This is a genomic window from Sulfitobacter sp. SK012, assembly GCF_003352085.1.
Taxonomy (GTDB): Bacteria; Pseudomonadota; Alphaproteobacteria; order Rhodobacterales; family Rhodobacteraceae; genus Sulfitobacter.
Genome location: NZ_CP025804.1, coordinates 3,145,820 through 3,203,490, shown reverse-complemented (window position 1 = coordinate 3,203,490; position 57,671 = coordinate 3,145,820). Strand labels below are relative to the sequence as shown.

49 protein-coding genes and 5 pseudogenes (2 of these 54 running past the window's edge) are annotated in these 57,671 nt (G+C 55.1%); 28 read left to right on the top strand and 26 right to left on the bottom strand.

Features of this window, described 5'->3' with window-relative positions; translation table 11 throughout:
• Window positions 1–828 carry the 5' portion of a sugar ABC transporter substrate-binding protein gene (locus tag C1J03_RS15665; protein ID WP_114887441.1) on the bottom strand. Its footprint begins 123 nt before the window's first position, so 828 of the gene's 951 nt are visible here — the first part of the coding sequence; it begins with the start codon at window positions 826–828; its stop codon lies beyond the left edge, outside the window.
• A gap of 158 nt (window positions 829–986) precedes the next feature.
• Here C1J03_RS15665 and C1J03_RS15660 point away from each other — a divergent pair, with 158 nt between their 5' ends.
• Entirely contained in the window at window positions 987–1,997 is a 1,011-nt protein-coding gene (locus C1J03_RS15660; protein ID WP_114887440.1) for a LacI family DNA-binding transcriptional regulator, read from the top strand.
• Between the two features lie 20 nt (window positions 1,998–2,017).
• On the opposite strand, the gene C1J03_RS15655 is transcribed toward C1J03_RS15660, so the two are convergent.
• The 3 genes from C1J03_RS15655 to C1J03_RS15645 are packed head-to-tail and all read right to left on the bottom strand — an operon-like array spanning window position 2,018 to window position 5,182.
• Window positions 2,018–3,148: a Gfo/Idh/MocA family protein gene (locus C1J03_RS15655; RefSeq protein ID WP_114887439.1), complete on the bottom strand. Its 1,131-nt coding sequence runs from the start codon at window positions 3,146–3,148 to the stop codon at window positions 2,018–2,020.
• Between the two features lie 12 nt (window positions 3,149–3,160).
• On the bottom strand, window positions 3,161–4,057 hold the full coding sequence (locus C1J03_RS15650) for a TIM barrel protein (protein WP_114887438.1): 897 nt from the start codon (window positions 4,055–4,057) through the stop codon (window positions 3,161–3,163).
• Window positions 4,058–4,078: 21 nt separating this feature from the next.
• Window positions 4,079–5,182: a Gfo/Idh/MocA family protein gene (locus tag C1J03_RS15645; RefSeq protein ID WP_114887437.1), complete on the bottom strand. Its 1,104-nt coding sequence runs from the start codon at window positions 5,180–5,182 to the stop codon at window positions 4,079–4,081.
• 122 nt (window positions 5,183–5,304) lie between these two features.
• Between C1J03_RS15645 and iolD the strand changes: the two genes are divergently transcribed.
• Genes iolD through iolG form a run of 5 tightly spaced genes read left to right on the top strand, consistent with a single transcriptional unit; the run spans window position 5,305 to window position 10,846 of the window.
• Window positions 5,305–7,170, top strand: a complete 1,866-nt coding sequence (gene iolD, locus C1J03_RS15640; protein WP_114887436.1) for a 3D-(3,5/4)-trihydroxycyclohexane-1,2-dione acylhydrolase (decyclizing) — start codon at window positions 5,305–5,307, stop codon at window positions 7,168–7,170.
• On the top strand, window positions 7,170–8,153 hold the full coding sequence (iolC, locus tag C1J03_RS15635) for a 5-dehydro-2-deoxygluconokinase (protein WP_114887435.1): 984 nt from the start codon (window positions 7,170–7,172) through the stop codon (window positions 8,151–8,153). Before iolD ends, iolC begins: the two co-directional genes overlap by 1 nt.
• A gap of 16 nt (window positions 8,154–8,169) precedes the next feature.
• Window positions 8,170–9,012 (top strand): 5-deoxy-glucuronate isomerase, encoded by an 843-nt coding sequence (locus C1J03_RS15630; protein WP_114887434.1) that lies wholly within the window; start codon window positions 8,170–8,172, stop codon window positions 9,010–9,012.
• A complete protein-coding gene (locus C1J03_RS15625; RefSeq protein ID WP_114887433.1) occupies window positions 9,009–9,845 on the top strand; it encodes a class II fructose-bisphosphate aldolase in 837 nt (278 codons plus the stop codon). Before C1J03_RS15630 ends, C1J03_RS15625 begins: the two co-directional genes overlap by 4 nt.
• 11 nt (window positions 9,846–9,856) lie before the next feature.
• A complete protein-coding gene (iolG, locus tag C1J03_RS15620; RefSeq protein WP_114887432.1) occupies window positions 9,857–10,846 on the top strand; it encodes an inositol 2-dehydrogenase in 990 nt (329 codons plus the stop codon).
• Between the two features lie 494 nt (window positions 10,847–11,340).
• Here iolG and C1J03_RS26105 read toward each other — a convergent pair whose 3' ends face one another.
• The 6 genes from C1J03_RS26105 to C1J03_RS25365 form a co-directional block, all read right to left on the bottom strand.
• Window positions 11,341–11,727 carry an RNA 2'-phosphotransferase gene (locus C1J03_RS26105; RefSeq protein WP_114887431.1) on the bottom strand — a complete coding sequence of 129 codons (387 nt, stop codon included), beginning with the start codon at window positions 11,725–11,727 and terminating at the stop codon, window positions 11,341–11,343.
• Window positions 11,728–11,922: 195 nt separating this feature from the next.
• Complete coding sequence (locus tag C1J03_RS15610) at window positions 11,923–12,420, bottom strand: lactoylglutathione lyase family protein (protein ID WP_114887430.1); 498 nt, start codon at window positions 12,418–12,420, stop codon at window positions 11,923–11,925.
• Between the two features lie 447 nt (window positions 12,421–12,867).
• A complete protein-coding gene (locus tag C1J03_RS25785) occupies window positions 12,868–13,311 on the bottom strand; it encodes a hypothetical protein (RefSeq protein ID WP_254694065.1) in 444 nt (147 codons plus the stop codon).
• A 171-nt stretch (window positions 13,312–13,482) separates the two neighbouring features.
• Window positions 13,483–15,393: a DUF3604 domain-containing protein gene (locus tag C1J03_RS15595; RefSeq protein ID WP_114887428.1), complete on the bottom strand. Its 1,911-nt coding sequence runs from the start codon at window positions 15,391–15,393 to the stop codon at window positions 13,483–13,485.
• A 476-nt stretch (window positions 15,394–15,869) separates the two neighbouring features.
• On the bottom strand, window positions 15,870–16,841 hold the full coding sequence (locus tag C1J03_RS15590) for a DMT family transporter (RefSeq protein ID WP_114887427.1): 972 nt from the start codon (window positions 16,839–16,841) through the stop codon (window positions 15,870–15,872).
• A gap of 392 nt (window positions 16,842–17,233) precedes the next feature.
• Window positions 17,234–17,383, bottom strand: a complete 150-nt coding sequence (locus C1J03_RS25365; RefSeq protein WP_162798562.1) for a hypothetical protein — start codon at window positions 17,381–17,383, stop codon at window positions 17,234–17,236.
• A gap of 153 nt (window positions 17,384–17,536) precedes the next feature.
• Between C1J03_RS25365 and dusA the strand changes: the two genes are divergently transcribed.
• The 4 genes from dusA to C1J03_RS15565 all read left to right on the top strand — a co-directional run bounded on the left by dusA (window position 17,537) and on the right by C1J03_RS15565 (window position 20,459).
• Window positions 17,537–18,499, top strand: a complete 963-nt coding sequence (gene dusA / locus C1J03_RS15580) for a tRNA dihydrouridine(20/20a) synthase DusA (protein ID WP_254694278.1) — start codon at window positions 17,537–17,539, stop codon at window positions 18,497–18,499.
• A 37-nt stretch (window positions 18,500–18,536) separates the two neighbouring features.
• Window positions 18,537–19,358 (top strand): sulfite exporter TauE/SafE family protein, encoded by an 822-nt coding sequence (locus C1J03_RS15575; RefSeq protein ID WP_114887425.1) that lies wholly within the window; start codon window positions 18,537–18,539, stop codon window positions 19,356–19,358.
• On the top strand, window positions 19,355–20,113 hold the full coding sequence (locus C1J03_RS15570) for a hypothetical protein (RefSeq protein WP_114887424.1): 759 nt from the start codon (window positions 19,355–19,357) through the stop codon (window positions 20,111–20,113). Before C1J03_RS15575 ends, C1J03_RS15570 begins: the two co-directional genes overlap by 4 nt.
• Before the next feature lie 118 nt (window positions 20,114–20,231).
• A complete protein-coding gene (locus C1J03_RS15565) occupies window positions 20,232–20,459 on the top strand; it encodes a hypothetical protein (protein ID WP_114887423.1) in 228 nt (75 codons plus the stop codon).
• On the opposite strand, the gene C1J03_RS15560 is transcribed toward C1J03_RS15565, so the two are convergent.
• Genes C1J03_RS15560 through ccmI form a run of 3 tightly spaced genes read right to left on the bottom strand, consistent with a single transcriptional unit; the run spans window position 20,456 to window position 22,390 of the window.
• Entirely contained in the window at window positions 20,456–20,692 is a 237-nt protein-coding gene (locus tag C1J03_RS15560; RefSeq protein WP_114887422.1) for a DUF1289 domain-containing protein, read from the bottom strand. The genes C1J03_RS15565 and C1J03_RS15560 overlap by 4 nt on opposite strands.
• Window positions 20,682–21,176, bottom strand: a complete 495-nt coding sequence (ruvX, locus tag C1J03_RS15555; protein ID WP_174234470.1) for a Holliday junction resolvase RuvX — start codon at window positions 21,174–21,176, stop codon at window positions 20,682–20,684. The genes C1J03_RS15560 and ruvX overlap by 11 nt, the downstream gene beginning before the upstream one ends.
• Complete coding sequence (ccmI, locus tag C1J03_RS15550; RefSeq protein WP_114889032.1) at window positions 21,173–22,390, bottom strand: c-type cytochrome biogenesis protein CcmI; 1,218 nt, start codon at window positions 22,388–22,390, stop codon at window positions 21,173–21,175. The genes ruvX and ccmI overlap by 4 nt, the downstream gene beginning before the upstream one ends.
• A gap of 216 nt (window positions 22,391–22,606) precedes the next feature.
• Here ccmI and C1J03_RS15540 point away from each other — a divergent pair, with 216 nt between their 5' ends.
• From C1J03_RS15540 to C1J03_RS15510, 7 genes are all read left to right on the top strand, one after another.
• Window positions 22,607–23,851 (top strand): sarcosine oxidase subunit beta family protein, encoded by a 1,245-nt coding sequence (locus C1J03_RS15540; RefSeq protein ID WP_114887420.1) that lies wholly within the window; start codon window positions 22,607–22,609, stop codon window positions 23,849–23,851.
• The gene (locus tag C1J03_RS15535; RefSeq protein ID WP_114887419.1) at window positions 23,851–24,240 is read left to right on the top strand and encodes a VOC family protein; all 390 of its coding nucleotides are present in this window, start codon (window positions 23,851–23,853) and stop codon (window positions 24,238–24,240) included. Before C1J03_RS15540 ends, C1J03_RS15535 begins: the two co-directional genes overlap by 1 nt.
• Window positions 24,234–24,566, top strand: coding sequence for a sarcosine oxidase subunit delta (locus C1J03_RS15530; protein ID WP_114887418.1), 333 nt, complete (start codon window positions 24,234–24,236; stop codon window positions 24,564–24,566). Before C1J03_RS15535 ends, C1J03_RS15530 begins: the two co-directional genes overlap by 7 nt.
• Entirely contained in the window at window positions 24,563–27,580 is a 3,018-nt protein-coding gene (locus tag C1J03_RS15525) for a sarcosine oxidase subunit alpha family protein (RefSeq protein WP_114887417.1), read from the top strand. Before C1J03_RS15530 ends, C1J03_RS15525 begins: the two co-directional genes overlap by 4 nt.
• The gene (locus C1J03_RS15520; protein WP_114887416.1) at window positions 27,573–28,148 is read left to right on the top strand and encodes a sarcosine oxidase subunit gamma; all 576 of its coding nucleotides are present in this window, start codon (window positions 27,573–27,575) and stop codon (window positions 28,146–28,148) included. The genes C1J03_RS15525 and C1J03_RS15520 overlap by 8 nt, the downstream gene beginning before the upstream one ends.
• Window positions 28,149–28,235: 87 nt before the next feature.
• Entirely contained in the window at window positions 28,236–28,673 is a 438-nt protein-coding gene (locus C1J03_RS15515; protein WP_162798561.1) for a hypothetical protein, read from the top strand.
• 98 nt (window positions 28,674–28,771) lie between these two features.
• Window positions 28,772–29,371, top strand: coding sequence for a superoxide dismutase (locus tag C1J03_RS15510; protein ID WP_114887414.1), 600 nt, complete (start codon window positions 28,772–28,774; stop codon window positions 29,369–29,371).
• 89 nt (window positions 29,372–29,460) lie between these two features.
• Here C1J03_RS15510 and C1J03_RS15505 read toward each other — a convergent pair whose 3' ends face one another.
• Window positions 29,461–30,006 (bottom strand): TIGR00730 family Rossman fold protein, encoded by a 546-nt coding sequence (locus tag C1J03_RS15505; protein ID WP_114887413.1) that lies wholly within the window; start codon window positions 30,004–30,006, stop codon window positions 29,461–29,463.
• A 121-nt stretch (window positions 30,007–30,127) separates the two neighbouring features.
• Here C1J03_RS15505 and C1J03_RS15500 point away from each other — a divergent pair, with 121 nt between their 5' ends.
• A complete protein-coding gene (locus tag C1J03_RS15500; protein ID WP_114887412.1) occupies window positions 30,128–31,444 on the top strand; it encodes a LysM peptidoglycan-binding domain-containing protein in 1,317 nt (438 codons plus the stop codon).
• A 92-nt stretch (window positions 31,445–31,536) separates the two neighbouring features.
• Window positions 31,537–33,387: an ABCB family ABC transporter ATP-binding protein/permease gene (locus C1J03_RS15495; protein ID WP_114887411.1), complete on the top strand. Its 1,851-nt coding sequence runs from the start codon at window positions 31,537–31,539 to the stop codon at window positions 33,385–33,387.
• 504 nt (window positions 33,388–33,891) lie between these two features.
• Here C1J03_RS15495 and C1J03_RS15490 read toward each other — a convergent pair.
• Window positions 33,892–35,850, bottom strand: coding sequence for a calcium-binding protein (locus tag C1J03_RS15490; RefSeq protein WP_162798560.1), 1,959 nt, complete (start codon window positions 35,848–35,850; stop codon window positions 33,892–33,894).
• A 556-nt stretch (window positions 35,851–36,406) separates the two neighbouring features.
• Here C1J03_RS15490 and C1J03_RS25780 point away from each other — a divergent pair.
• Window positions 36,407–36,710: pseudogene (locus C1J03_RS25780) on the top strand (transposase); the annotation flags it as partial.
• 469 nt (window positions 36,711–37,179) lie between these two features.
• Here the strand turns inward: C1J03_RS25780 and C1J03_RS15475 are convergent.
• The 5 genes from C1J03_RS15475 to C1J03_RS15455 all read right to left on the bottom strand — a co-directional run bounded on the left by C1J03_RS15475 (window position 37,180) and on the right by C1J03_RS15455 (window position 41,862).
• Window positions 37,180–38,229 (bottom strand): hypothetical protein, encoded by a 1,050-nt coding sequence (locus C1J03_RS15475; protein WP_162798558.1) that lies wholly within the window; start codon window positions 38,227–38,229, stop codon window positions 37,180–37,182.
• Window positions 38,230–38,379: 150 nt separating this feature from the next.
• A complete protein-coding gene (locus tag C1J03_RS15470) occupies window positions 38,380–38,562 on the bottom strand; it encodes a hypothetical protein (protein WP_114887406.1) in 183 nt (60 codons plus the stop codon).
• Between the two features lie 217 nt (window positions 38,563–38,779).
• Window positions 38,780–39,061 (bottom strand): oligosaccharide flippase family protein, encoded by a 282-nt coding sequence (locus tag C1J03_RS15465; RefSeq protein WP_162798557.1) that lies wholly within the window; start codon window positions 39,059–39,061, stop codon window positions 38,780–38,782.
• A 444-nt stretch (window positions 39,062–39,505) separates the two neighbouring features.
• Complete coding sequence (locus C1J03_RS15460) at window positions 39,506–40,705, bottom strand: glycosyltransferase family 4 protein (RefSeq protein ID WP_114887404.1); 1,200 nt, start codon at window positions 40,703–40,705, stop codon at window positions 39,506–39,508.
• Window positions 40,702–41,862 (bottom strand): glycosyltransferase, encoded by a 1,161-nt coding sequence (locus C1J03_RS15455; RefSeq protein ID WP_114887403.1) that lies wholly within the window; start codon window positions 41,860–41,862, stop codon window positions 40,702–40,704. The genes C1J03_RS15460 and C1J03_RS15455 overlap by 4 nt, the downstream gene beginning before the upstream one ends.
• 86 nt (window positions 41,863–41,948) lie before the next feature.
• Between C1J03_RS15455 and C1J03_RS15450 the strand changes: the two genes are divergently transcribed.
• A complete protein-coding gene (locus C1J03_RS15450; protein ID WP_114887402.1) occupies window positions 41,949–43,097 on the top strand; it encodes a glycosyltransferase family 4 protein in 1,149 nt (382 codons plus the stop codon).
• Window positions 43,098–43,136: 39 nt separating this feature from the next.
• Here the strand turns inward: C1J03_RS15450 and C1J03_RS15445 are convergent, their stop codons facing one another.
• Together C1J03_RS15445 and C1J03_RS15440 are read right to left on the bottom strand one after the other, a co-directional pair.
• Window positions 43,137–44,306, bottom strand: a complete 1,170-nt coding sequence (locus C1J03_RS15445) for a glycosyltransferase (RefSeq protein WP_114887401.1) — start codon at window positions 44,304–44,306, stop codon at window positions 43,137–43,139.
• 262 nt (window positions 44,307–44,568) lie between these two features.
• Window positions 44,569–45,540, bottom strand: coding sequence for an IS481 family transposase (locus tag C1J03_RS15440; protein WP_114887400.1), 972 nt, complete (start codon window positions 45,538–45,540; stop codon window positions 44,569–44,571).
• A 359-nt stretch (window positions 45,541–45,899) separates the two neighbouring features.
• Between C1J03_RS15440 and C1J03_RS15435 the strand changes: the two genes are divergently transcribed.
• The 6 genes and pseudogenes from C1J03_RS15435 (at window position 45,900) to C1J03_RS15410 (ending at window position 52,780) form a co-directional block, all read left to right on the top strand.
• The gene (locus C1J03_RS15435; protein ID WP_302661604.1) at window positions 45,900–46,559 is read left to right on the top strand and encodes a sugar transferase; all 660 of its coding nucleotides are present in this window, start codon (window positions 45,900–45,902) and stop codon (window positions 46,557–46,559) included.
• Window positions 46,549–48,027 carry an O-antigen ligase family protein gene (locus C1J03_RS15430; RefSeq protein ID WP_114887398.1) on the top strand — a complete coding sequence of 493 codons (1,479 nt, stop codon included), beginning with the start codon at window positions 46,549–46,551 and terminating at the stop codon, window positions 48,025–48,027. The genes C1J03_RS15435 and C1J03_RS15430 overlap by 11 nt, the downstream gene beginning before the upstream one ends.
• A 160-nt stretch (window positions 48,028–48,187) precedes the next feature.
• Entirely contained in the window at window positions 48,188–49,246 is a 1,059-nt protein-coding gene (locus tag C1J03_RS15425) for a hypothetical protein (protein WP_162798556.1), read from the top strand.
• Window positions 49,243–50,163, top strand: coding sequence for an NAD-dependent epimerase/dehydratase family protein (locus tag C1J03_RS15420; RefSeq protein ID WP_114887396.1), 921 nt, complete (start codon window positions 49,243–49,245; stop codon window positions 50,161–50,163). Before C1J03_RS15425 ends, C1J03_RS15420 begins: the two co-directional genes overlap by 4 nt.
• Before the next feature lie 531 nt (window positions 50,164–50,694).
• Window positions 50,695–51,748, top strand: a pseudogene (locus C1J03_RS15415) (integrase core domain-containing protein).
• Window positions 51,749–52,003: 255 nt separating this feature from the next.
• Window positions 52,004–52,780, top strand: coding sequence for a glycosyltransferase family 25 protein (locus C1J03_RS15410; RefSeq protein ID WP_114887395.1), 777 nt, complete (start codon window positions 52,004–52,006; stop codon window positions 52,778–52,780).
• A 221-nt stretch (window positions 52,781–53,001) separates the two neighbouring features.
• Here C1J03_RS15410 and C1J03_RS15405 read toward each other — a convergent pair.
• From C1J03_RS15405 to C1J03_RS15395, 3 genes and pseudogenes are all read right to left on the bottom strand, one after another.
• Window positions 53,002–53,520, bottom strand: a pseudogene (locus C1J03_RS15405) (transposase); the annotation flags it as partial.
• Between the two features lie 53 nt (window positions 53,521–53,573).
• Window positions 53,574–54,788, bottom strand: coding sequence for an IS256 family transposase (locus tag C1J03_RS15400; protein ID WP_114887394.1), 1,215 nt, complete (start codon window positions 54,786–54,788; stop codon window positions 53,574–53,576).
• Window positions 54,789–54,857: 69 nt separating this feature from the next.
• Window positions 54,858–55,592: pseudogene (locus C1J03_RS15395) on the bottom strand (IS256 family transposase); the annotation flags it as partial.
• A 1,494-nt stretch (window positions 55,593–57,086) separates the two neighbouring features.
• Here C1J03_RS15395 and C1J03_RS15390 point away from each other — a divergent pair.
• Window positions 57,087–57,654: pseudogene (locus C1J03_RS15390) on the top strand (IS5 family transposase).
• Here C1J03_RS15390 and C1J03_RS15385 read toward each other — a convergent pair.
• A protein-coding gene (locus tag C1J03_RS15385) for a polysaccharide deacetylase family protein (protein WP_302661626.1) crosses the window boundary here: on the bottom strand, window positions 57,632–57,671 show its 3' end. The gene runs 767 nt beyond the window's last position; only the last 40 of its 807 coding nucleotides appear in the window; its start codon lies off the right edge, out of view; it ends in the stop codon at window positions 57,632–57,634. The pseudogene C1J03_RS15390 and the gene C1J03_RS15385 sit on opposite strands and share 23 nt — an antisense overlap.

Here is a 57,671-nt window from a genome sequence, read left to right as displayed (position 1 = left end):
AACCGGCAGGTAGGCCTGCAGGAAGGGTTGTTGGTCGATACCCCAGTTGATCACGCCGGCTTTGATACCGTTCACGATTTCGGTGCCAAGGTCGAAGGTGCCAAAGTAGATATCACCGGCCATGCCATTTTCGTTCAACGCCAGCAGTGTAGGATCTGCCGAGGTTGGGCCGAGTGTCAGGATGGCGTCCGTTTCAGGATTGGCTGAAAGATAGGCAAGAACACGGTTTTTGATTTCCGCAGGGTCTTGACCAGAATCAATCATTTGGTTGCCCAGATCGACACCCAGACCGTCTGCAAAACCTTGGCAGCGCTCGGTTGAAGAAGGCGAAGAGATGTAGTGGTTTACGCACAAGAAGCTCGCAACGCCGTCGCCTTTGGCGCGCAGACCAGCTGCATAACCCGCGTCATACTCAGGCTGACCAACATACATCAAAGCGCCAACTTCGCGCGCCTGATCAGGGGAACCTGAGTTCATGATGATGACGTCGATGCCACTGGCAACCGCATCCATGATTGGTCCTTTGAGAACATCATAATCCGAAAGGGTTGTGATGATGCCATTGGGGCCTGATGCTGTGGCTTGCTCGATGATGCGTGCCATATCGGCCAAGTCGCCGGTTGGTGGGTTGCGGTATTCAACCTCAACATCCATTTGCTCACCCGCAAGGGCGATGCCGTTTTTGATCGTGTTCCACCAGCTGTCGCTATCAGGTGCGTGGCTTACCAAGACGTACTTCAGTTTCTCACTGTGACCGTCGGCAAAAGCCGTTAACGGTGCTGCAAGCAACGCTGCGCCAAGCGCGAGCGACTTGAATACTTTATTCATGAGGTCCTCCCAGACATATTTTTAAACGTGGTCGAACGGTGTCACCGCCTGACTTGGAAATCAAAGCATATGGGCATCCAAAATGCAACCGGTTGCAAAAATAGATTTTCCATTTTTGTCTGGTGGCGATATAGACCTATAAAAAGAGGGGTGTGCGAGTGGCGGTAACGTTGAAAGAGGTTGCAGAAATTGCGGGTGTATCGCGTTCTGCCGTCTCACGAACCTTCACCGAAGGCGCGTCGGTGTCGCCCAAGACTCGCAAAAAGGTTGAAAAGGCCGCGCGGGATTTGGGATATAGCCCCAATGCGCTGGCGTCTTCGCTGACAACGGGCCGGACCAAACTGATCGGTCTGATCTCCAATAACTTCCACAACCCTTTGTTCCTTGAGGTCTTTGATCTGTTTACGCGCCGTTTGCAGGAAAAGGGGCTGCGCCCGCTTTTGGTCAATCTCACCAATGAGACCGATCCGGCAAACTCGCTTCGTATGCTGCGGCAGTATTCTGTGGATGGGGTTATTGTGGCATCGTCCACCTTATCGCCCGAGTTTGCCAAAGCATTCCGAGACGCAAAAATTCCGGTTGTCCATTCCTTTGGGCGTTTCGCCAGTGCCCCGCATGTCCATGTCGTTGGCATCGATAACGTTGAATGTGGACGCATGGCAGCGCGGACATTGCTGGCTCGGGGATATCAGCGAATCGCTTTCCTAGGCGGGCCGGAAAGCGCCACATCGACGATCGACCGGCGCGCTGGCTTTATGGAGGTCGTAAGCGAGACCGAAGACGCAGAAATGAACGTAAGCTACGCGTCGGATTATACTTTTGCAGCCGGGCGCACGGCCATGCTTGAGTTGCTTAAGGGCTCCCATGCCGAGGCTTATTTTTGTGGGGATGATGTCTTGTCGATTGGGGCCCTCAGCGCGATTTCATCTGCAGGTTTATCGGTGCCAGACGACATCGGCATCATTGGCCTAAATGACATGGAAATGGCCAAGTGGGAGAACATTAATCTCACCACGATTAGGCAACCGGTTAAGCAGATCGTGGACAGCTCAATCGAGTTGGTGATGGCGGCCCTGGACGATCAAGATCGCCATCCCGAGGCCAGATTGTTTTCGTGTCAGGTGGTGGAGCGCGGCACACTTCGGCCCCTGTCAAAGGGCCGAAGCTAAGAAATTAAATTGTCTGAACGCTACTGAAACATCGGCGGACGCGCATCCACCCATGCTCCGTTTTGCTTGGCCGATTCGACCGACGCATACACCGCAGCCATCGATCGCAGACCGTCTTGTGCGGTTGGGTAGTTCGACGTACCGCCGCGCAAACGCGCCGCCAGATCGACATAGATATTGGCCACCGCCAAAGGGAAGCCTTCGGGATGGGCAATCGCCACCCGTGACATCCGCTTGGCATCATCAGACAGGCCATCTTCGCCCTTTTCGATGATCTCAACCCGGCCACCCAGCTTGTGGAAATAGACCTGGTTCGGCTGCTCAGAAGCCCACCGCACGCCGCCTTTTTCGCCAAAGATCTGGATGTCGAGGCCATGCTGGCGACCAAGTGCAATGGTCGAAGTCCAAAGCCGGCCCACAATGCCACCTTCGGTTCTGAAGTTTACCATCGCGTCATCTTCCAACACGCGCCCCGGAACGGTTGAGGCAAAATCAGCTGACAACGTGCGCACTTCATCACCCGTGATAAAGCTGGCCAAATGCAGCGCGTGAATGCCGCAATCCGCCATCTGACCGGATACGCCAGCTTGGGCAGGATCGTAGCGCCAGCGCACCCGTGGGTTTTCTGCGTCGTCGCCCGCCGCGTGGTGACCATGGCTAAAGTTGGTCACAACGGTGCGTATTGCGCCCAACTCACCGCTGGCGACCATGGCGCGCATTTGCCGGATCATCGGATAGGCGCTGTAGCAATAGTTTACGGCACAAACCTGTCCCGTGGCTTCGGCAATTTTGACGATCTCTTCGCCTTCTTCGACGGTCATGGTCATCGGCTTTTCGCACAGCACGTTGAACCCGGCCTCAAGAAAGGATTTTGTGATCTCAAAATGCGTATTGTTGGGCGTGGCAACGGTCACTAGATCCAGCTTGTCGGCGCGATTTTTTTCGCCAGCAAGCATCTCTGTCCAGTCGCCATAAGCGCGATCTTGGTCCACGCCGAGCGATTGCGCATAGGCGCGCCCTTTGGCGGCGTCGACGTCTAAAGCACCAGCAGTAAACAGGAAATTCCCATCAGCCTGAGCGCCAAGGCGGTGTGCTGGCCCGATTTGACTGCCTTCGCCGCCGCCAATCATGCCCCATTTCAGTTTTGCCATAACATTGGTTCCTTAGGTAAAGCCGATGGATTGCAGAAAGGCGCGGTTGATAGCGGCGTCCCCAACGGCATCGGTGTCTGGAAGGGTTGGATCGCAGTCTTGCTCAACGGTGCACCAGCCTTCAAAGCCGTTCTCGATCAGGATTTCGCGCACGCGCGCAAAGTCGACATCGCCGTCGCCAAGATTGCAGAAAATACCTTGTCCGCAGGCATCATAAAAGTCGGTGCCTTTGGCAATTACGTCTGCTTTGACCGCCGGATTGATGTCCTTGAAATGCATGTAACTGATGCGGTCGATGAAGCGTTCCATGAAGGCAACCGGATCAAAGCCTGCATAGGAATGGTGGCCTGTATCAAAGCAAATCTTCAGGTGTTTTTCGTCGACTTCATCGAGCAGACGAATCAATTCAGGTTCAAAATCGATGAATCCTGCTGCGTGGGCGTGCATGCCAACCGTCAGGCCATATTCTTCTGCGCCCATTTTGGCGACATGGGCGATGCGGTCGCGAAATGCGATCCATTCGGCCTTGCCCATCTGCTCGGCGGCATCTGCGCGACCGGCTGTTGGTGCACGGCGCGGCGAGATCGAATCGATCAACACAAGGTGCTGTGCGCCATGTGCGGCCAGCGCCCTGCAGGTGCGCACTGACGCATCGAGCACATCATCCCAAAGTGCCGGATCATGAAACGCGCGGAATACGACGCCGCCGATCAATTCCAGCTCATGTTCGGCAAGGGCATCAGCCAAAATAGCGGGGTCTTCGGGCATAAACCCAACGGGACCCAACTCGATGCCTTTATAGCCGGCTTGTGCGTTCTCGCGCAGGACATCGCGCCAACCTGGGTTGCGCGGATCATCCGCAAACTCGACGCCCCAAGAGCAGGGTGCATTGCCAATTCTTATGGTCACGGGGGCGGTCTCCTTTATACTTTAATGTGTCTCGACTGAGGTCCAAGACCCCGTTGTGTTGGATGTACGCGCGGCCGTTACAACGCGCGAAACAGCAAGTCCATCGGCAAACGTAGGCCAGCGCGGTGCGCCATCGGCAATTGCCTCCAGAAAATCACGGGCTTCTATGATGATCTGATCTTGGTATCCGGTGCCATGGCCGGGGCCTTGGCAAAATGGTTCGTAATTTGGATGCGCAGGCCCGGTCAGAATTTTGCGAAAACCACGCTCGGCCTCGGGGCCTTCGGCTTTGTACAGCCACAGCGCATTCTGGTCTTCTTGATCAAAACGAATTGCCGCTTTTGTGCCGGTGATCTCGTAGGCATAGCCCATCTTTCGGCCGGTCGCGATTCGGCTGAAATGCATGTGCCCCATGGCACCATTGGCAAAACGGCACATCATCTGCCCTTGATCATCATTTGAGACAACGGCATCGCCGCGCGTCGTGTGAACGGTTTCAATCTGCGCCATGACGCTGTCCACCGGACCCAACAAAGCCAGCGCAGCATTGATCATATGGGGTGCAAGATCGCCCATGGTGCCATTTGCTTCGCCGTCCGTGCGCCAGTTCGCGGGGATCGCGGGGTCTGCAAGGAAATCCTCAGTATGCTCGCCGCGAAACCACGTGATCTGCCCCAGCGCACCCTCAGCAATCAACTGACGCGCATATTGCGAGGCGGGTGTGCGGATGTAGTTGAACCCAATCATATTAACGAGTCCGCTGGCTGATGCGGCAGCTGTCATGGCCTGTGCATCCTCTTGGGACGCGCCCAGTGGTTTCTCACAAAAAACTGGTTTTCCAAGCGAAAAAGCGAGTTCCGCAGCAACGCGGTGGGTGGATTGCGGTGAGGCTATCACCACAGCCTCTACCTTTGGATCCCGGATCAGCGCTTCCCAATCGTCGGCCGCGCGGGCAAAGCCAAACGCGTCACGGTACCGCTCAGCTGACGCTTTGGAAGACGCAGCTACCATCTCAAGCCGAGGCCTAAGACGGGTGTTAAAGATGGCACCAACTGCGGCATAAGCAACAGCATGCGCTTTGCCCATATACCCGCCACCAATTATACCAATTCCGATCTCTTGCATCGTCCCCCCCTAAAAACCGATTGCAACCGGTTGCAATACCGCTATCTTTAAATCAACAAGACCGTCAAGCGCGATAGCGCAGCATCGGCAAAAAATTGAACCCTTGGGGGAGGACACATCTGATGGGTGAGAGCACCGTACGTCTAACGACGGCACAAGCCATAATTCGATATTTGAATGTGCAGTTCATTGAAACCGATGGGGTGCGTCAGCGCCTTTTCGGTGGGGGCTTTGGCATTTTTGGCCACGGGAACGTGACCTGCCTTGGTGAAGCGCTGTATGATCACAAAGATACGTTGCCGCTTTATCGGGGGCAGAATGAGCAGGGGATGGGCTTTGCCGCAGCGGCTTATGCCAAGTACCACAAGCGCCGCCGGTTTATGTTTTGCACTGCGTCTGCGGGGCCCGGTACGGCCAATCTGTTGACGGCGTCCGCGCTGGCTCATGCCAACCGTTTGCCGATGTTGATGTTGTGCGGGGATACCTTCCTGACCCGTTTGCCCGATCCGGTGCTGCAACAGCTTGAGCATTACAACAATCCAACTTTTGGCGTGAACGATGCCTTTCAGGCCGTCACCCGCTATTGGGACCGCATTACGCATCCTGCACAGGTCATCCAATCGCTGCCCGCTGCTCTGGCAACCATGCTTGACCCGGCTGATTGCGGGCCTGCGTTTTTGGCACTGCCACAGGATGTTCAGGGTTGGGATTATGATTTCCCACTTTCGTTCTTTGAAGAGAAAACTCACCGTATCCGTCGTATGACGCCTGATGCTGCTGAAGTGGCTGATGCCGTTGCTTTGCTGAAATCGGCCAAGCGCCCAGTGATCATCGCGGGCGGCGGCGTGCAATACTCCGGTGCGGTTGATGAAATAACCCGCTTTGCCGAAGCTCACCAAATTCCGGTGATCGAAACGATCGCGGGCCGCGCTAACATGCTGAACGACCATGCGCTCAACATCGGTCCAGTCGGCGTAACCGGTTCAGACAGCGCGAATGCCGTCGCCGAATCCGCCGACGTTATTTTCTCTGTGGGATCGCGGCTTCAAGATTTCACAACAGGGTCTTGGACAGCCTTCGCCAAGGACGCCAAGATTATATCGCTAAACGCAGCGCGTCATGATGCTGGCAAACACCAATCTTTGCCCGTGGTGGGGGATGCCAAGTGTGGTCTGGCGCAAATCGAAACGGCGATGACCGGCTATATGGCACCGGCAAGCTGGACGGGCTTTGCCCAAGCTGAGCGCAAAAAATGGGACGCTTACGTGGCGCAAAACGTGGCCACTGGGAATCGCCCCAATTCTTATGCGCAGGTCATCGGCGTGGTGAATGCACTGTGCGGCAAGCGTGATCGCGTGGTGGCTGCTGCAGGTGGATTGCCTGCGGAAGTGACCGCAAATTGGCGCACGCTCGATATCGGAACCGTCGATGTCGAATTCGGCTTTTCGTGCATGGGCTATGAGCTGGCTGGCGGTTGGGGCGCGCGGATCGCGCAATCCGAGGTCGAGCCAGAGGCCGATACCATCGTCTTTACCGGTGACGGCTCTTATATGCTGATGAACTCGGACATCTATTCCTCTGTTTTAACACAGAAAAAGATGATTGTTCTGGTGCTGGATAACGGTGGCTTTGCGGTCATCAACAAGCTGCAAAACAACACTGGTAACGAGAGTTTTAACAACTTGTTGGCAGATACGCCGACAATTCCGGATCCCTTCGCGGTGGATTTTGTGGCCCATGCGGCCGCAATGGGCGCGCATGCGGTGCGTGCCGATACACCCCAGCAATTGGAAGAAGCATTTAAGGCTGCAAAAGCTGCCGACAAGACCAGTGTGATTGTCATGAACGTTGACGCGTTTGAGGGCTGGACCACCGAAGGGCACACCTGGTGGGAGGTTGGCACGCCCCATGTGACGGATAACCCCAAGGTGCGCGAAAAGCACCTTGAGATCGAAGCTAGCCGCGCCAAACAGCGGAAGGGCGTCTGATGCAGGTTTTAGACGGGATCAAGAAAAAGAGCTTTCTAGTCATCGGACGCGTCGGCATGGATCTGTCACCAGAGCCTGCCGGAACGGGAATCGAAGACGCATCCAGCATGATGGTCGCGATGGGCGGCTCGTCAGCAAATATCGCAGCAGGCCTCGTGAAATTTGGAATGCAATCGGCGTTGGTTACGCGGGTGTCTGATGACGCGGTTGGGCGGTATTGCCTGAACCAGCTTGGCCGTTACGGGGTGGATACCGCCCATGTGAAACCCATCGCAGGCGAGTTCCGCAATTCTCTGGCGCTGTATGAAACGCGGGTGCAGGACCATAACTCGGTCATCTACCGCAACGGCGCTGCTGATTTTCAGATGAGTATCGAAGACGTTGAAGCGGTGGATTACAGCCAGTTTGGCGCGCTGATCACGGCGGGCACCGTCTTTGCTTCTGAACCATCGCGCAGTGCTGCCTTCCGCGGATTTGAGCTGGCCAAGGCTGCGGGCCTGCCGGTTATCTTTGACGTAGATTATCGCCCCTACAGTTGGCCTTCACCGCAGGTGGCCGAGGAAGTTCTGTCGCGGGCAGGGGCCATGTCCGACGTTATTATCGCCAATGACGAAGAGTTTGGCTTTATGGCCGGCGGCATCGACAAGGGGCTGGCCAAAGCGCGCGAATTGGCAGAAACCACGGCAAGCATTGTGGTCTATAAAATGGGCCATCTTGGTGCCATCACATTTGCGAATGGCACCGAAACCAAAAGCGGCATTTACCAAGTTGAAGCCGTCAAACCCACAGGTGCAGGCGACAGTTTCATGGCTGGATTCATCGCCAGCCTCGCTGAAGGGCGCGATTTACATGACGCGGTAATGCGCGGCTCTGCCTGCGCTGCCATTGTGGTGGCAAAACCGGGCTGTGCCCCAGCCATGCCTGATGCTGCTACCCTTGAGGCCTTTTTGGCCGCACATCCCGGGGCCACGAACCCCGTCTGATCTGGAGAGAATTTCCATGCATATCGCCCCGTTTGATAACAAGAATAACCCCATCGTCGATGCGGGGGATGCGCTTGTGCCCTTGAACTACTTTAATATCGTTAAGCTCAAGAAGGGCGAAAGCTATGCCTATGCTGTGCCGGGTTTTGAGACATGCATCGCACCAGCAACGGGCTTGATCGACGTAAGTGTTGGCGGCTTTGAGGCCAAGCAACTTGGCGGGCGTGGCGTCGATGTTTGGGATGGGGATCCCGAAGGTGTGTATGTGCCCACAGGCATGGAAGCGTGCTTCACTTGCCTGTCAGACAGTGCCGAAGTGTTTGTCGCCGGGGCCAAATTTGACGAGGTTCTGGAACCGTTTGCCGTACGCGCCGATGAGATCGATATGGTGCAATACGGCTCTGACGACACCAAGACCCACCGCAAAATCAAACATATCCTAGGTCAGAAACAGCATGGCCGCGTCGGCCGCTTATTGGTGTCGGAATTGTTCACTGTGGGGGCAGGGGGGTGGTCCGGATTTCCCAGCCACAAGCATGACACGAACCAGTTGCCGCTGGAGACGCGCCACGACGAGACGTACAACTTCCGTTTCAAGCCAAACTACGGCTCCGGGCTGCAAATGCTTCAGCGCGAAGACAATGAACCGGGCGATGCATATCATATCGTCGATGGCTCCACGATTTGCATCGATAAGGGCTATCATCCGTGCTGCGTTTTACCGGGCTATGAGATGTATTATTTCACGATCCTTGGCGGTCTAACCCAGCGATCATTGGTGCAGAACTTCCAAGAAACGCACAAAGATCAATTGCATACGATCCCGGGTATCCTTGACATGGTGGCAAAGTTCAAATGACCCTAGCGACTCTAAAAGATGTTGTGCAACCAGCCCTTACCGGTGGGTATGCCGTCGGCGGCTTGGTTACTTTGGGCTGGGAAGACATGCGTGCTTATGTTGCTGCAGCCGAGGCCGAAGGCTTGCCCGTGATCTTGCAAGCGGGCCCTTCGTGCCGCGCTCATACACCGCTGCCAATCCTTGGTAAGATGTTCCGAACCCTAGCTGAATCGGTTTCTGTGCCCGTCGTGGCGCATCTTGATCACGGCTATACCTTTGAGGACTGCCAAGAGGCGCTGGATAGCGGATTTACCTCTTTGATGTATGACGGGTCGCGCAAATCACTGGCTCAAAACATCGACGAGACCGCCCGCATCGCCGAGATGGCCCATGCTGCTGGTATTTCCTGCGAAGGTGAGATCGGTTTCGTCGGGTATAGCGATGGTGAAAACTCACTGGGCACTGATCCGCAAGAAGCCGCGACATTTGCCCGTGAAAGTGGCGTCGATGCGATGGCAATTTCGGTGGGCAACGTGCATTTGCAACAAAACCACGAAGGCGGCCTTGATGAGGCCCGCATCCGGGCGATCGAAGCATTAACGGAGGTGCCGTTGGTGATCCACGGCGGGTCAGGCGTTCCCGTCGCGCAGCGCCAAATGCTCGCTCAGACCTCCAAAATCTGTAAATTCAACATTGGTACGGAACTGCGTTTGGGCTTCGGCCGCGCATTGCGGCACGTACTGGCCGCGGATGCTGAGGTCTTTGACCGTGTGCAGATCCTCAAACAAATTGAACCCGATCTCCAATCAGCCGCACAGACGGCACTGCGCGGCTTGGCCGCTGCACGAACATAGAGGAAGCCCACATGATCTCCATCGGTCTTTTGGGATGTGGCCGCATCGGTCAGGTCCACGCGCGCAGCTTATCGCGGATCTCCTCTGCCAAGCTTGTCGCAGTCGCAGATTTTGTGCCAGCCGCGGCACAGGAACTTGCCACCACCAGCGGTGCCGAAGTGCGCAGTGCCGAGGCGATCATTGCAGCTTCTGACATTGATGCGGTCATTGTCGCCACGCCGACCACGCTGCATTATGATCAGATCCATGCTTTGGCCGCCGCCGGAAAAGCGATTTTCTGCGAAAAGCCGATTGATCTATCGTCAGAGCGGGCACAGGAGTGCAAAGCGGCCGTTGAAGCCGCTGGTGTTGGTTTTTTCACTGCGTTCAACCGCCGCTTCGATCCGAATTTCGCGCATCTAAAGGCGCAACTTGATGCAGGGGCCATCGGGGCCACCGAGATGATCGTGATCACGTCGCGCGATCCATCCCCGCCGCCCGTTAGCTATATCAAGCAGTCGGGGGGCTTGTTCCGCGATATGATGATCCATGATCTGGATATGGCCCGCTTTCTTCTGAACGAAGAACCGGTGGAACTCTTTGCGACGGGCTCATGCCTAGTGGACCCCGCGATCGGGGAGGCTGGAGACATAGATACGGCTGCCGTCACGCTGAAGACTGCGAGCGGCAAGATCGCACTGATCAACAACTCACGTCGTGCCACTTATGGCTATGACCAGCGGGTCGAAGTGCATGGGTCAAAGGGGATGTTGCGCGCCGCAAACAAGCTTGAAAATCTTGTCGAGCAGGCAGGCGAACAGGGCTTTACCACCGCCCCAAACAAGCATTTCTTCCTTGAGCGCTACGAGGCTGCGTATATCGCGGAAATGGAAGCATTCATCGCGGCCATTGTGGAAGGCAGAGCACTTATTCCAAGCATTTCAGACGGTGTAGCCGCGCAACGCCTTGCGGATGCCGCCGCGCAATCGCTCAGCACGCAAAGCCCCGTTAAGCTGGTTTAAGGACCTGAGCAGGCCCGCCATTGGGTGCCAATGGAATGTGATATGGACGGGAAGGATGGCTGCCCTTGCTGTCCATCTGAATAAACATTAGTCGGGTAATCTGAATTTCGAATGGCTTGAAAAGATCTAAGTCACTGAAAGTAATGGGGGAAAATTACATCAAAGCGCCCGCTTAAGCGTCGTTCCCTTGACGGGCTGGACGGTTGGCGGACAAAGATTTTGTATTTAATGTATTGGTAAATCCAAAGCGGATTTAGGCATACAATTATAAGTTCCGTGGCATCTGGCAAACGCGGAACCGGAATGTCCGATGCAAATGAGTTTAGACCCAGATGTATCTTAGCCCGCGCTGCTCATCTTGAGCCTTGTGAATGCTGACTGCTTTAAACTCTGGAATAGCTGGACAATCCAAAGAGGTGTTTGGAAATTTGATCTCAGTGAAACCATCGTCGGCCTGTTCACAAATGTTAGCGGCCTCTAGCCTTACTGTCTGTTTAGACTCTAGAGCTGGATGCTGAGCGCACAGAGGGAAATTGGGCACCGGAGAATGAGGAAACCGACACCCAAAACAGGGGGCTTGGAAATTGGTTGCCAAACCCAAGAAATTGTTTTGTTTTGGATAGAGTAAACGTGGTAGCCCCTGAGTCTTGGGTTTCGACTGGCGTCAGTGCGAAGCCCAAATATCTGACCGGAACTCTTTCAGTGAACCACACACAATTGTCCGCACAATAGAGCTTGTGGTCGTCATCATACATTCGCTGTGTGGCAATTATCAGAACTACAGGTTTCCCGTGCCGCGGTCCAACGTCCTCCGCAGTTTCTGTATTGCGCGAAAGATGGGCTTGATGCCGGCCAATTGCCTGAAGCCCCTCTGCAGAAATGGTTTCTTGGTCTTGCCGTGGCGGTTTTGCGCGCTGCTTTCATTCCGCTTTCTAAAATTCCACGCCATGTTCAATCGGCCGAAATGCGGAAGCCACATTGCGGTGTGAATTGAACCCGTAAATGCTTCTTATGAGCCGGAAACAGCGAATGGCTGTTTTGAGCCCCAAGATGGACACTCATCTGTGCTCAATTTATCAGGTGTATGCTCCTGACGAGTAGGTCAATTCATAAGAGTGGCTGTATATCTCGAACACAATCCCAAAGGGGTCTTCCACATAGACCATTCGATAAGGTTTTTCGTCGGGATAATAATATCGGATCGGCATTCTCTGCTTCCCGCCAGCACTCACAATCTTTTCAACGAGGCCCTCGACATCGGGATCTTGTATGCAGAAATGGAATGTGCCGTTGCGCCTGAAATCGATGTTGTTCTCAGGCGCATAATTGCCATCGAATTCAAAGATTTCGAAACCTATCCGATCTGCCGTAGAAAGGTGTGCAATGCGAAGCTTTTTCCACTCGGGGCCAAAAACATCCGTGCACATTACGCCGATGTCACTTTCGTCTTCTGTGACGTCGGTGGGTGGCATAATGACGTAAAATCCAAGCACTTCGGAATAAAACTTCACGGCCGCATCGACATCAGGCACTGATAGGCCAATGTGAGAAAACGTTCTTGGGTGTTGTGGCATTGATGCTCCATTCGATTTTCGATTCAATCAACCTAACGGCGTTCGGTGCGGTATTCAAGGAACGGCTCTTTTGCCCTGCAACTGAGACGTCAGCACTGACGCAGCGAACGACCGGTTTGGATTTCAGCAAATTTGCCCGTGGTGAACGGCCGCTTCGGGGAATTTGTGCTGCACTGCCGCGACACGATCGCTGTTTCGACCGGTCTACCGTAGCAATGTTTGCTGCATTTGCATCAGGCGGCTTTGCCCCGCAACTCGGTCATTCACGCAACCCGCAGCGAACGACTGCAATCCGCCCTTTTGGTCGAAATGTGCATGGCGCAGCAATTGGACCATTTCACTCGCCCATCGCGGTCGGCTTCCGGCCCATAGCGGACCTTGATGGCCTTTGCCGCGAACGACAGGAATGAGCCCAAAGCAGTCATGCGGTGATGCAAAAACATAAGGTTAATCGAGGTGCAATTCAGAAGCTTGAATATTGTGTTCAAACTGTTGGCGACCGACCGCATCATAGCACCTTAGGGTCACGATAGGTCCCGCTGGATCGTTCCAAGAAATCGACACTTCGCCGAAGTTGAAACCTGTAAATGGTCCTTTGATTCGCTTAGCGTTGTTGAGTTCAGCATACGCTGGCTCCGAGTGCGTCATTCCGCTCGATGTGAAATCCGTCAACACATAGGGACCTTCATCTGTCCCCGAGATTTCCGAGTAGCTCATGGTGCCCGCTTCAAAGCCGACCCGTTCAATCGGATTTGGAAACGCGCCAAGGCATGCAGCGATTTCGCTCACCTCACACGGCAACTCGCGCTCAAGTAGAACGGTTCCATTGCCATCAACAATGCAAAGCGCGCACGACCGCAGCGATATGTCTAATCCAGCATAGTAATCCATTTTCTGTCTCCCTTGTTCACAGCTATCCTGTGATCCTATGGAAGCTCGACCTCAAAACAGAGGGCTGCCCAATTACGCATACTTTGGGCCCAACGGCGCCTTAATCGGCTAAGCAGCACTGGTCGCAATAGGCGGTTTTCGGGCCTTTGCTGCGGGATTTTTCCACGATTTCTATGGCGTATACCAAATCGGTGATGTGTATGCCCGATCCTGCTGCGACGGTGGCACGCCCTCGGGCAAACCAACACCGTAGAAAGCAGCGTCGTACGTTGTCCAGCGTGGTATGGGTATCTCAAGAACCCGAACATAGTAGAAGGCACGCTGTGAGGGATCGAAATCGGGGTCTTCCCAGAAGGCCATCAGAAGTGAATCGCCAATATCGTTGGTGTATGTGGCAGCCTCGATGTTGACGGTATTGCCCACGGCACTTTCACAACGGGTTTCAATGATTTTTCGGTCGTCAGAGCAAACGACATCATAGACAAGCTCTTGTGCTTGGCCGTCTGAATCGAGCCAACCCTTTACAACTTGAACACGGTCTAAGTTCGCTCCGTCCGGGTCACGCAATGTGCGGATCATCAATCTAGGGGCCATGCCGTTTGGTGCATTTTGCAAATCACCGCCCATGGGCACACCGCCCAGATAACCTGTCTTGGCAAAATCTGGCCTCAGCACATCGTCGGCGTTATACTTCCAACCGCCGAACACCCGGACAGTCATACGGCTGCCTGTGGTTGCGTATGTTTCTTTGCGTTTCATTGCATCCCACAAAGCCTCGCGCGTGTTTTCCTTGGCCCACACACCTTGAAGCCCTGACGCGATGGTCTCAAATTCATATGTACCTGTGCCCGCATTCTGCGGATCGGGGACGATCTCTCCTTCGAACCGGTCGGGACCAGGTTCCATGAGGGACACTTTTCCGAAATAGTTGTCTTCTCGGCTAGTGGACAGCGAGGTGTGTGAATCGGTTCCACCGATCATTCCAAATTTGAATGGGTTGATACCGAGCGCTTCTTCCATTTGAAGGCCGACCTTCAATCCACCTCGGGCGTATTCATGCGGCAACATTTCCGGTGTTTTTGGCTCACCGGCCCAATTCCCGCGGTCCCAATTTTCATAATCGGCGAACTCGTCGTTCGGTGACAGGATCGGATGCGATTCTCCATCGCCTTTCATTTGAGTGACCTCATAGAGAGGTTCCCATTTGGCACGACGCTCGGCGTAGGCCTGGTTTATCGGCTCTCCGGACTGGGTCTCGACAGAGAACATCACACCATTTGATATGTTGCCATTGTGGGGGATAGCTAGAATTTGCCCACCGGTTTTTTCTTCGTAGACTTCCATCCAATCCCACAGTTTCTCGGGGTCGTCGGACTCATAAGCAGCGAACGGCAGGACTTTCTTCGCCTCCGCAGCACCATCCCGCATTATGACGACGCGGTGCAGATTATTGCCACCTGGCGCTGATGACCATTCGTAGCCGATGAAGGCCGTAAACTGCCCGGGGGTATTGTGGTTTTCAGCGTGGTCTATGATCTCTTCCCAGACAGTGCGGGTCAGCGCAGGGTCTTTGAGCGGATCATTGCCCCCAACGATGACATTCAGGCCCCAGTTTTCAAAGGCTTCGTAGATCTTGCCTTCTTTGTACAGGTCGTGCGTCGTCCGTCCGACTTCGCTTCTTAAAATGGCGGGATCTGAACGCTCGATAAGTACAGCGACACCAAGGCTCTCTGCGTGATCAGCTACCACCAGCCAATCCAGAGGTCTGACCAGTTTGACCGGCTGCCCAGAGCTTGCAATAACCTGCTGACCTTTCGCAAAGCGATAAGCCTCATCCGGGCCTAACGTATTGCCTACCAATCCAGCATCCCAAGAATACGAAGTGTGCAGATGTGAATCTCCCCAGAAGACACGATCAGGTGCCTCGAAGTTTACGAAAGGGGAAAAATTTTCTGTCTTCTTAACAATTTCGTTTTTCGGTACGGAAAAATCAGGCCCGCTCGCTTGTTGGGCAAAAGCTGATGAAGGTTGTACCGCACCCAAAGTAAGCAGTGCACCGGTTAGAACCCGTCCAATAGACATTTTGAAGCCCACCTTTTCCTATTTCTTATGGTATCGCCCTGAAATTACGCCCGCTCCGGAAGCTCAGATCATGTAGAAAAACTACCTTCGGTTGACTGAGTCAACCATGACATGGATCAATCGAACGGTTCCCCTTGGAGGGACACGCCGTCTTTGGCTGCAAAGAACACTAAAGTCGCCTTTAGGTCGAAAGAGAACTGCGGGCTGCAACGGCGGTCGACGGCTTTGCCCGCAGAGCAGACCATGGCCCATCCCGCACCGGATGGCAGCTCTTGCCTTTAGAAGCGTTGGGCGAAGGCAGGTCCACTGGCAACGGTTTCCGCATCAACACAGCCCGCAGATTTGAAGATCTACAATGTGTGTGCTGACCGACTGAATCCATCGCTTCTGGTATTAGGTGGGGTTACCCTCCTCTCGCAGCAAGCGGTTTCTTTTATTAAGAATAGATCGTACCTTCGAACTGTCTAAGCAAACATTTAGACTTTCTTGCGCCTGCGTCGAAGGATGATGCCAACATGTAAGCCCGCCGGCAGGCCAATTCGAGTACGCGTCTTGAGAACAGGTCTATTCTTGGAGACATCGCCTGTGGCTTCGCGTTTTAGAATGTAAAATCCCGATAGCGCAATTATGGCCGTTCCCAAGTAGGTTTGCCAGACGGGGTACTCACCGAAAAAGAGCGCGCCAAAAAGTGCAGCCCAAACGATCTGGGAGTATTGCATCGGTGCCACGGTCATCGCGTCACCGCGTGTATACGCAGCTACAAGGAAGGCCATGGCCAGCAGGACAAGTGCCGCAACCACCGCAAATTGTCCCAAGTCCGCAATCGGCACTTCCACATAAACGAAAGGCAGGATGGCAGCTGTCAGAACAAGATTCGCCATCATCGGATAGAGGATCATCACGACACCTCTTTCTTCGTGCCCGATTTTCCGAACGATTATTGAGTTAAGTGCCCCCGTGACAGCAGCCATGAGCGCCGCGAGATGCCCACCGCTCATGGGAACTGCGCCGGGACGCAATACCACCATAACTCCGATCAGGCCAAAGAGAATGGCGAGGCCGCGCCGAAGTCGAACGGTCTCTCCGAGCATTGGGATAGCCAAAATAGTAATAATCAACGGCGACGCAAATATGATTGCGTAAACTTGAGAAAGAGCCAGTTGGCTGAAAGCATAGAATGCACAGACAGCTGAAGTGGCACCGCTGACACTGCGCAAGGCGATCCACCATGGGTGCACCGGGCGCAGCGTACCAGGCTTTTGGTCGCTCATCAGAACAAGGGTGATCAAAGGGAAACTGAGAAGGGCGCTAAAAAACACAATTTGAAATGGCGAATAGGTTGCGCCAAGTTGTTTGACGACCACATCAGAAAAGGAAAACACTGCAAAAGCCCCTAGGCCAAACAGTGCTCCGATGTTGTTTGCTGAAAATGAAACTAGGCGCGCCATGAAAAACCTGCATTGGAGTTGTTTCGAGGCTTATATCACTTGATGGCCAGTTCAAAAGATCGATAGCCACGCTCATCCTGCATGACTGCATTGCACTTGGCGCAAACAATTTACCGAGGTGACTCAAAGACCAGTTCCGGCGGCAATGATCGATCATCCCACGAGCGCTTCTTACCAGCTTAACCCAAGGTGGCATCGAACCGCGCAAAATCGACGATGGAATTGGTAGTCAAACTTGTCACATCTATCGCTGCAACATTAGGCAGCTTGATGCTCCTGAGCACTTGAGTTTTGGTTTTTCTGATTTCCTTGTTCTGACGCGCCAAGTAGAGATCAACCAACTCACAGATTGTAGTTTTATTGCCAGAGTTCAAAGTACCAGCGGCATAATCTCATTCACCCCTTTTTGCCCAGGCCTTTGCTGTCGCCTCCCGCTCGAACGTTGCGCTTTTTGTGAAGACTACCTTGCCGCCTTTCTTCTTGATGATCTTGGCTCTATAGCGTGCGCCAGACTTGCGTTCGATCCGAACGATAGCTGCCATAACTGCTTTGCTCTTAAAGTATGCCTATGGATGGAAATGGGATAAAACGTTGATAAATATGATAGAAATATCAACCTTAAAGGGTAAGCGGTCGTGACATTAGTGGCGTCTAAGGCATTGATAAATAAAGCATCCCGGCTTTCCGTAGCCCCAATGATGGACTGGACGGATCGTCATTGCAGGTTCCTGCACCGGCAGCTGTCCCAACACACATTGCTTTATACTGAAATGGTGACGGCCCCGGCGCTTGTGCGCGGCGGTGCGTTGCATTTGCTGGACTATAACGCGGACGAGCATCCCGTGGCCTTGCAGCTGGGGGGCTCTGACCCTGCTGAGTTGGCAGAGGCCACGAGGATCGGCGCTGAGGCCGGCTATGATGAGATTAACCTGAATGTGGGGTGCCCGTCGGACCGGGTCCAGTCGGGGTGCTTTGGTGCTGTGTTGATGCGCGATCCTGCGCTGGTGGCACGTTGCGTGCGGGCGATGCAGGCGGCAAGCCCGGTTGAGATCACCGTGAAATGCCGCATCGGTGTTGACGATCAGATCCCCCAAGAAACGCTGCCAGAGTTTTTGTCGCAGATGGTTGGGGCAGGGATCGAGCGGGTGGCGATCCACGCCCGGATGGCTTGGCTACAAGGGCTTAGCCCAAAGGAAAATCGCGATATTCCACCGCTCGATTATGATCTGGTGCAGCAGATGAAGGGGCTCTTTCCGAATTTGCACATCTCAATCAACGGCGGGATTACGACGCTGGCGCAGGCCAATGGGTTTCTGGACGCAGGCCTTGATGGTGTCATGGTTGGGCGCGCCGCTTACCATACGCCAGCAGATGTTTTATGCGAGGCCGACGCCCAGATTTATGGTGCCACAACGGTGTCGCGACCCGAGGACGCAGTGCGCGCCATGCTGCCCTATATAGATGCGCATTTGGACAATGGGGGCCGGCTTAACCAAATCACGCGACACATGATGGGGCTCTTCGCGGGGCGTCCCGGTGCGCGTGCGTGGCGTCGACAGCTGTCCGAAGGTGCCGCCAAAACTGGCGCAAATTCGGAGATGGTGCGGACCGCTCTGGAAGATATCGAAGCACTGGCGGGCACTCTGCAAGAAGTGTAGCACGAGGTCAGACGCCCACATCAGAAAGATAACGCACATGTTCGATACCACATTGCTTGTCCAGATGGCTGCGATGCTGCTGGTGATCGGGGCCTTTGCGGGCGTGCTTGCAGGCCTGCTTGGCGTCGGCGGCGGCATCATTTTGGTTCCCGCATTCTTTTACGCATTTCAAACTCTGGGCTATGACGGTCCGCAATTGATGCAGATGTGTCTGGCGACATCGCTTGCAACGATCATCGTGACATCGCTGCGTTCCGTTCATGCCCATAACAAAAAGGGCGCGGTGGATTGGGATATCTTGCGCGCTTGGGCCCCGGGTATCGTGATCGGTGCCATTATCGGCGTTTTTCTGGTCGCCCAACTGCGGTCCTCAACCTTGCAGGCAATCTTTGGCGTGCTGGCGTTGATCGTGGGGTTGTATATGGGGTTCGGCCGCTCCGAATGGCGGCTGGGCCAAATGATGCCTAAAGGGATGCGCCGCGCGGCATTGTCGCCTGCGGTCGGATTTCTTAGCGTGTTGATGGGGATTGGCGGAGGCAGTTTTGGCGTACCCCTGATGACACTTTACAACACTCCCATTCACCGCGCTGTAGCCACGGCTGCGGGTTTTGGCGTGCTGATTGCCGTACCAGCGGTGATCGGTTTCTTGATGGTTGATATGGACGCAGGTCGGCCACCCTTTACGCTGGGTGCCGTCAATCTAGTAGCTTTTACCCTGATCATCGCGATGACGTTGATCACCGCACCGTTGGGCGCACGTTTGGCACATGCAATGGATCCCAAACCGCTCAAGCGTGTGTTCGCAGTGTTTTTGGTGCTTGTGGCATTCAATATGCTGCGCAAGGCGTTGATGGCGTGACGTCTCAGAACGGCTACCAGCTGTTCAAGCAAGAAGACGGCGTTGCGCGTTGGGCTGATGCGGCCCGCCAGCATACCGCCACACTCGTGCGAGACCGCAGTATACGCTCGGCCAACCTGCGGCATGGCGACACTTGGTTTGTCGGCGTCGATCTTTTGCCGACGACGGCGGATGGCAGCATTGATGGCGTGGCCTTGCCGGGGGCGTGGAGAGCGCATGTGCCGAAATTGCCATTGCACCGGGCACAGGTCTCAATCGTCTACCCGGGCTATCCCCAACAAGACCGGGATGAGACGGACGCAAATCACCGTTTCCGCGCAAACCGCGCCGCAGCTCATGTAGATGGTCTGTTGCCTGAAGGGCCCGAGCGCCGGCGTTTCGCCCGGGAATGGCACGCTTATATTTTGGCGCTGCCTCTTACCGATTGTCCCGCGTCCCCAGTGGTGGTCTGGCGCGGCAGTCACATCATCATGCAACGCGCATTGGTTGAGGCTTTTGGCCCGAACCCGTCACCCGATACCGACATTACGCAAGTCTATCAGGCGGCCCGGCGAGAGGTCTTTGAACAGTGCGAGAAAATTCGGCTCATTATGCGTCCGGGCGAAGCGGCGTTGCTGCACCGTTTCATTCTTCACGGCACTGAGCCGTGGGATCCGACCTGCAATTATTCAGACCCGGGTGGCAGGATGATTGCATTCTTCCGGCCTGAACTGCCGAGCTTTTCGGAGTGGTTAGCACCTGATGCGCACCTGTAGCCGTTTCGCAACGACGCACAATGATCATGCTCCTGACACATTGTCGTCAAAAGCTGAATGTAGCTAACATCGTATTAACCGCACGAAGAGGCGGCGTTTATAACTTTTGAGGCAGCAGATGAAACAGATCATGACAGGTCCACACGGTATGTTCGCCTACCGCGCTAATGCACAATCAAAAGCGGGCATTTTTCCTGCGCTTGAACAACGCGCGCGCGACTTTATCAAAACCAACGTCTTGGCAGCGAATGGCAACGTGGCGGCTACGATTCATCTGCTCCCGCGTCGCAGCAGGGGCCGGGCCGCAGTTGCGTTGTTCGGCTACCCGATCAAGCGCGGAGCCTAAGACTTTTGCGCCAAACGGGCCGCACGTCCACCGCGGCGTTTGCCCAATAGACCTGCCCGCCCGGGCAATTCGTCCATGATTGCGCGCCGTAAATCCGGTGCCATCCGCGACCAAGCGCCAATCTCGTCAGTGCTTCGCATACATCCCGTACACAATCGCGTCTCCGGATGAATCACACATATCTTGATGCAGGGGCTTTCCACCTCGTCGCGTTTCCAGACCTCATCCGTCATCATTGTCTCCCTTGGCGCGCAGCACGCGCAGCCGGTCTAATACCCCTTGCAAGATATACCCCGCAGCGACGTGATCAATGACCTCCGCGCGACGTTTTCGGGTCGTGTCCGCCTCCAGCAGTGCTTTTTCAGCCGCAACCGTCGATAGGCGCTCGTCCCAAAACCCGATGGGCAATGTAGGGTGCAGGCGGTCAAAGTTACGGGCAAAAGCGCGTGTCGACTGACAGCGCGGACCTTCGGAGCCGTCCATATTGCGCGGCAACCCCAAGATGAGCCCGCCAATGTTACGACCTTCGATGATCTCGCTCAGGCGTGCGGCATCTAAGCCGAATTTGCGCCGACGCACTGTTTCTAGAGGGGTGGCGACCGACAGAAAGTTATCCGTTACCGCAACGCCAATGGTTTTTTCGCCAAGGTCCAGACCAATCAATGCGCGCATTGGCGGCAATGCACCGGCAAAATCTATAATATCGTCGAAGATCAATTGGCCACCCCTGCACGTTCGCCAGCCTGCTGGAGGATATCAAGCGCGCCTGCGTCGCCTGCAAACACGTCTACCGCGTTGGCGTGGATGGCGGCAGCACGGTCGGTCTCTCCCAAGACGCCAAGCGAGGTGATCAGGCGTGCCCAATCTTGCACCGGGCCGCCTTCGCGCGCCAATCGATCTGACAGGCCAGCAACCATCCCGCCAATCATCTCCATTCGGTCTTCTGGTGTCATATCGCTTGCGTTTTCAATATCTTCTGCTGATGGTCCAGAGCCTGCGCCAATCGCTGGCACCGAATAATTGACCCCTGCAAGTACAGCAGCTGATTCTATTTGCGTCAGGATTGGATTGATCCATGGGGCCTCTGGTGGTCCTTTGCGTAACAGCGCATCCCACAGGCGAAACGCTTGATCTGGCCGCCCGGTTTGCATCAACATCAGCCCAAGATAGTAGCGCGCTGTGCCATTTGTCGGATCCTGCACCAAGGTTTGGCGCAATGGAATCTCGGCCTGGGGCGACACATAACCGCCCGCGGCGAGAATCAGCAACTCGCCAAGGCTGGCGACGTCAGCGACCAGGGCCGCATCCCCCTTTATGCGCAAAACGGCCGTCTGCGCTTTGGCTGCGGCACTGAAATTACCCACACGCGCCTCTTGCTCTGCGAGCAATTCATGCCCTTGTAGATCGTCGGGTCGCTGCGCCACGGCTTCTCGTAACTGATTGAGCAGGCGGCTGTGCTGTGGTGTTAAGCCTTCAGGCTGTGTCCAAGCGGGCAGGCTGGCCTCAGCAACCGCTTGGTCCGGCCGATTGCGCCGAAGATCTTCGGCAAACGCAATGCGGTCCTTTAGGGCCATATCGCCATAACCGGGTGCACCAAGCCGCATGTAAAGACCCGCAGACCCCAGAACCAGCGCGCAAATCAGCAAGATGGGCATCCATGGACGTGCGTCTCTTTGGGCCTTGGCATCTTGAACGGCAGCATCAGCCGCCAGCAAACGCCGCGCAACTTCGGCCCGCACACGCTCTGCCTCTGCCGCTTGTAAAACGCCGCGTGCCACGTCCCGTTCAACCTCGGCAAGCTGCGCGCGGTAGACAGACACGTCTGATGCATCGCGCGCAGGCAGCGCCCGCCCGGCACCGCGCAACACTGCGCGCCCCAACACGGCAGCGACCATAAAACCGATCAACGTGACACTTGACCAAAAGCTCAGCAAAAGATGAATTCCCTCATACACCCGATCTAACCTGCCAAGGGCATCTGCAAAAGGGTCGAATTGCCGCTTTTGCTGCTTGTGACGTTCCCATTGCGGCACATGTCGTAAAATTGATAAGGAATGCCGCGGCTAGTATCCTCTTTTCTGACCGCTGGCGCATGAAGAACCGAACGCTTGCCATATTGTCGAATCCACGCCTTTGGGGGCCAAACCATGAAGAAATATTCTGTTTTTGCCGTTGCCCGCGAGGCTTTGCGTCATCACACGGGTTGGGAACGTGCTTGGCGCGATGCACAGCCTAAGAAGCATTATGATGCGATTATCATCGGGGCGGGGGGCCACGGGCTGGCCACGGCGTATTACTTAGGTAAAAATTTCGGCATCACCAATGTGGCGATCTTGGAAAAAGGTTGGCTGGGCGGCGGCAACACCGGGCGCAACACAACGATTATCCGCTCGAACTATCTGCAAGACCCGTCCGCCGCGATCTACGAGAAATCGCGCAGCCTGTACGAGACGATGAGCCAAGATCTGAACTATAACGTAATGTTCTCGCCGCGCGGTGTCATCATGCTGGCGCAAACCGAACATGAGGTGCGGGGTTACCAACGCACGGCCCATGCCAATGCGCTGCAAGGTGTCCCCACAGAATTCATCGGGCCAGAGAAGGTCAAGCAGCTGGTGCCGATCATCAACATTGATGGGCCGCGCTATCCTGTATTGGGCGGGCTTTGGCAGGCGCGGGGTGGCACAGCGCGCCATGATGCGGTTGCTTGGGGCTATGCACGTGCATGCTCTGACATGGGGATGGACGTGATCCAAAAATGCGAAGTTACCGGCATCCGGCAGGAAAACGGCAAGGTGACGGGCGTCAGCACAACACGCGGCGACATCGGATGTGACAAGCTGGGCATGGTCGTTGCTGGCCACTCAGGACAGTTGGCCGAAATGGCAGGCTTTCGTCTGCCAATCGAATCTGTAGCGCTGCAGGCACTTGTAAGTGAGCCGATCAAGCCCTGCATGGACGTGGTTGTCATGGCCAACACTGTGCACGGCTACATGAGCCAGTCTGACAAAGGCGAAATGGTTATCGGGGGCGGTACCGACGGCTACAACAACTACACCCAGCGCGGGTCCTTTCATCATATCGAAGAAACCGTGCGCGCCCTCATCGAGACCTTCCCAATGGTCTCGCGCCTCAAGATGCTGCGCCAATGGGGCGGGATTGTCGATGTGACGGGCGACCGTTCGCCCATTCTGTCAAAAACGCCTGTAGACGGTATTTTCATCAACTGCGGATGGGGCACCGGCGGGTTCAAGGCAATCCCTGGCTCTGGCTGGGCCATGGCCGAATTGATTGCAAAGGGCCACGCGCCGTTGACCGATGCCTTTGGGTTGGAACGGTTTTCCGAAGGGCGGTTCATCGATGAAAGCGTCGCGGCGGGGGTGGCCCACTGATGATTAAGGGCCTAAACCATCTGACCCTCGCAACAGGCAACCTTGAGCGCGGCGTGGCATTCTACCGCGATGTTCTGGGTCTGGAACTTGCCAAGCAGTGGGACGGCGGTGCCTATCTATCTGCCGGATCGCTTTGGCTGTGCCTGTCGCCGGATAAGGGCACTGCACCTTCATCAGATTACACGCATTTCGCTTTGGACGTTGATGAAAAAGACTTCGCCCCCATGAAAGATCGCATTCTGGCCGCAGATGCGGATCTGTGGAAAACGAACGGCTCTGAGGGGGCGTCATTGTACTTTTGCGACCCTGATGGCCACCAGCTCGAGCTGCATGTCGGCACCCTCGAAACCCGCCTTGCAGCGATGAACTTGGAGCCTGCACAATGCTAATTCTCCACTGCCCCAACTGTGACGTCACAGCCGAAGAATCCGAATTCCACGCTGGGGGCGAGGCACACTTGAAACGCTTTGGTCCCGGTGCATCTGACGCGGATTTGGAAGGCTATCTCTTTATGCGCCAAAACCCGAAGGGGGTGCATTTTGAACGCTGGCGGCACAATAACGGCTGCGGCAAGTGGTTCCATGTCGCGCGCTGCACCACTTCTTTGGAAGTGTTTGGCAGCTACGCGGCACAGACATTTGCACCGCCTGAAGAGCTGTTGAAAGAAATCGAGGCCAAACGTCCCGGCTGGTCGAAAAAGGAGCAGAGCGCATGAGCACACGCCTCGCCACCGGTGGCCGCCTTTTGAATAAGTCGCAGGCCGTTACATTCAAATTCAACGGTAAAACCTTGCGCGGATATGAGGGCGATACGCTTGCTTCTGCCTTGTTGGCCAATGATCAAATGATGATCGGCCGCTCGTTCAAATACCACCGTCCTCGTGGGCTGGTCGCGGCAGGTCCCGAAGAGCCCAATGGCTTGGTTAATCTTGGGATCGAAGGGCATTTCGAGCCCAACGCCCGTGTCACCACAACCGAGCTTTTTGACGGGCTGGAATCGGCAAGCCAGAACCACTGGCCCAGCCTTGAGTTCGACGTCGGCGCAATCAACACTCACCTCGCGCGGTTCTTGCCGGCGGGGTTCTACTATAAGATGTTCATCCATCCGCGTCCTTTGTGGAAGCATGTTTACGAGCCGATCATTCGCCATTCCGCGGGCCTCGGCAAAGCACCTAAAACGCGTGACGCCGACACTTACGAGCATTTCTATGCTTTTTGCGATGTGCTGGTTGCTGGCGGCGGCGTAGCAGGTCTTGAGGCGGCGCGTGCCGCAGCCAAAACCGGCGCGCGCGTCATCGTGATGGAGCAGACCGCCCATTGGGGCGGGCGCGGCCCTGTTGACGGCGGCACCATTGATGGCGCTCCTGTGGACACCTTCGTCGATGACATCGTGGCCGAATTGGCGGCGATGGAAAACGTCACGATGCGCACGCGCACCATGGCCTCGGGTATCTATGATCATGGCTATGTGCTGGGCTACGAACGCCTCACTGACCATTTGCCAACAGTTGACGGACCGCGCCACCGCCTTTGGCGTGTGCGCGCGAGCCATATCATCACGGCTACCGGTGCCATTGAACGCCCGATCAGCTTTGCGGGCAATGACATCCCGGGTGTTATGCTGGCCGGTGCCATGCGCGACTATGTGGTGAACTTTGGCGTCTCGGTCGGCGACCGAACCGTCATCGTGACCAACAATGACGATGCCTATCTTACGGCCGCTGCCTTGAAACACGCAGGTCTTGATGTTCCCGCTATTATAGATGCACGCGTATTGCCCCAAGATAGCGATGCCATGGCGCAGGCCGAAGCGCTGGGCATTCGGGTGTTGATGGGCCACGCGATTTCAAGCGTCAAAGGCGGCAAGCGCGTAACTGGCGTTGCGGTCTGTTCGCAAGCAGGCGAAGGCGCTGTCCTTGAAGAAATTAATTGCGACGCGGTTGCCATGTCGGGCGGTTGGTCGCCCGTGGTGCATTTGTGGTCGCACTGCGGTGGCAAGCTGATCTGGGACGCGGCCAAGGCCTGCTTTAGCCCCGATGTGGACAACCCGCCCAAAGGGGCTGACGGCCTTGGTTTCGTAACCGCGGCAGGTGCTGCGGCGGGTTTGTTTGCCCTTGATGAAGTGCTTACCGATGCGCATCTGGCGGCATGCGGTGTTGCGACAAGCCTCGGCTTCAAAACGCCAAAGAAATCTCTGGCACCACGGGCAGAGCTCATGGGGGAAGCACCACTCGCACCTGTGTGGATGATGCCGCAGGGTGCCGGGCACAAGCTGCGCGAAAAGGCGTGGCTGGATTATCAGAACGACGTCAAAGTCTCCGATGTGCGGCTGGCAGCCCAAGAAGGATTTGTCAGTGTTGAGCACGCCAAGCGTTACACCACGTTGGGCATGGCTACTGATCAGGGTAAGTTGAGCAACATCAACGGTTTGGCGACGCTTGCCGGCGCACTGAACGCAGATATTCCGGACGTCGGCACAACGACATTCAGACCCCCTTATCACCCCATTTCGATGGCCGCGATTGGCGGCGAAGCGCGCGACGAGGTGTTCCAACCCCTGCGCCGTACCCCGATGCATAATTGGCACGAGGCTCATGGTGCAAAGTGGGAGCCTGTGGGCCAATGGCGCCGTCCCTATGCGTATATACAGCAAGGCGAAACCACCCATGACGCAGTGATGCGCGAAGTGTCCAACACGCGGCAAAACATGGGCCTACTTGATGCATCGACCTTGGGCAAACTCATCGTCAAAGGGCCGGACGCAGGCAAATTCCTCGACATGCTCTATACCAACATGATGAGCACGCTGAAGCAGGGCAAATGTCGCTACGGCCTGATGTGTTCTGAAAACGGGTTTCTGATCGATGACGGCGTGGTTGCGCGGATCGATGACGACACGTGGCTGTGCCATACAACGACCGGCGGTGCTGAGAGCATCCATGGCCACATGGAAGAATGGCTGCAAACCGAATGGTGGGACTGGGACGTCTACGTCGCCAACGTCACCGAGCAATATGCGCAGGTCGCCGTTGTTGGCCCGAACGCCCGAAAGTGCCTTGAGAAACTGGGTGGGATGGACCTGTCCAAAGACGCGCTTGGCTTTATGGAATGGGCGGATGGCACGATTGCGGGCTTCAAGGTTCGGGTTTACCGCATCTCGTTCTCGGGCGAATTGAGCTATGAGATTGCGGTTGATGCCTCCCATGGTCAGGCGTTCTGGGACGCACTGATGGCTGCGGGCGATGATCTGGGCGTGATGCCATATGGCACGGAATGTCTGCACATTCTGCGCGCCGAGAAGGGCTTTATCATGATCGGGGACGAATCCGATGGCACGGTGATCCCGCAGGATCTTGGGCTGCATTGGGCGCTTTCTAAAAAGAAAGAAGACTACCTTGGCAAACGCGCACAGCAACGCTCCCATATGACCGACCCCACACGTTGGAAACTGGTTGGGCTTGAAACGATCGATGGGGCGACCTTGCCCGATGGTGCCTATGCCGTAGCGGATGGTACCAACGACAATGGCCAGCGCAACACCCAAGGGCGCGTGACTTCGAGTTATCATTCGCCGACGCTGGGCAAAGGGATCGCCATGGGACTTGTCCTCAATGGTCCGGATCGCATGGGGGAGGTCATCGATTTCCCTGGCCTTGATGGCAAAACCTACAGCGCCCGGATCGTCGACCCGGTCTTCTATGACAAAGAAGGGGAAAAGCAAAATGTCTGAGCCCGTCACCGCCCTAAAGAACGCCGCATACACCGCTGGAATCGCTGAAGTTTCTGAAGTTGGACCTGTTGGCATGATCACCCTTCGTGGCGATCTGAACGCGTCTCACATTCGTAAATCTGCAACGAGCATTGCAAGTGTAGATTTCCCCGAGCAACGTCACTGCAATTCGGTGGACGAGCGTGGAATCGCGTGGATGTCACCTGACGAATTGCTTGTGATGTGCCCCTACGTCGAGGTGCCAGCAGCGCTTGAGAAGATCAACAAAGCAGTCGAAAAGCACCACGCACTGGCGGCCAATGTTTCGGATGCACGCGCGGTATTTCAGGTCTCGGGCCCGCATGCCCGCGAGGTGATGGCCAAGCTTTGCCCCGTCGATTTGCATCCCGGCAGCTTTACGCCCGGCATGTTTCGCCGAACCCGCATGGCGCAGGTCCCGGCGGCGTTTTGGATGCGCGATGCGCAGACCTTTCAAGTGATCTGCTTTCGGTCAGTTGGGCAATACGTCTTTGATCTGCTCAAGATTGCGGCGCAGCCCACATCGGAGGTCGGTGTTTTTCCACAATAGCGGGTATACCGCTCAATTTAAGGTTGCGCATCGGGTTTTGCATGTTAGCTAAGTCGCTCAATAATTTGAGTGAAATGGAATGCTGACATGCCTAGTTTAATGATGACCGTCCGTAATTTGATCGTGGGGGCCGTGTTGGCCATTGGGTTTGGCGGAGCCGTTGCGGCCGCGCCGGGCGATATCCTTTATGACTGTACGATGGTCCAGCTGAAAAAGAACGGTGGTTGGATTTCTCAAAAGGTCGGGATCATCATGCAGGGCGAAAATGAGGTCAAGGTCGTTGACGCGGTTATCCTCCATTTCGCCAAAGAACCAATCGAGGGTACGGTTGTGCGCAACAATGCCAAACGCTTGATCGTGAAATGGGAAGTTAGAGGGGCAAGAGGCGGCGGTACTAGCCTTGAAAGCGTTGATTTTCGCGCCTCGATCGGCAAAAAGACAGGTAGAATACAATTATCGGCTCTCGCGTCGGGCTTTGACTTCGGTCCGAACGGCACGGGCAAATGCACGCCACGGACCCAATAGGGGGAACCTGCCGGTTTCCCGGACGTTGTGATCTTGACGACACCGTTCATCGCGCTTCATGTGGTGTATATGTAATTCAAACTCAGGAGGCCTCTATCATGGCATTCGAACTTCCCGATCTTCCCTATGCTCACGATGCGCTTGCGGCCAAAGGCATGTCCGCCGAAACGCTCGAGTTTCATCACGACAAACATCACAACGCCTATGTCACCAACGGCAACATTGCGATTGAGGGCACCGAATGGGCAGGAAAATCTCTCGAAGAGATCATCAAGGGCACTTATAATGCCACGTCCGTCGCGCAGAACGGCATTTTCAACAACATCAGCCAACTTTGGAACCATAACCAGTTCTGGGAAATGATGAGCCCGAACACATCTGCAATGCCAGGTGAGCTGGAAAAAGCGATTACTGAGTGCTTTGGTTCTGTTGATAAGTTCAAAGACGAATTCAAAGCCGCCGGCGCAGGCCAGTTCGGCTCTGGTTGGGCTTGGTTGGTCAAAGACACCGATAGCGGCTTGAAGGTCACCAAAACTGAAAACGGCGTGAACCCCGTTTGCTTTGGTCAAACAACACTCTTGGGTTGCGATGTTTGGGAGCATTCCTATTACATCGATTACCGCAACGCGCGCCCCGGCTACTTGTCGAACTTCCTCGACAATTTGGTGAACTGGGAGAACGTCGCTTCGCGGATGTAGTTACTTATATTTGAGTGCCTTACGCCCCGTAGTTGATTCTGCGGGGCGTTTGCATTTTCAGCGCAATGTTGCGCCGTAAGATATTGTATTTATGTGGTTTTGAGCGCTGAAACTGCAGATGCGGCATCTGGGACGAATTTGAGATACCCCAGCAGGCTTTGATCGGCAAAACCTCGCGTGACAACATGCTCCAGCATGTTGATCAGCGGATCCCAGTAGCCGTTCGTGTTCACCACAAATACCGGCTTTTCATGGAGGCCAAGCTGGCGCCACGTCAGCACTTCGAACAATTCATCCAGCGACCCGGCACCGCCCGGCAAAACCACAACAGCGTCGCAATTCATGAACATAACCTTTTTGCGCTCATGCATGGTTTCGGTCACGATATAACTGGTCAGGTCGGTTTTGCCGACTTCCCACGCCACCAGATGCGCAGGGATAACGCCAAACGTGTCGCCGCCTGCCTCTTGTGCCGCCCGCGCGACAGAACCCATTAGCCCCACATCGCCCGCGCCGTAGACCAGCCGCCAGTCATTCGCAGCTATCTCGCGCCCCAATGTTTCGGCATCGACCGTAAAAGCAGGATCATCGCCCGTACGAGAACCACAAAAGACGCAGACGGATTTAATTGGCATTTCAGGTCTCCAGACACGGGGGCGGGGGGTGAGTTGATATGGCGTGTTTTGACCGGTCATACCGCGCTTGCTACATAGGCTCAACAGGGCCACATTGGCGCGCACGGGGGGACGTATTAATATGGATCAGAAAAATCAGGTGCTAAGCGGCAATGGCGGTGCAATTGCGTCCGCAGTTTTGCTGGTTGCCGTGCTGGCAGGTGGGATTTGGTACACTGTTCGCCCGACGCCTGAGTTGGCCGCTGTCGCTGTTGCGCCAATGGCTGCTGCAGAACCCGAAGTAAATACGGGTGCAGAAGCTGAGATTACAGATCAGCCAGCCGAGCAGGCTGTTGTTGAAGACACGCAAGCTGATCCTGAAGAACCGCAGATTGCAGCCGAGCAAGGCGCTGTCGACCCCGCCAGCCCTAGCTTTGACGAATTACGCCGCGAGCCCGACGGGACATCGGTGATCGCAGGCCGCGCAGAGCCAGGCAGCACCGTGACTGTGTTGGTTGACGGCGAAGAGGTCACGTCGACCCAAGCGGACGCATCCGGCAGCTTTGCTGCTCTTGCGACCGTTCCACCCGATGACAGCCCACATGTGATCACGCTGTCGGCTGAGATTGCAGGCCAAGCCACCGCGTCCGTCGAAGAGATGATCGTGGCTCCGTTGACCGTGCCTGATGCGCAGACCCCGCCTGAGGGAGCACCTGAGGTGCAGACGCAACCTGTTGCCGTCGCAGTCGCGGAACCAGAAGCCTCCGTGGAGCAAGTAGAAGCCGAAGCTGAAGCAGTAGCGGAACCTAAACCTGAGCCTAAGCTTGCGGCTGAAACCCCCGTTGCCGAGGCGGAAATTGAAGTAGCCGATGCTGTGCAATCCCCTGAACCGGTCGACGTTTCAGACGCTGTTTCCGAAACACCCGCACCCGTGGCCATTCTCAAGTCTGACGCTGATGGCGTTACGCTGGCACAAGGTTCGGCCCCTGATGTGATGAAAAACGTGGCCCTCGACACGATCGGCTACGGCGACGCGGGCGAAGTGCAGCTGTCAGGCCGCGCGCAATCTGAAGCAACGCAGGTTCGTGTCTATCTCGACAATAACGCAATCATCGACTTGGCCGTGGGTGCAGACGGGCGTTGGAGGGGCGCGCTGCCGGATGTGGACGAGGGTATTTATACCTTGCGCGTGGATGAGGTGACCGCCGAAGGGGAGGTCAGCAGCCGAGTGGAAACACCGTTCAAACGCGAATCTGCTGCCGTCCTGGCCCAAGCAACCGCAGGCGAGGATGGTCCGATCAAAGCGATCACCGTGCAAAAGGGGGCCACCCTTTGGGCCATAGCACGTGACCGTTACGGTGACGGGACGCTGTATGTGCGCGTGTTCGAAGCCAATGCCACAGCGATCCGTGATCCTGATCTGATTTACCCCGGTCAGGTGTTCGACCTGCCGAACTGATCTAAATGCCCTAACCTAATGAAATGGCCGCTTTGACTGGCATCCTTGCCCTGCGCCACCTATGTAGTTGAGTCTACCATTAGGACGTTCGAATGCCCGCAGATACCACCGCGCCAGCTGCTCCTCAGGGGGCGCAAAAGCCTCCCCCCAGCGATGACGACATCGCCAACGCAGTTGAAATGCAATCGTCCATGCGCGTGTTGCGCAAGGTCGCGCCGTATCTGTGGCCCGATGACATGCCATGGGTCCGCAAACGCGTAGTCTGGGCGATGATCGCATTGATCGTGTCCAAACTGATCACGGTTTCCACGCCATTCTTTTACAAAGACGCTGTTGATGCGTTGTCAAAAGAAGGCGTGCCAATGCTTGCGTTGGGTGCGGTTGGTCTGACTGTGGCGTATGGCATGGCGCGGCTGATGGGGGTCGGGTTTCAACAAATCCGTGACGCCATTTTTGCCCGTGTGGGGCAGCGCGCCCTGCGTATGCTGGCGCTTGAGACGTTCGAACACATCCACCGGCTGTCGATGCGCTACCACATCACACGCAAGACAGGCGGTCTAAGCCGGATCATTGAGCGGGGCGTCAAAGGCGTTGATTTCCTGCTTCGCTTTTTGCTCTTTTCCATCGGGCCTCTCATCCTTGAGTTGATGATGATTGGGGTGATCCTGACGATCCTTTTTGACGTCTGGTACCTCGTGGTCGTGGCCATCACCATCGCGCTATATGTCTGGTTCACCTTTGCCGTGACTGAATGGCGCGTAAAGCTGCGTCGACAGATGAACGACCAAGATACCGACGCCAATCAAAAGGCGATCGATAGTCTGTTGAACTATGAGACGGTCAAATACTTCGGGGCCGAGGCCCGCGAGGCCGGCCGCTACGACGCGGCAATGGCAGGCTACGAAGAAGCAGCGATCAAGACCAACTACTCCCTCGCTTTCCTCAATTTCGGTCAATCCGTGATCATCACTGCGGGGCTTGTGTCGGTTATGGTTATGGCCGCCATTGGTGTGCAAAACGGAACGCTGACTGTGGGCGATTTCGTGATGGTCAACGCATATATGGTGCAAATCTCAATACCGCTGAATTTCTTAGGGACGGTCTACCGCGAAATCCGCCAGGCGCTGGTTGATATGGGGCAGATGTTTGATCTGCTGGAACAGCCCGCTGAAATCACCGACATCGCCAACGCACCGGCGCTGAATGTGACTGGTGGGCGCGTTGAATTGGACAACGTGCATTTTGGCTATGACCCAGACCGCAAGATCCTAAAAGGTGTGTCGCTGGTGGCTGAACCGGGTGAAATGGTGGCCATTGTCGGGTCAACGGGATCAGGCAAATCCACCATTGGCCGTTTGCTGTTCCGGTTTTATGACGTTCAAAGCGGTGCCTTGCGGATCGACGGACAAGATGTTCGTGAGGTGTCGCAAAACTCATTGCACAAGATGATCGGCGTGGTGCCGCAAGATACCGTCCTGTTTAACGACACCATCGGCTACAACATCGCCTATGGACGCGACGGCGCAACGCAGGCGGAGGTCGAAGACGCGGCGCGTGCAGCTCAAATCCACGATTTCATTGTGTCATTGCCGGACGGGTACGACACAGCTGTGGGCGAACGGGGCCTTAAGCTGTCGGGGGGCGAAAAGCAGCGGGTAGGCATCGCACGGACTTTGCTGAAGGATCCGCCAATCTTGTTGTTGGACGAAGCGACATCCGCGCTCGACAGCGAGACGGAACATGAAATCCAAGACGCGCTGATGCAAGCGGGCAAGGGGCGAACGGTCATCACAATCGCGCACCGGCTAAGTACGATTGCCGAAGCGGACCGCATTGTCGTGCTTGAAAAAGGCGAAGTTGTTGAGCAGGGATCCCATGAGGCGCTGCTGGCAAAAGACGGACGTTATGCCCAGTTGTGGCATCGTCAGGAGTCCGAGGAATAACACATTTATCGTTTATAATTATCAAATATTGTAAGGGTCGACCCAAAAAATTTCTCCAGGTTGATGACATGGCAAAGGATGGTGAACAGCCAAAGCTAGCCAAAAGCCCACAAGGCGTGGACATATTTACCGGCTGCGTCAAATCAAGAAAATTTTGCTATTGACGGCCAAGCGGCTCGCATCGCGTCAAAGAGATAACCAAGGGTAGGTTCGAAGTGTCTGATAGAGGCGCAGGGCACATTGTTTTAAATACTCTCGATAGACGATCCCGATCCGCAGGATTATCAGCCTGGGTCCATTGACAGCTTCGTCAATCTCTCGGACATGCAGCCATAATCTGACGTCGTTTTATAGTAGCACAGGCTGTCCATCGATTGATGCTGAATTGCTAACCCGCATGTTGTTAGTTGGGTATCCGAAACACGCCCCGGTCGATGGCTGGATATTTAGAAATCTAAGACACGTGGCCCGAGCTTTTCCTAGAACCGTATTATACTGATAGTGTCAGAAGATGAAATCGTCCGCATCCAAGGTACCAGAACCGATGCCCGCTAGCGTCATAGTATTCCCCAATCCGTCGTCAATCACCGCGTTGACCGCTCCCGAGAGGTGATTGCCTTGCAGATCGGCAAACCCGATGATCGAGGCCACACCTGACAGATCAATCTGGTCTCCTGCATAGAAGCCGATCACTTGGTCTGTCCCGGACGAAAATACCAGCGTGTCGGCATCTCGACCACCGCGCAGGGTGTCATTACCTCTGCCGCCGTTCAGCAGGTCGTTTCCGGTGCCGCCGTTCAGCAGGTCGTTTCCAGCGCCGCCCCAAAGTTCGTCATTGCCTGCACCGCCGCCGACCTGGTCGTTTCCCGACCCAGAGCCGACGGTGTCGTTACCTGCACTTCCATAGGCTAAGTCGTTCCCAGCAGCAGCCCAGATTTCGTCATCGCCGGTTGCCCCAAAAATCGTGTCATTGCCATTTGCAGTATAAATCGCGTCGTTGCCGACCCCCGCCCAGATCATGTCACTGCCTGCACCGCTGCGGACCTGGTCATTTCCCGAGCCAGAGCCGACGGTGTCGTTACCGGCACCTCCATATAAAGTGTCGTTTCCAGCGCCGCCCCAAAGTTCGTCATTGCCTGCACCGCTGCGGACCTGGTCATTTCCCGAGCCAGAGCCGACGGTGTCGTTACCGGCACCTCCATATAAAGTGTCGTTTCCAGCGCCGCCCCAAAGTTCGTCATTGCCTGCACCGCCGCCGACCTGGTCGTTTCCCAACCCAGAGCTGATGGTGTCGTTACCGGCACCTCCATATAACGTGTCGTTGCCAGCGCCACTATAGAACTCATCGTCGCTCCGATCTCCGGCAAAAATAATGTTGTCTGCCGTACCAACCAGAACGCTTTGAATCCTTGCACCGCCGCTGCCACCAATAGGCTCATCCGTCGGCTGTTCGTCGCCTGAAGAGCCCACAGCCGTACTAGGTTCAGTCGGCGTTAGAGGTTCCAGTTCTACGGTCGGGTAATTGTCACTAGGCCCGTACGCAACGATGTTGTCTTCCTGAATGAGCCCATCAAGCGCATCACGAGGATAGACACCAAAATCAAATTCCTTGTCAACAAGGCCTAACTGCTGCCATTCCTCTTTAGCTGAGGTTGTGGCCTCGAGTTGGAAGTGTGTGGACCCCGACGTGTCAGTAATGAACCAGCCGAATTCCTTCATGGCGACCATGATGACACGGAGACTGGCTAACGTAACTTGCGGAATGTCACTTGGCAGGCTGGCCAGATGCGCGTCGATTTCGGCATAGGATACGTTGAGTGCAAAACGAGTGCCTTCGGGAATGCCGTCAGGACGAACACCCGGGTATTCAATTTTAGTTGCAGGAGCGGCAAATTCGCTTCCGCTGGTGTTGCGGATCGGCATAGAAAGCGCGTGTTCGATGCGGCCCTGCTCAACCTCTTCGGGTCGTACAAGCATGGCTAGGTAGGGTATCCCGGCACCTCTGGATGGTTCGAAACCGACTTCTCTTTCGAAATAGTTGTCTGAACCGCCCCAACCGGAAACAAGATTGCCGTTTGTTACATGAACTTTTTCACCATCAAAAGAGGCTTGAAAAAGATCCCATTCACGTCCCGTTGAAGGATCAAGAATAATTATCTGAGCATCCGAACCTGGGGCGGCCTTCCACGAGGGATCGAATGGGATTTCGGTTCCGCCCAAGTTGCCCCACCCATTGCGGTCGACCACCTCGAAAAAAGGAGTGCTCGAGGTGACCTCGTATACTGGGTAGGTGTATTCAACATTGTTGATGTTGAAGTTGCGTAGAGGTCTGTCCGTCGAGGAATCGTTCCATAGAAGGCTTGCCAGATCGTCACTGTTTTCATCGATCGACAGGTTTTCAACAGAGATATTCCAAGGCGCATTTGGACCAAATGGACGTGTATAATCAATGACATTTTGCATAGAAGTTCTTTCCATCTTTTTTTCGTTAGTCCAGCTCCGCGAAATGGAACCGTAAATAGCATGGGATGATCAGACATCAGCAGCCGATATGGTTAATTAATCGGGCGAAAATAAGGTTTGATTTGGGCAGCCTGCATTTTGGGCTGGTATTGGCCGGTGTCTTGCAGTTCTTTGCCTGTGGAAGCTATCAAAGAGGGGGAAAAACAGCTGATCAAGGATATGGGGTGTGAGCGGCGGATTTCGGCACATACCTCAGAGGCTGTTCTCGTTCCAGACTTTTGGTTCGCTGGAGTTGAGAACAGAATCACCAAGAACTCTTGCTTACCCGCGTCTGATATGTCTGACGTTGGCGCAACTATGGGCCTAAAACGCGATTTCAGGGGCTGGAATAATGGCGCGGTGCTTGATAACTAAAAATTTCTTGGCTCTACTTTAAACGCTGGTAACCATGCGTTTGCAGCCGCGAAGCGGCTTTGCAGCGCAAATATTCTTGTGCTTGGGATTCACGTCGTCAATCCGTCTTGGTAGCTTGTGCCTGTGAGCAAAACTACCCCCGATTTCCCACACGAGAAACTGGCCTGAGTACAACGAGGTCCTGAAACAACCGAGGTCACTGACCATTTGATTCAGCCCAGAGGCCAGGTGGAATGCTATGCTGGCGGGCAAGCGGGCCCGCCATCCACGCTACAGCGATCCAAGCCAGACTCATTTTGTAAATGCTGTTTGAAATGCCATTGAGGCAGACAATGGGCCTTGTGAGGAGCCTGTTGAAGTTGATCGACCTTGACTGGGAGGTCCCTGACTTCAGCACGTTAGGTCGACGTCAAAAAAAGCTGCCGGTTGTTGTCCTGTATCAGGGCTTGTCTTATGTTTTCCCCATCGATCTGCAAAGATTGAGCCATTGCCCACCAAGTCAATTTTGGCGGGCAATGGTGGCGGCTGGATCGGTATGGGCTTGGTCGTAAGGGACCGTGTTTGAGTATGGTCAGCCGCCGTCTTCGCATGAGGCCTGAATGGATACGCAAGCCATGGGCTTGCATGACAAGCATAGGACATGACGATGATAATGTGACGTACTTTGCTTCAGGCAGACGCGAAGTTTGCGGAAATCGGTTAACCTTTTAGTCTCAGCTCTTAACCGTTTCTACCAAGAGCGCTGCCCCTACCGCGGCCAGAATTTCAAGGATTACTGCACTGTAGCTCTCACCGAGTGGGCCCAACTTTTTTAGCCTATTTATGGGCGGTTGGCCGAAGAGTGAGGCTGTTTCGCATTCGTTTTCGAGCGCCCCTCTGATGCAGCGCTCGCACCGAGGCACGCGCTTAGAGGCCTCAGCCTCGGGTATAATAATTACTGGGAGCAATAGCATAGACCCTATCACGTGTAATCAGGCCGTCGAGCAGATCACGCGGGAAGACCCGGGCGTTGGACCCAGTTTGCGACAGGCCAAGTAGATACCAATCACCCGCGGCGCTGACGTTGGCCTCGAACTGGAAACTTGCGCTTCCAGCGTTGTCGGTGACGAACCAGCCGTAATCGCGCAGTGCTCTGGCGATCACGACGGCAGCATGACGCAACTGTGGGGTGAAATCGCGCTGACGGCTCACCCAAGTCTGAATGTCCTTCTCTGTGACATCGATGGCAAACCGCATGCCGATCGGAATGCCGCCCCTGCCAGTGGCGTTCTCGAGCTTTGTTGCCGGGGCCACAAAAGTCCTGCCACTGGGGTTCGACACTGGCATGGACAAGGCATGTGCGATGCGGCCGCCAGCTATTTCTTCGGGTCGCACCAGCATGGCGAGATAGGGTATGCCGATGCCACGAGACGGCGGGTAGCCCTTCGTGCGGCTCCGATAATCGCCCGGCACAAGGTTACCGTTTGTTGCGTGCAGCGTCGAGCCGCGCACCTTGACCTGAAAGAGGTTCCATTCGCGTCCGTTTGCCGCGTCGAGTATGATCACCTGCCTGTCGTTACCTGGTGCCGGCGTCCAGGTTGCGTTCCAAGGGATGCGTTTGCCGTCGAGGTTGCCGCTCCACTTTGTCCTGACATTGATCACGCCTGTGGCTTCTACGGCGTGATACACGGGGTAAGTGTAGGCGTCGAAACTGAGATTGAAGTTTCCCTCGCGGTTGGGAGATTTCAGCCATAGCAGATCGGAGGCCTTGCGTGATTCTTTAAGACGGGGCAGGCCGTTGACCTTTATGTTCCAGGGTGCCGTGCCACCATAGGGGCGTCGGTATCGCCTGACGCGCTTCTTGAAATCCTCAATTTGTTTTTTTAACGATGGAGTGTCGACACCCGCAAGGCTCTGCCCTGCCGTGAAGGGATAGATCAGCCAGGACAATCCGAGCATTCCAAAGCTGCGTCTTTTCATTTTCATTCGCAATTCTTCTACCAGGTTATCGAGATCATTTTCGGGTATCGTGCAGTTCTGAGAAACATGCCATTTCGTGCACTATTGTCAATATTTGAGGCGCTGATATCGCGGTCAATTTCGATTCAACTCGATTACCTGCAATACACGTTTTCGTTAATGGGCAAACATTAGCGCAAAATAGGATAATGCATCGATAACGATGGCGACCACAAGAGTGAGGGTCGGAACCAGATAAATCTTGAAGTGGCCCTGCGGGCCGAGCAAGATCGCTGCCACCAACGCCGCTGCCGCAATGAGCACGCTCACAGCGCGCAGGGTCTGGCCGGTCGATTTCAACGCCTGCAGACCGGCTCATGTTAGGTCAGCCGCAAGGCCACTGTTTCGATCTCGACCATCAAGATAGCCGCCAGACGACGTCTAAGCGTTGGCTCTGTGGGGCCGCGCCCCATGTGGCGAGAAGGCCCATGGACTTGATCATTTCCCCCACTTTCCAACCCAGCGTCACTTGTAGGCTGGTCAGGGCAAGGATGGCGAGGACCGGCCAAGCGTGCGCTCAGCTGTCACGGAAGGGGACCACCGTCATTAAAAGAGCCAAAGACGCGAGCCCAAGGGAGATAAGTGCCATCAAACCCATACTGTCCGCCACCGCGCTTAGATATACCCCCCTCAGCTGATCGGCCTTGTCGACCACAAGGGTAAGGGTAGGGAAGGTGGCCCGTGTCAGCGAACCGGAAACGGCAATGATCGCAATCTTGGGAATAGGCGCTGCCATGAAGTACAGGCCTAGAGCGCCGTCGCTCATTAAAATCAGGATTGCCAACTGGTGAGAGCGCATGTGCATCGCATAAAACGCGCTGGTTTAGACGATGTGGCTTCCGTAAGAGAGCAGAAGGGCTCCTGTTTCGCGCGAACGGCACGGGCTCGACGGAGGCCTTTCTGATTGCAGCCATAGCGAGACGCGACTGATCCGCATCGCGACAAGGAATCTCCATACCCCGAAGCCTGACAGCATCAACGCTGCCGCCACGACGGCCTTTGATTTTCCCTTAGAGATGGGGTACGTCCGCTGGGCGAGTTCTCATTCCTTCCCATTGATGGTTTTGCGAGGTATGGTCTTCGAAGTGCGTTCCGTCAGCATTCTTGCACGCAGCTCGGTTGAGATAGCGCCGACAACCGTAAAACGGAGTTGCTCGCATTTAGCTGCCCCCACTAGCTTGCAGCAGCTGCGTCTGAAAATCCGGCACGACTAGTTGCTCAGAGTTGTACTGCGTACTGGCCTCTATCTGCGCTCCTGCGGGTCGCGCTTGTCAAGACAGGCTAGCAATCGGGTCGCTAGCACATGCCAGCTGCGTTCCTCATCGAAAAGGCGGCGCGCGGCCAAGCCCATACCGTCGGCTGCTGCGGCATCTTCAAGAACGGCTCGGATCTCAGCTGCTAGGGACTGCGGCATGCCAGGTGCTGCGAGCCGTCCCGTAACGCCATGCTCAATCGCTTCGGTAAGCCCGCTGACAGAGGTCGCCACCACTGGACGACCCAAGCCCTGCGCCAGCGCCAGCGCTCCGCTGGCGGTGGCGTTGCGATAAGGAAACACTACTACTTCGGCGAGTGAAAGTAGCGGAGCCACAGCGTCGTTTGGCAGGTATTCGAACGCAAAAACCGTGCGCGAAGTGACACCCAGTTGCTCCGCCAGAGCTTGAATCGCGCGCGTGTCGAAGTTATTGCTTGGATAGCCGCAGATCACAAGTTTTAGATGATGCATATCGCCGAGCAATGAAAAGGCTTGGACTAGGTCATCGACCCCCTTGCTGGGGCGCAGAAGGCCAAAGAAAAGGACGATGCGATCTTTGGGCGACAGCCCTAACCGGTTCTGAACCGTCTCGACTGGTAGGTCCGAGCCGAGAAGGGCATGCTGTGGTGGATGGGGCAGTAGGCATGTCCGCGCAGGTATCGCATGGCGAGCCAGAAAATCGTCACGGATATTCTGCGACAGAAAGAAAATGGATGAGAATTGCCGGTAGGTCGCCGCAAACAGACGGTCTTCGACCCGGTGCCAGAAACCGGGTGTTTCGTCGCGTTTTTCAAACTCGTGACAGAGCTGAGTAAGGTCTATCCCGCTTGCGTGCAGGACCTTGAGGAAAATAGCCAGAAACGGAAAGCGCACGATGCTGAAGATCACGACGTCGGGCTTGGAGCGCAGCAGATACAGCGTTAGCCGACTCCATTCGCGCAACAGCACGAAGGCGCGCCAAGCCCGCCGGACCCGCCGTAGCAGTGGGTTTGCGCTACTCTGGTCGAACTGCGGCCAGAGTTTGAGTATGGGTCGGGCGCTGAACCGATGCGGTTGCGCTGCCAGCTCGTAATCGCTGCCGGTCACCAGCGTGACATCGGATCCCTCAGCGGCAAGGGCATCGGCCATATGATAGGCGAAATGAATAAGCCCGCCGCGTGCATCTGTTTCGACGATAGCAATTCGTTTCATCGTTTAATTCCGGGTTTCATCAGCGTATCATAAAGTGCAGAGAGCCTTGCAACCTGAGTTTCGATGGAAAACTCTATTTGTGCGCGGTCAAGAGCGCGCGCGCCCATAGCCAGACGTGTGGGGTCGTCACGAAGCACTCCTGCGATGGCGTCTGCCAGGGCAGGGACATTGTCGGGTGGCACGAGCTGCCCCTCATCATCGCCGATCATCTCGGGCAACCCGCCCACGTTGCTCGCGATCACTGGCAGCCGGCTCGCCATTGCCTCAATGACAACAGTTGGCAAGGCATCGGCCAGGGTCGGCAGAACAAAGACATCTGCAATTGCCAAAAGGTCGGGGATGTCGGTGCGGTAGCCTGTCATTAGGACGCGGTTCTCCAGGCCAGCGCGGGCGATCTGCCGGAGCAGCGCTTCTTTTTGTGCCCCATCACCGACTATGACTAGCTTTAGTCGGGGATGGGTTATGACCAGCCTATCCAACGCAGCGATCAGGCGGTCGAGGCCTTTCTCAGGGCGCAGAACCGCGACTGAGATCAGCACCGTATCGTCCTCAGCCAGACCAAGCCGATGGCGCAGCGCCGCGCGGACATGGAGAGGCGCTGCACCATAAGGGGCAAGGTCAATACCATTTGGCAAAACCGCAAGCGGGGCCCGGTCTAATCCCTGCGCCACAGCGTGCCGTTTTGATGCTTCGGTCAAGCAGATCACCCGGTCGCAGCAGCGGTTCATGAAGGCGTTACTAAGCCCGAAGCGCAAGGTCTCGCGGTCAAACCCTGTACCGGATTGATCGGTGTGCAGCGTCACTACGGAGGGGATGCCAAGGGTGCAGCGGGCCAGGCCTGATAGAATGATCGAGAACTGCAGATGGGCATGGATCAATCCGGGCTTGTCTGCGCGTAACGCCCAAAGAGCCGCGGCGATCTGGTCCGCGCGCTTGAGCTTGTCAATGGGCAGGCTGCGCACCGGCACACCATGATCCTTCAGCCGCTCCGCCTCTTGGTTGCCATCTTTGTTCTGCAGCGCGATGACCTGCACATCATACCCAACCTTGGCCAGGCCAGACAGTATTGGTGTCATAAGGCGCTCGGCTCCGCCATGACCCAAGCCATCGATCATGTGGATGATCCGTCCGCGACCCCGGGCTCTGCTTTTACTCATTCTGCTCTCTGCCCGATTTGGTTGCTTTTTGGGTCCAAGCCTGAAAGGAAGACTCGATTTGATAAGTATTGGGATTGCGAACCAGAATGTCCATTCTCTTTCAGGCGGATGTCGGTGCCGATCCGAATAGATCTCAGTCCTGCCTCATCGTATGTCTGTCGCGCGCTTTTGGTGGCGCGGATGTTCGCGTGATCCAGACCGCGCGGTGGTGTGAGGCGCATGGGCACCCCTACCTTGTCGCCGCCCTGTCCGGCTCGCAACTGCATCGCGATCTGGAGAAAGAGGGAATGAATGTGGAACCGCTCCGCCGCAAGAGGGGCGACCCACGGCTAATTCTGGATCTCGCGCGTCTGGCACGCGGACGAGCGGTGGTCGATCTTCACAACATGCAGTCGCAGATTTGGGGGGCGCTGGCGGCCGTTTTCGCACGAGTACCCAACCGAGTCGCAACGGTCCATTCCGTCTATCGCGCCACACATCCCGATCTGCCGCGCAAACAAATCCACGAGGGCGCGCTGAGGCTGTGCAATTGGGCGGGCTTTCGATTCATCGTGGTATCAACTTCTGTCGAAGCCTATCTAAAGGACGACATCTACATCCCAGCGCGGCGCGTGACCCTCAGTCGCAACGGCATCGATCCGCTGACGGAGACACCCGTCGCCTGCAATCTGCGGGCAGAGGCTGGCTGGCCAGAAGACACTTTCATTATTGGGGCCATCACGCGCCTAGACGTTATCAAGGGCCACCGGTTCCTATTCGAGGCGTTGCTGCAGTTAAGTGAAGAGAACAGGGCGCGTGCGCGGCTGTTTATCGTAGGTAAAGGGCCGGACGAGGCCGCGCTGCGGGCAGAGGTAGCGCGGCACGGGCTTGAGCATATCATCCATTTCGCCGGCTTCCGCATCGATATTCCTTGCATCCTTTCGGGGCTCGACCTGATGTGCCAGCCGTCGATCAGTGAAGGGTTGCCCTATTCAATACTCGAAGCCTGCAGGCAGGGCGTTCCGGTACTTTCATCTGATCTGCCGGGCATCGCGGCGGTGCTCGAACATGACAGGACAGCCTTCTTTGCGCCTCCAGCCTCTGTGGAGGCCATCACCCGTCTGCTCGACCTTTTGATCCCCGATGAGCCCAGGCGCAGGCGCGTCGCTGATGCTGCGCGGAAGTTAGTCGAAACCGAGTTCAGCGTCGATACCATGATTGAAAGCACGATGAGGGCCTATTCTGGCGAAGCTTAGAAACAGCTTTTGCTCCCTAATGGCCTTGCTTCTTAGGCATCAGCGCGGAGGCTTTTGCCAAATCGTGTGAGACTGCCCGCGCATTACATCATACATGGCCAGCAGCGCCGATACATTCCCCCTTAGGACGTGATAGGCAAGTGATGGCAGTCGAGCCTTTCTGCCTGAAATGCTGAAAAAATGGCCTGCTACACCAAGTCCCAATGCCGCGAGTTGCACTAACAAAGTCACGTCCATCAACACAGAGGCCTTTGGCCACATAACCACTGCCAGATTGGCTACGAAACCTGCTATCATGGGGATCGGTAAAAGCACTCTGAGTACTTTATGCGACAGCAAGGCCAGCAGTACCCGAGGCCGCCGTAAGGGCCAGACCTCGCGCGTACCCAGGAGCTTCAAACGCCCCGAATTGATCCGGCGTCGGCGGGTCGCTTCAAAGTTGGCGTCCGGGCTTGCCTCTTCGAGGCTTATTGCGTCAGGCGCAAAGCGCACGTTCAGCCCCTGCGCCAGCGAGACTAGAGTCATCCAGGCGTCGTCGTTGACCGTGCCAGGCGGGATCGGTCGCCAGTACTCTTGGCGGATCGACAGGATCTCGCCCACTGACGCCACGGTTGTGCCGAGGTCGCTTTCGCATTTACGGATGAAGGCCTCATAGCGCCAGTAGAGACCGTCGGCTTGGCCGACGCTGGAAGCCTTGGCCGGCTCCTCCAAGATTTTCTTGGCACCGCTGACCACTGCCACGCTGGGGTCGCGGAATTCTCTCGTGATGGCACCGATCGTTTCGGGCAAGTAAAAAGCGTTTGCGTCAGAGAAAAGCAGAATGTCACCTATGGCGCAATCCGCAGCACGATTCATCGCGGCGGATTTTCCTTGCCGCTCGGGCCGATGCATCACGTGAAGGGTCAAGCCTGGCAGGTCGAGCCCGCGCGCAATCTCAGCCGTGTGGTCATCAGAGCCGTCGCACACGAGGATGACCTCGACCGGCGCAGGCACGAGCTGCGCACAGTTGCGCAGTTTGTCAGCAATAACCCGTTCCTCGTTGAAGGCGCTAATAATCAGCGATACTCTATACGGGCCGTTACCGGCCGGGGCAGGGCGGCCCCGGCGAAGCCACCAGATAATGCCAAGCAACAGCGGGTATAGTACATAGTGGTAGAATTGTAAGCTCAGACAAATTAGTACAACCGCCTCGAGACAAGCCATGACCATCAAATTTTTCCCCCATGTCAGGATTATTCATTCTAAAAAGTAAATTGCAGTAGCGGATTGAACCAGATAGCGCGGGTCGCGCCAGATGTTCTTTGAAGGTCCTTATCTGGGGCAGAAAACAACCATTCGGTAACACAGCTCCATTGGGTGGGTGTCAGATGTCTAGCCTTAGGTGCGGATGTCCCAAAAAGGCTGCTGACCATTTGCTTGAACTACTTTCTGTGCTGCGGGCGCTAGCATTGCGCAGGTTCAATAGTTTGGCTTACCGGTCACATCCCGGACGGTAGTATGGCTGTTTCTTGAACAGACTGGGGTTAAGTTTGTGCCAGTCCTTCATCTCTTGCAAGGGCGTCTTGCTGCCTAGGGCTGACTGAGGAAGTTGCTGGTTATAGAGCCAGACATATCGATGCAGGGTGGCTTCTAGTTCCTCCCCAGATTGGAAGTGGTGGCTTTGCAAGACGTCCTCAATCCGGCCGTTAAATCGCTCGACCATGCCGTTGGTTTGCGGCGACATCGGTGGCGTCAGGCGGTGGTCGATTTCCAGTTCGACACAAAGCTTGTCGAACTCATGGTTGCCGGTTTGGGCGCGTTTACGCAGGCCAAAGAGACGGTCGGTGAATTCTTTTCCATTGTCCGTGAGTATGGTTCGGATGCGTATCGGGCAGGACCGCTCCAAATCCCGCAGAAAGCGACGCGCATTGGCCGCTGTCTTACTGTTGTAGACGCGGATAAAGACCCAGCGGGTGGCCCGGTCAATCGCGACAAACAGGTAGCGGCGGGACGTTTGGTCCGCCATTTGAGGCAGGTATTTCACATCGATGTGGATGTACCCTGGTTCATAAGCTTTAAAGCCACTGTGCTTGGGACGGGCCACCTTTCCCTTGAGATCACGCAGGTTGCCCACGCCGTGCCGTCGCAGACACCGATCCAAGCCCGAGCGTGACACATCCGGGTTCAGGAATTCCCGCACCACAGCCAGCAGGTCATCCAGCGAGACAAGCAGCGTCTTACGCAGCGCAACCGCGACAGCCTCCTGCGCCGGCGTCAGCGTCGTTTGCAGTCGATGAGCGGTATGGCTGCGGTCATGTACACTGTCGCGCTTGCGCCATTTCCAAACCGTCTGTTCAGTTGTGCCAAAACGCTCAGCTAGAACCCATGCGGGCCCATCGCCCGCCTGGATGGCAGCCCGTATCTTAGGCGTTGTTGTCGCCTGACTGTGAAGATTGATCAGCATTGGGCGTCCTCCCGGGCTTCCTCAAAAACCGATCTTGCAATGAAAAACGCAGAACGGCGAGGGTCTATGTGATCATCCGGGATGGAACACTTTCCTACCAGGTATGGCAGATGATCTGCCATATCATACAATTGGAGTGTTGGGCGGCTTTTAATTTTTCTATGATAAGTTGCATTTTTTATCAATTACCTACTAACCGTTGATAGGTTTCTCTCCTAGTGATATTTAAACGTTATTAGAAATTTTTTTATGGCGAATCAATCTAAATCGGACGGCAATTTTTTAGCAGTTACAGGCTGCGCTAAAATTTTCCAAGCTCTCCAATCACGATATTATATTTATATTTCGAGGGTGGATTTTTGAATAGTAAATTTTTTATTTCTGATGTTTTTGATGCTAGCGAAGCTGCTTCAATACCAGTTCTGACGCAAAGGCCAAGCAAAAGATTATTCGATGTTTTTTTAATTCTTCTCGCATCGCCTTTGGTTTTGCCGGCAGGCATCCTTATCGTGATGTTGATCAAACTCGATGGAGGGGGGGCTGCTCTGTTTGGTCATCGACGCTTTGGGCGTCGCGGTGAACCATTCAATTTACTAAAATTTCGGACGATGGTTGTTGGTGCTGAAGAATTGAAGCTGAAGCTACTGGATTTGAACGAGGCCGCCTGGCCGGATTTCAAAATAACGAATGATCCCAGGGTAACCCGCATTGGACGTTTTCTGCGCAAGACAAGTCTGGATGAATTGCCACAACTTTTGAATGTGCTGCGCGGAGAAATGTCGTTAATCGGGCCAAGGGCCAGTTCGGTACCATTGGAACGTTACGAAAACTGGCAGTTGCCTCGGCTTTCCGTTCTTCCCGGAATAGCGGGTCCAGCGCAGTTATTCCAGCGCAATGGCACGTTCAGCGACAGATGCAGGCTAGACCTTGAGTATATCGCGACCTCTAGCTTGTGGACCGATTTGCGTCTGTGCCTGCAGGTTGTCGGAAAAATCATTTTCGCCCCGGATGGCAAATAGGTTGGCTTGGGCGCATTACACCCCTGCTGCGTCAAATTTGCGGTTGATCGGGGTTTGCTTAGTTGTTGTGGGAGCCGTGGCTGCTGCGGCGATGGGAGGTGGTCTGGGAATGCTGGCCGCCCTCATAAGCGTACTTTTGCTGTTTGTTGTCTGCTTTGTTGCACCAAGTGCCGGGATTTGGCTGGCTTTTTTCAGCATTTTTACCAACAGTGCGCAGGTTTTGACCGCCACCTGGGGCTTCAGCAGCCTTACTGAGGCCCTGATCGTCATGCTTTTGACGATTTTTCTGCGTGATGTCATGAGCGGGCGAGGCTTCAACCGTTTTGTACTGCCTTTCGGAGCCGTTCTAATGCTTTGCAGCACATATCTTCTAGCGTCGGCAAGCTGGGCGCGGTTTTCCAACCTGGCGTTCGAGGGGGCATTCAATTTAGCCAAGACAGGGTTCGTTGCATTGCTCCTTGTTGCGTTGCTGACCGATCATCGTCGGATGGGGGCGGCAGTTGCAGGTGTCGTGGCGGGCCTTGGGCTTTTGGCCGCCATCACTGCGCTGCAATATACTCTAGGTCTTTACGATTTTGAGTTTTGGGGATTCGGGATAGCGACCTATCACCATATCTCTGGCGAAATTGACAGTTGGCGCATCGATGGCCCTATGACTGACCCGAACTACTACGCTCAAGTTCTGCTGATCGGCCTGCCTTTTGCTGTAATCGGGGCGGTTCGGGCAAACAACCGCTTCGCCTGGCTGATCCATATCATTGTGATCATGCTGAGCATCATGGCAGTGGCTCTGACCTATTCTCGCGGAGGGCTCGTGGCGATGACACTCATGGGACTGTTGTTCTTGTTGAGGCGGCGCGGGGTGGTGTTCCCGATGGTAATGCTGGTGTTGGTCGTTGGGTTGGGTTTTCTCGTCTCGACACTTTTTCACCTGTCTTATTTAGACCGCCTGAACGCGGCTGTCGGTGACGTGATCGTGATCGTGAACGGCGAAGGCTATATCCAAGACGAGGCGATTTCCGGCCGCCTGTCAGAGATGTTGGTAGCAGTGCATCTTTTTGCCGATCATCCCGTTTTTGGGGTAGGCTACGACCAATACGAGGCTCTCTATCAAAATACCGCGAACATCCACGGCCTGATGGCCCGCGGGCAGGACCGTCAGGCCCACAGCTTAATGCTTGAGATGCTCGCAGAACGGGGGTTGATCGGTATGCTGCTCTTTGCGCTGATCGTCTTGCCAGGGACTGTCCTTTGTTGGCAGATTGGAGGCTTCGGTCGGTCTAGCCACTCATTGATCGCCCGGGCGATCAACTATAGCCTTCTTGCCTATCTCGTGACATCAATTTTCCTTCACGACGCATTTCCAATTTATTTCTGGATGATTATTGCGTTTTCTTACGCAGTTCCTGGTGCGGCTGGAAAGATGATGCCGAATCTAGGCGAGCGCTCTGGTTTGGCGAGAGCGTAACGACAGACATTCATGATGACGGTAGAAGGTTTATTAAATAATGTACCAGGCAGATATCCAGAGACCGAAAGGCGGGGCAGAGTTTCAGGCCCTTAGGTACTTGTGGGACCTAAGGTGGCTTGTTTTTGTGGTGGCCGTTGTAAGTGGTGGATTGGCATTTATGATACACAGGCAGACGCCGCCCGTCTACAAATCTGAAGGATCACTGATCTTTCGTTTCGACAAAGAATATTTCCCGAATGTCGTGGTGAGCAATACTTGGAAGGGTGAGCCCATTCGCTTATTCGTTGACGAGGCGATTCATACGGAGATGGAGATCCTGAGCAGCCGCCGGGTGCTGGTGGCAGCGGAGCAGTCGGCGAAGACAGGGGTAGCACCCGCTGCCCTTCGCCAAAACCTTGATATCAAGCGGATCGACGGGACCTATGTCGTTAATGTAAGCTTCCTCGACAAAGACCCCATGCGGGCAACGCATTTCGTCAAGATTATGTTCGAAACCTATCTGTTGGAACGTCAAGCGATATTGGACATCGATGCTAGTGGTGCGTTGTTCGATGCAAAAACGCGTATGGGTGAGGAACTAACACGCGCCCGTGCGGCAGTCGCGGCCTTCAAGGAAGAGAATGGTTTTTATGATTATGGTAGGCAGACCGAAGCCCTGATCGAGCGGCAAAGGACGCTCGGTGCCGCGGCAGCGGGGACGCAACCCGCGCCTGGAGCCGGGCGAAATGGGTGGACTGTGGCGCAGGAGATTGCGCGGCTTGAGGGGCTCAATCAGAAGCTAGCGCGTCTTGAGCTGGACGTTGAGATCTTTGAGACCAGCCTGCGCAATATCGCGCAACTCGCAGAAGAAGCGCAGCTTTCAGTCGATCTGCGTGCGAGTCGCGGTCCCGCGATAAAGATTCTTGACGCCCCTGCAGCCAATCCTGATCCAGTGGGCCTGTCTGTTATGGTTCAGACCATATTGGGTGCCGTTTCGGGCGGCATCGGCATCGCAATGCTGATTTTTTTAGCCAGATGGGTGCCAACACTGCTTGCACCGCAAGCAGCGGGCAAACCAGAAGCAGAGGGCGCGTCAGAAGAAGTGTTAAAGCAGGACTTGCTCGAACAGTTCGAAGAAGCGCTCCTCGCGCTCAGCAAGAAGGCCAAGGTCGACCATAACGACTTGGAAGAGCCCGTGATGGCTCGCGGCTTAGATCCTGCGGGGCGACCCTCATGAGGGTCTTGGTTACAGGAGGTTGCGGCTTTGTCGGCAGCCATCTCTGCACGGCCCTCGCGGCGCGCGGGGACGATGTTACTGTGCTGGACAATCTCAGCACGGGCAAGCGCTCCAACCTTGTGGCCGGGGCGCGCCTGGTCGAGGGCAGCGTTGCCGATCCGCATGCCTTGGCAAATGCCATGGAGGGAGCCGAGGGGGTGTTTCATCTGGCTGCGGCCGCCTCTGTCCAGCTTTGCAACGAATCCTGGCGCGAGAGTCATGTGACAAACCAAACGGGCACGGTCACCGTGCTCGAGGCCGCGCGCGACGCAGGCCGCGTGCCCGTTGTCTACACGTCGTCGGCTGCGATCTACGGCAATGTCGAGGTGGTCCCGATCCTGGAAACCTGTCTACCAGCGCCGACCTCGGCTTATGGCGTGGACAAGCTGGGCTCTGAATTGCATTCAAATGTTGGCCAGACACTGCACGGTCTGCGCACCGTGGGTCTGCGCCCGTTCAACATCTACGGTCCAGGACAGGACCCCCATTCGCCTTATTCCGGTGTGATCACGGTTTTTGCCGACAGGATCGGACGGGGTGCACCCTTTATCGTAAATGGCGACGGCAAGCAGACACGTGATTTCATTTATGTCGGTGATGCTGTGCGGTTCTTTCTGGCCGCCATGAGCCTCGAAAACACTGCGCCGTCTGTCTACAATGTAGCTACGGGCATCCAGACGAGTTTGCTGGAACTTATTGCGGCGCTGAGTCAGGTGACCGGCCGTAAGCCAGTCTTTTCGCACGGCCCCGCGCGCGATGGGGATATCCGAAATTCATGCGGGTCAACAGTGCAGGCTAAGAGTGATCTGGGTATAAGTGCCCGGACGTCTCTTTTGGAGGGGCTGCATCGGACTTTTGAGTATCAGAGCAATCCGTAAGTACAGAAATCGGCGGTCTGGAGCGGGGCAGCAGCACCACGGTAACCCTATGCGAGTATCCAGCGTTGTGGCCTACGTGCCCACATGAGTATCCGTGTTGGTCAAGGAGCTTCCTGGGTCCATTTTTATTTTCAGGTATCAGAGCTTTGGCGAAGAAAAGTAGCTTTCGCATGATCGCTGTGGTTACATTTTTAGCGGGCTTTCTTTGTGCGGCGTACTTCGAGGTAAAGCCTTGAGAAAATTGAACAATAGAAAAATCCAACGAAGGCGAACGTAGCGCACGGCACTGGGCAAGCAAGCAAAGCAATCAAACCAAACATCGGAATGCGCCAGCCCTTTTCTTACATGCACTGTTAGGCATTGGCCGAATATGTGTTCGGGCAGCAGGCTAACGAAATAGGCGACACCATAGTGAAAACGATTGGTCTGGTTTGGGACTAGGTGTTCCATCCCGGATGATCACATAGACCCTCGCCGTTCTGCGTTTTTCATTGCAAGATCGGTTTTTGAGGAAGCCCGGGAGGACGCCCAATGCTGATCAATCTTCACAGTCAGGCTACGCCAACACCTAAGATAAGGGCGGAAATTCAAGCGAGCGACGAACCCGCATGGGTTCTGGCTGAACGGTTTGGCATCACCGAACAGACAGTCTGGAAGTGGCGCAAGCGTGACAGTGTACATGACCGCAGCCATACCGCTCATCGACTGCAAACGACGCTGACGCCGGTGCAGGAGGCCGTCGCAGTTGCGCTGCGCAAGACGCTGCTTGTCTCACTGGATGACTTGCTCGCGGTGGTGCGGGAGTTCCTGAACCCGGATGTCTCGCGCTCCGGACTGGATCGGTGCCTGCGGCGGCACGGCGTAGGCAACCTGCGTGATCTCAAGGGAAAGGTGGCCCGCCCCAAGCACAGCGGCTTCAAGGCTTATGAGCCGGGATACATCCACATTGATGTGAAGTACCTGCCTCACCCTCTCGGGACATCGCTGCGCGATACCCTGACGGGCAGTGAATGGCGGATCAAACGTCCCGCCGCCACCTGTTTGTCGCGATTGACCGGGCCACCCGCTGGGTCTTTATCCGCGTCTACAACACCAAGACGGCAGCCAATGCGCGCCGCTTTCTGCGTGACTTGGAGCGGTCCTGCCCGATACGCATCCGAACCATACTCACCCCCTCTCGGGACATTGCTGCGCAATACCCTGCCGGGCAATGGACAATGGAAAAGAATTCACCGACCGCCTTTTTGGTCTGCGCAAACGCGCCCAAACTGGGAAACATGAGTTCGACAAGCTTTGTGTCGAACTGGAAATCGACCACCGCCTGACGCCACCGATGTCGCCGCAAACCAACGGCATGGTCGAGCGATTTAACGGCCGGATTGAGGACGTCTTGCAAAGCCACCACTTCCAATCTGGGGAGGAACTAGAAGCCACCCTGCATCGATATGTCTGGCTCTATAACCAGCAACTTCCTCAGTCAGCCCTAGGCAGCAAGACGCCCTTGCAAGAGATGAAGGACTGGCACATACTCAAACCGGAGTTGTTCAAGAAACAGCCATACTACCGTCCGGGATGTGACATCTAGCGAGGTGTGGGTCAGCGATCACTCACGACAACCGTAAATTCAGTGCAGCCTTAGATATGCAAAAATAGCGATGCTCTGTTCATAATCAATTTGTCCTTTGTAAGCAAATGACGCCTACTTATGGGGGAGTTATTTCCACACGTGTCGGTTCCGTAGTGCATCTTTGCAATTGAATTTCATTGGGGGTAAGTTTTTCGAAAGAGCAGGAGTGGTTTTTTGACTTACGCGTCACCCCCAATATGATGAAATAGAACAATGTTTATTATTCGTAAAATTCGACGGATTCGGAATAGAATACTCGGAATATTTAATTTCTGGCCTGTTTCGAGCTTGAATAACACTTGGCTTCGCAGTGTCCCCTATTTCTGTATTAGCATGCAGGTAAGCCAGAAACGTCGACGCCTTTTATCCCGACAGGTGAGCTCACTGTCTCTTTCGGACTTTCGGTTTGTGGATGCCACCGTAGGTTCAGATTTGGATTTGTCCAAATTGGTCGAAGATGGTCTGTACGATGACGAAAAAGCCCGACATTACCATGATCGCCCTCTTACACCCGGCGAAATCGGCCTTAGTCTGACGCATGCAAGAATATACAAGATGATAGTGGATAGTGACTTGGATGAGGCAGTGATACTTGAAGACGATGTACTGTTTCTACCAAGGAATTTAGACACCTTACGCCGGTCAAGTATTCCTCCTGACTTCGACGTGTTGTTTTTTCATGCGGAATTGAGCGAAGATCCGCCTCGCGGACATTTCTGCGACCAGATCTTTTCTGACGATTCATACGTGGCTTCAAGCGTCGCATACTTAGTCTCACGAAAGGGCGCTCGAAAACTCCTGGCTGCAGCTTTACCGGTTGCGCACGCTTCCGACGGATTTCTTGGTCGCGCGATGAAATGGGACAGAGATAACGCCCATCGTTTTCGCCAACAGGGGGTTGCAATCCAGTTGTCCAGCTACATTATACATCCGCCTGGCGTGTTGAACGGCTCTAGTTGTAACTTTATCAAAAGTACCATTGCGGATTAGGGCTAGGACTCTTAGTAAAAATATTAGGGTGGCCGCGTGAGCTATGGCCGAGATGACCAGTTTGAGGCTGCAGCCGTAACATGTAGCGATGCTTCGGCAGTGCTTAAGCATGCGGAATATGCTTTTGATTTTGTAGTTTCGTATTTTGTGGTTTGGAATGGTCTGTTCGCGAGAGTTCCGTGAAGGAGTTATTGTCAAATCTGGTGTTTAAGGGTTTCTGGTCATGCGGCGATCTGGCTGTTTTCAGTGGCTTCAATTCCGTCTTTGAATGCGACGCCGGTGATGACTTTGGCGAGGTAGTCAAAGCCGCGTAGTTTCCTCCAGTTTTGCTCGGCGCATTGCCCCAGCTTGAACATCATGTGCAGCATGCCGTCGCGTGAGAGGCAGCCCTTTGATCGTTTGGTGCGATGACGGATCGTGGCAAAGGCGGTTTCAATTGGATTACTGGTGCGGATGCTTTGCCAGTGTTGTGCTGGAAAGTCGAAGAATGCCATGAGTTCCTCGCGGTCCTTTTGCAGGCACAGCGTCGCCTTGGGGTATTTGGGTTCGTAGGTTTTGATGAACAAATCTAAGGCCTTGCCCGCATCACCTTTGGTCTCAGCCTGCCAGATGTTGTGGATCGCAGCTTTGGCCTTTGGCTGAGACAGCTTGGGCAAACAGTTGAGCACATTCATAGTTTTGTGTTGCCAACAGCGTTGATGACGGGTCTCAGGATAGACTTCATCTATGGCGGCCCAGAACGGGAGTATCCGAAACTCTGTGTATGAGGCTCAGCCCATGCAGTTGAAACGGGTCATATGTTGAACCGTTCTGGGTATAGGATAGCGAACTGGTTCCGTGCAGCAACCCATTCTCTGACGGCCCTGCCAGTTTTCTCGAAGCTGCGTATCGCTAGGTAAATCAGCTTTGTCGCGGCGTCATCTGTCGGAAAGCTGCCGCGTGTTTTGGTAGTTTTGCGGATGACGCGGTTAAGGCTTTCGATGGCGTTGGTAGTGTAGATGATTTTGCGCACCGCTGGCGGGAAGGCGAAGAACGGTATGACCTCCTGCCATGCGCGCCGCCAGCTTGGGGCGATTGAGGGGTATTTCGGGCCCCATTCCGCCTCGAAAACAGCCAGTGCCTTCTCGGCCTCGACATCATCCGTGGCCTGATAAACCCGCTTCAGATCTTTGGCGACATTCTTGCGGTCCTTCCAACCACAGAAGTTCAGGGAATGGCGCACAAGGTGCACGATGCAGGTCTGGACGGTCGTATCAGGGAAGGCTGCATTGATGGCATCAGGGAAGCCCTTGAGGCCGTCAACCACAGCGATGAGGATGTCCTCAACTCCGCGATTGCGCAGGTTGTTCATCACAGAGAGCCAGAATTTGGCCCCTTCGTTGTTGGCAACCCATAGCCCCAAAACCTCACGTTCGCCCTCAGGAGTGACCCCCAGGGCCACATAAACGGCCTTGTTTTTGACCTGACGGCTTTCGGCATCGCGGATTTTGACCCGAAGCGCATCAAGAAAAACGATCGGATACATCGGTTCCAAGGCGCGGTTTTGCCAGTCCGACACCTCCTCCAGAACGGCATCCGTGACACGGCTGATAAGATCGGCTGACACCTTCAGGCCGTAGACCTCCTCAAGGTGGGCCCGGATGTCGCGGGTCGATAATCCGGCTGCATAGAGGCCAATGATCTTGTCATCCATGCCGTCAATGCGGGTCTGTCCCTTCTTGATCAGCTCAGGCTCAAAACTGCCCTCACGGTCGCGGGGCACATCAATCGGCAGCGCCCCATCATTGCCCTTCAACGTCTTGCGCGACGTGCCATTGCGACGGTTACTCTGCTGGTTCGCGGGTTGGGTGTCCGACGCATAGCCGAGATGTTCGGTCAGTTCCGCGCCCAACATCCGCTCCATCAGGCGAACCTTGAGCTCCTTCATCAAGCCCTGATCGCCCAGCAAATCATCCGCGTTCTTAACGCCGTTAAGCAGCTCGTCTAAAACTTCCTTGGAAATCGTCATTGTCGTCATGCTCCTTCGTTGGTGAAGCATGGGCCAAATTACTCATACACAGAAGATCGGACACTCTCCCCAGAACCCCATGGCACCATCTCCAATAGCAAGTTTCGGGGCGTTCATTCCCCGGCTTTTGAGGCTGAGGAGAGCCTCGCGCCAGCTCTGCGTGGACTCGCGCACCCCGTCCTCAATAGCCAAGAACCGCTTCTTGCCACGGGCTGTTACCCCCACAATCACAAGGGCGCAGAGCTTGTCATCCTCGCCCCGAAGGCCGCTGTGGACACCGTCAGCCCAGATGTAGACCAAGGGCTCATCGTCCAACGCTGCCTTTCTCCACTCGCCGTATTCGTTGGCCCAATCGCGCTTGAGCCGTGAGACCGTATTTGCCGACAATCCCGCCGCATCAGGGCCCAGAAGAACCTTGAGAGCCGAGCCCATTTCACCGCTGGAGATGCCCTTCAGATACAGCCATGGCAAGGCCGCTTCCAACGTTTTGGTTCTGCGCACGTACGGTGGCACCAGGGCCGAATGGAATGTCACGGGCTGGCCGTTTTTTGAGCGAACCTTGGGAATGCGCACGTTCACGGGGCCGATGCCCGTTTGGAACGGGCGCTCGGGATGATGCCCATTGCGCACAACAGTCGCATGACCGGCCTCAGTGCGCGCGGTGGTAAACTGAGACAGATAGCTTTCAAGCTCAGCTTCAACGGCTGTTGCGATCAATTGCTGCGCTCCTGTTCTCAATAAATCCGTCAGCGCGTCCGTGATCCCGTCTCGACGCGAAAAATCAACAATGTTAGTCGTTTCCATGGCGGTGTATCTCCTTCGGTTGGGCTGCTGTCTCGCAACAACAAATCAACCAGATACGCCGCCAACCTTCAAATCCCCCAAACACCAGATTTAGTCATAGCTCTCCGTGAAGGGGCATGCGGCTTAATTTCGATGCGTTTCAAACTGTTGCGAAAACAATTTGCATCATAGCCGCGATCTGCAAACAGCCAACCGGCCTGCGGAAACGCTGCCATCAAAGCTGGTACGCTGATTTAGTTGCTGACGTTTCCAGCCGTCAAGAACATCCGGATTAGCGGCTAACTGGATCAGTCATGGCGTGCAATTTGGAGTTCAAGCCACCTTTGGTTAGGCCGTTCAAGCGGCCTTTCTTTTCCCCTTTTTAGGCGGAGGCTAGACGCTTTGCGAATTACTTTCACTTTGGTCGCATCAATATTTAGCAAATCGGTTTGAATGCCGCTCAGTGCCAGTTCGAACAGAACTCAGGGAAACATGCCCGTTCGGCTCCACCTTACGAATCTGTTGTCGAGCTTAGTAGGCGGGCCATTAGCGCATCCGCAAGCCAGAAAAGGTTGCTCATTTCATCACGCCATTTCTAGAGCGGTGATTCAGGCGTTCACCGCAAAATCAACGGATCCTGAACCTTCTGTATTTGACATCTGCTATTGGTTTTGTATCGCCGGCCTTGAAGAGGGTCCGTGGTGGGCCGATATATGGCGATTGAGCCACGTTATTTGGCTATGTTTCCTAACTTGCTAGCACCGTCTCTCTTTTCATAGCACTCGAACAGTTGATTGTTGCCAATCAGGACCACTTCCTAGGAGTAAGAAAGTACGAAAAGGTTATCACAAGAGGCCATCATTGTTATCGATGTCTCGTGCGATTCGTTGGACATCATGTGCTGCCAGACGGTCTACCAGAGCGCGTGCCGAATACGGCTAGAGGTCATGCGCAATTGACTGACATAGCGTCCAATCCCGGCGCGATCGTTTGCTTTGAGGCACCCGGCGCGCAGGAATGACGATTTTTGGCAGCACTTAGACGGCCGCAATTTAATACCGCCAACGACCTCCTGCGTAAATCAAAGCCTTTGCCGGCTGCCGAGGATTACGTGCAAGGCAGATAGAATTGACACAAAACTGACCGCGTGTTTCGCAGTCTTCAGGCTAGACGCTGTGCGCAAACGACCCACACAAAAAGGCCATGCCTTATGAGAGGGTTGTCCAGTGCCTTCGGCCAGTTGGTAGAAACACAAAAGCGGCTGCTTCCGCAGCTCATGGTGCGCCAGAAGCAAGGCCTGGTTGTGGCCTCAAAGACATGGATACTGCGTTAAGCCTTCTTCTTGACACCTAGATGGGCAAGTTAGAAGTCCAGATCGAACACCTTATCGCAACCGAATACGTTTTGAGGAAAATCGCGCATATTTTACAGTTCCTTGTTAGGCTCAGCACTCATAAATAGGCTTGATGTAGAGTTGCCGTCGTGATTCACGACTCCCAATGGTTTGGGGGACTAATGTGCAATCTTTATCGTTTGACAGAGGCGCTGATGATGCGGCTCCGGTCGTTTTTTCCAAAGAGTCGGGGTCGTCCACGCGTTAACGACAGCCGTGTTTTGAGTGGCATTGTCTTCATCAATCGCAATGGGTTGCGCTGGTGTGATGCGCTTGCGGCGTATCGGCCCCCCAAGACGTTATATAATCGCTGGAAGCGCTGGAACGGTATGGGCGTTTTCGCTCGGATCATGACTGGATTGGCAGCTGAAGCACCCGACAATAAAACAATCTCGATTGATGCGACCTACCTCAAAGCGCACCGTACGGCCTCAAGTCTGGGGCTTAAAAAGGGGGGGCGTGAACGCCTAATAGGTCAGACCAAGGGCCGGATGAACACCAAATTGCACGCTGTCACTGACACCAGCGGTCGCCCAATTCGCTTCTTCTTTGCCGCTGGTCAGGTCCCGGATTGAGATCATGTTTGGCCATTTGAAAGATTGGTGGCGTATGGCAACCCGCTATGACCGATGCCCAAGGGTATTCCTCTCAGCCATCGCTCTCGCTGCTACTGTGATATTCTGCTTATGAAACCTGAGCATAGTATT

Coding starts and splice junctions, on each gene's coding strand:
- C1J03_RS15420 (WP_114887396.1), top strand. CDS start 49,243: ATGAGGGTCTTGGTTACAGGAGGTTGCGGCTTTGTCGGCAGCCATCTC.
- C1J03_RS15575 (WP_114887425.1), top strand. CDS start 18,537: ATGTTCGATACCACATTGCTTGTCCAGATGGCTGCGATGCTGCTGGTG.
- C1J03_RS15460 (WP_114887404.1), bottom strand. CDS start 40,705: ATGAAACGAATTGCTATCGTCGAAACAGATGCACGCGGCGGGCTTATT.
- dusA (WP_254694278.1), top strand. CDS start 17,537: ATGATGGACTGGACGGATCGTCATTGCAGGTTCCTGCACCGGCAGCTG.
- iolC (WP_114887435.1), top strand. CDS start 7,170: ATGCAGGTTTTAGACGGGATCAAGAAAAAGAGCTTTCTAGTCATCGGA.
- C1J03_RS15445 (WP_114887401.1), bottom strand. CDS start 44,306: ATGGTCATGGCTTGTCTCGAGGCGGTTGTACTAATTTGTCTGAGCTTA.
- iolG (WP_114887432.1), top strand. CDS start 9,857: ATGATCTCCATCGGTCTTTTGGGATGTGGCCGCATCGGTCAGGTCCAC.
- C1J03_RS15530 (WP_114887418.1), top strand. CDS start 24,234: ATGCTAATTCTCCACTGCCCCAACTGTGACGTCACAGCCGAAGAATCC.
- C1J03_RS15425 (WP_162798556.1), top strand. CDS start 48,188: ATGATACACAGGCAGACGCCGCCCGTCTACAAATCTGAAGGATCACTG.
- C1J03_RS15505 (WP_114887413.1), bottom strand. CDS start 30,006: ATGCCAATTAAATCCGTCTGCGTCTTTTGTGGTTCTCGTACGGGCGAT.
- C1J03_RS15490 (WP_162798560.1), bottom strand. CDS start 35,850: ATGCAAAATGTCATTGATTATACACGTCCATTTGGTCCAAATGCGCCT.
- C1J03_RS15625 (WP_114887433.1), top strand. CDS start 9,009: ATGACCCTAGCGACTCTAAAAGATGTTGTGCAACCAGCCCTTACCGGT.
- C1J03_RS15560 (WP_114887422.1), bottom strand. CDS start 20,692: ATGACGGATGAGGTCTGGAAACGCGACGAGGTGGAAAGCCCCTGCATC.
- C1J03_RS15450 (WP_114887402.1), top strand. CDS start 41,949: ATGTCCATTCTCTTTCAGGCGGATGTCGGTGCCGATCCGAATAGATCT.
- C1J03_RS15465 (WP_162798557.1), bottom strand. CDS start 39,061: ATGCGCTCTCACCAGTTGGCAATCCTGATTTTAATGAGCGACGGCGCT.
- C1J03_RS15440 (WP_114887400.1), bottom strand. CDS start 45,540: ATGCTGATCAATCTTCACAGTCAGGCGACAACAACGCCTAAGATACGG.
- C1J03_RS15595 (WP_114887428.1), bottom strand. CDS start 15,393: ATGTCTATTGGACGGGTTCTAACCGGTGCACTGCTTACTTTGGGTGCG.
- C1J03_RS15500 (WP_114887412.1), top strand. CDS start 30,128: ATGGATCAGAAAAATCAGGTGCTAAGCGGCAATGGCGGTGCAATTGCG.
- C1J03_RS15540 (WP_114887420.1), top strand. CDS start 22,607: ATGAAGAAATATTCTGTTTTTGCCGTTGCCCGCGAGGCTTTGCGTCAT.
- C1J03_RS15645 (WP_114887437.1), bottom strand. CDS start 5,182: ATGCAAGAGATCGGAATTGGTATAATTGGTGGCGGGTATATGGGCAAA.
- C1J03_RS15515 (WP_162798561.1), top strand. CDS start 28,236: ATGCCTAGTTTAATGATGACCGTCCGTAATTTGATCGTGGGGGCCGTG.
- iolD (WP_114887436.1), top strand. CDS start 5,305: ATGGGTGAGAGCACCGTACGTCTAACGACGGCACAAGCCATAATTCGA.
- C1J03_RS15565 (WP_114887423.1), top strand. CDS start 20,232: ATGAAACAGATCATGACAGGTCCACACGGTATGTTCGCCTACCGCGCT.
- C1J03_RS15610 (WP_114887430.1), bottom strand. CDS start 12,420: ATGCCACAACACCCAAGAACGTTTTCTCACATTGGCCTATCAGTGCCT.
- C1J03_RS15590 (WP_114887427.1), bottom strand. CDS start 16,841: ATGGCGCGCCTAGTTTCATTTTCAGCAAACAACATCGGAGCACTGTTT.
- C1J03_RS15430 (WP_114887398.1), top strand. CDS start 46,549: ATGGCAAATAGGTTGGCTTGGGCGCATTACACCCCTGCTGCGTCAAAT.
- C1J03_RS15410 (WP_114887395.1), top strand. CDS start 52,004: ATGTTTATTATTCGTAAAATTCGACGGATTCGGAATAGAATACTCGGA.
- C1J03_RS15630 (WP_114887434.1), top strand. CDS start 8,170: ATGCATATCGCCCCGTTTGATAACAAGAATAACCCCATCGTCGATGCG.
- C1J03_RS15510 (WP_114887414.1), top strand. CDS start 28,772: ATGGCATTCGAACTTCCCGATCTTCCCTATGCTCACGATGCGCTTGCG.
- C1J03_RS25365 (WP_162798562.1), bottom strand. CDS start 17,383: ATGGCAGCTATCGTTCGGATCGAACGCAAGTCTGGCGCACGCTATAGA.
- C1J03_RS25785 (WP_254694065.1), bottom strand. CDS start 13,311: ATGGATTACTATGCTGGATTAGACATATCGCTGCGGTCGTGCGCGCTT.
- C1J03_RS15455 (WP_114887403.1), bottom strand. CDS start 41,862: ATGAGTAAAAGCAGAGCCCGGGGTCGCGGACGGATCATCCACATGATC.
- C1J03_RS15535 (WP_114887419.1), top strand. CDS start 23,851: ATGATTAAGGGCCTAAACCATCTGACCCTCGCAACAGGCAACCTTGAG.
- C1J03_RS15520 (WP_114887416.1), top strand. CDS start 27,573: ATGTCTGAGCCCGTCACCGCCCTAAAGAACGCCGCATACACCGCTGGA.
- C1J03_RS15525 (WP_114887417.1), top strand. CDS start 24,563: ATGAGCACACGCCTCGCCACCGGTGGCCGCCTTTTGAATAAGTCGCAG.
- C1J03_RS15475 (WP_162798558.1), bottom strand. CDS start 38,229: ATGAAAATGAAAAGACGCAGCTTTGGAATGCTCGGATTGTCCTGGCTG.
- C1J03_RS15655 (WP_114887439.1), bottom strand. CDS start 3,148: ATGGCAAAACTGAAATGGGGCATGATTGGCGGCGGCGAAGGCAGTCAA.
- C1J03_RS15495 (WP_114887411.1), top strand. CDS start 31,537: ATGCCCGCAGATACCACCGCGCCAGCTGCTCCTCAGGGGGCGCAAAAG.
- C1J03_RS15400 (WP_114887394.1), bottom strand. CDS start 54,788: ATGACGATTTCCAAGGAAGTTTTAGACGAGCTGCTTAACGGCGTTAAG.